The sequence below is a fragment of the Burkholderia sp. Bp9140 genome (assembly GCF_003853425.1).
Lineage (GTDB): Bacteria > Pseudomonadota > Gammaproteobacteria > Burkholderiales > Burkholderiaceae > Burkholderia.
In genome coordinates this window covers 114,659-159,449 of record NZ_QTPQ01000014.1, presented here as the reverse complement: position 1 = coordinate 159,449, position 44,791 = coordinate 114,659, and the positions used below count along the sequence as shown (strand labels likewise).

Sequence of the window (44,791 nt, the reverse complement as noted above, 5' to 3'; positions counted from 1 at the left end):
GCATCGCGAAGAACACGCCCTGGTTCGCCTGCGAACCCGAGTTCGGCTGCACGTTCGCGGCTTCCGCGCCGAACAGCTGCTTCACGCGGTCGATCGCGAGCTGCTCGACGATATCGACGTATTCGCAGCCGCCGTAATAGCGCTTGCCCGGATACCCTTCCGCGTACTTGTTCGTGAGCTGCGAGCCCTGGGCGGCCATCACGGCCGGGCTCGTGTAGTTTTCCGACGCGATCAGCTCGATGTGATCTTCCTGGCGGCGGTTTTCCTGCTCGATCGCTGCAAAGAGTTCGGGATCGACGTTCGCAATGGTGCTTTGGGCTCTGTCAAACATACGGTTTCCGTTAAGTGTGTACAGGTTGACCGTGGCGGCCGAGTACATTGCGCTGCTGGCGGAACCAGCTCGACGTGGCGGAAGAATCCGTATGACGCGAGACAGGACAGCCACCGGCGATGCACGCAACGGCGCACAACGGCTGCCCAGGCGAACGGCAAAAACGGCGCCCCGCGCTTCACGGTGGGATGCTCCACCTTGAACCCGAAGGGTTCTATCGCCAGTCACGCAGGGGTGATGAGCGCGTTAGTGTATTGGATGCGTCATGAATAGGCAACCGCACGGCAGCGGCCCCGAAACAATAAGGGCCAGACTCTACGCACCCGTGCCGACGCGCTTTGGCGCCTTGCCGCGGTGCGGCAATCTCAGTAGGCTTGCGGGATACTATCCGCTACTTTGTTACCGACCAGGAGCAGCAATGATCGTGTTCGTCACAGGCGCGTCCGCCGGCTTCGGCGCCGCCATCGCCCGTGCCTTCGTCAAGGGCGGCCACCGTGTCGTCGCAACCGCGCGCCGCAAGGATCGTCTCGATACGCTCGCGGCCGAACTCGGCGACGCGCTGCTGCCGTTCGAGCTCGACGTGCGCGACCGCGCGGCCGTCGAAGCCGTGCCGGCCGCCCTTCCCGCCGAATTCGCCGCACTCGACGTGCTCGTCAACAACGCCGGTCTCGCGCTGGGCGTCGAGCCGGCCCAGAAGGCCAGCCTCGACGAGTGGCAGACCATGATCGACACGAACTGCTCGGGCCTCGTGACCGTCACGCACGCGTTGCTGCCCGGGATGATTGCGCGAGGCCGCGGCCATATCTTCAATCTCGGTTCGGTAGCCGGCACCTATCCGTACCCGGGCGGGAACGTATACGGCGCAACCAAGGCATTCGTCAGACAATTCAGCCTGAACCTGCGCGCCGACCTGATCGGCACGCCGTTGCGCGTCACCGACATCGAGCCGGGCCTGTGCGGCGGCACGGAATTCTCGAACGTCCGCTTCCGCGGCGACGATGCGAAGGCAGCGAACGTCTACCAGAACGTCCAGCCGCTCACGGCCGAGGACATCGCCGACACGATCTACTGGATCGCGACGCGCCCTGCGCACGTCAACATCAACACGATCGAGATGATGCCGGTCGCCCAGGCCCCGGCCGGCCTCACGATCCATCGCGGCTGACATGGCGGGCGCAGCCGCGGGCCCGCCTCCGGCCGGCCCGCGGTGTGCTGCGACGTACTACATTCCGTTACGAATCGGTTACGAATCCGGCCTCGGCCTTCCGGTAGAATGCGCGCCATGACTCAGCCTACCCGCTCCCCGGACGCGCCCTCCGGCTTTACCTGGCCGGTACGCGTGTACTACGAGGATACCGACGCAGGCGGCATCGTCTTCTATGCCAACTACCTGAAATTCTTCGAGCGCGCCCGCACCGAATGGCTGCGCGCGTGCGGCATCGACCAGCGTCGGCTCGCCGACGACACGGGCGCGATCTTCATCGTCCGCAGCACGTCGCTCGACTACCGCGCACCGGCGCGACTCGACGACGCGCTGACGATCACGAGCCGGCCCGGACGCATCGGCCGCGCATCGGTGGAATTCGCACAGGAAGCCTGGCGTGGCGACACGCTGCTCGTCGCCGGACACATCCGCCTCGGCTGTGTGGACAGCACCGGCATCCGGCCCGCGGCCATCCCGCCGGTCGTGCTCGACGTGCTGCAACGCGGGCCCGTCATCGACGCCGGGCAGACTGTATTGTCAACGAAGCTCGGATGAGCACCGTTTAGACAAAGCCTATGAACTTGCCTTCCTGAATCGATACTAAGCAAGGTTCGGCGCCAGGCCTGGCCGGCGCGCCGCGCCGCATGCACCTCGTGCGCCCTCGCCGGACATCCCCGAAGGGACGTTACTCAAACCTCTATGAACACTTCTCAAGACCTGTCGATCATTTCCCTCGTCCTCAACGCGAGCGTGCTGGCCCAGGCCGTGATGGGGCTGCTGTTGCTGCTGTCGCTGATGTCGTGGACCTTCATCTTCCGCAAGTGGTTCGCGATCCGCCGCGCACGCGCGCAGACCGAACGCTTCGAAAGGGATTTCTGGTCGGGCGGCGACCTGCAGGCGCTGTACCAGAGCGCGGCCAACAACCGCCACACGATCGGCGCGCTCGAGCGGATCTTCGAATCGGGGATGCGTGAATTCCTGAAGGCGAAGGAAAAGCGCATCAGCGACCCGGGCCTCGTGCTCGACGGCGCGCGCCGCGCGATGCGCGCGTCGTTCCAGCGTGAAATGGACGTGCTCGAAGCAAACCTCGCGTTCCTCGCGTCGGTCGGCTCGGTCAGCCCGTACATCGGTCTGTTCGGCACCGTCTGGGGGATCATGAACTCGTTCCGCGGCCTCGCGAACGTGCAGCAGGCCACGCTCGCGAACGTCGCACCGGGCATCGCCGAGGCGCTCGTCGCCACCGCGATCGGCCTGTTCGCCGCGATTCCGGCGGTGGTCGCGTACAACCGCTACGCGCACGACATCGACCGCCTCGCGATCCGCTTCGAGACCTTCATCGAAGAGTTCTCGAACATCCTGCAGCGTCAGGCCCAGTAAGGAGCGCGCCATGGCAGGAAGTCCCATTCGATCCAGCATGCGCGGCGGCCGCTCGCGCCGCGCGATGGCCGACATCAACGTCGTGCCGTACATCGACGTGATGCTGGTGCTGCTCGTGATCTTCATGGTCACGGCACCGCTCGTGGCCCCGTCGATCATCAATCTGCCGACCGTCGGCAATGCAGCGCCACAGGAACAGACGCCGCCCGTCGTCGTCAACATCAAGGCCGACCGCACGATGAGCGTCAAGTACAAGGGCGACGCCGGCGCGACGCAGGAAGACACGATGACCAAGGCCGAGCTCGACAGCTTCATCGTGGCCCGGCAGGCCGATCATCCTGACCAGCCGGTCGTGATCGCGGCCGACAAGACCGTGCAGTACGATGCGGTCATGACCGTGATGTCGGATCTGAAGGCGCGCGGCGTCAAGCGCGTCGGCCTCCTCGTCAAATCGCAATGAACCGGCAGCAATCCACGCGCAGCAACGGCTACCCGTCTCAGCCTCCTCGCGAGCGCGGCACCTGGCGCGCGTTCACGCTCGCCGCGCTGATGCACGTGTTGCTCGCGCTGTTCCTCTATCACGGCGTGCAGTGGCAGAACAGCACGCCGGCCGGCGCCGAAGCCGAGCTGTGGACCGAGGTGCCCGACGTCCCCGCGCCGCGGCCCGTCGTCACGCCCACGCCGCCCGCGAAGCTCGCACCGCCCCCTCCCCCGGTCCGCGACGAGCAGGCGGACATCGCGCTGCAACAGAAGAAGCGGCAGCAGGAAGCGGCCGCGCGCGAAGCGCTGCTCGAACAGCAGCGCCGCGCGCAGCAACTGAAGGCCCAGCAAGAGGAAACCCGGCGCGAGCAGCTCGCGGCCCAGCAGGCCGCCGCGCTCGCCGCGCAGAAGGCCGCCGACCGCGACAAGCAGAAGCAGGCGGACAAGCTCAAGCAACAGCAGCTCATGGAGCAGCAGAAGCTCGAACAGCAGAAACTCCAGCAGCAGAAACTGCAGCAACAGAAGCAGGCGCAGGCGGAAGCCCAGGAGGCAGCGAAGGCCAAGGCCGACGCGGCCGCGAAGGCGAAGGCGGAAGCCCAGGCGAAGGCAAAGGCCGAAGCGGCCGCGCGCGCGAAGGCCGATGCAGCAGCGAAGGCGAAGCTCGACCGGGAGCGGAATACGCGTCTCGCGCAGATGCAGGGCCTCGCGGGCGCCGGCGAAGGCGGCGGCCAGGGGCTCGCGAAAAGCGGCACCGGCACGGGCTCCGGCGGCAATGCGGCGTCGCCCGGCTATGCCGACAAGGTGCGCCGCCGCGTGAAGCCGAACATCGTCTGGGGTGGCGAGCGTGAGGGGCTCACGACGATCGTCAAAATCCGCTGTACGCCTTCGGGCGACCTGCTGAGCGTATCGGTCTCGCGGCCGAGCGGAAATTCAGGGTGGGATCAGGCGGTCGTCAATGCGATCCAGGCGTCGGTCCCGTTACCGCCCGATACTGACGGTCATACCCCGTCCAGTATTACGATTACCTTCAAGGCGGCGGAGTGAGCGGAAATGCGCTTACACTCCGGGCGTCGCTGCCGGACGGGAACGAATCGGGTATTTTTACTGTCTCTGCGCTTGCGCAGCGATCCAAGTCACATGGGAAGCAAGAAGCATGAGTTTGATGACGAAACTAGGTTTCAGGGCACTCGTGGCCTCGTGTCTGATTGCGGCCGGCGGCGCCGCTAACGCGCAGGTCAACGTGCTGATCACCGGCGTCGGTTCGACCCAGTTCCCCATCGCCACCGCGAACTTCGCGAACGAGGCAGGCCTGCCGCAGCAGGTCACGTCGATCGTCCGCGCGGACCTCGCCCGCAGCGGCAAATTCACCAATATCGACGCGGGCAGCACGCCCGTGCCCGAGACCGCTTCGGTCGATCTCGGCGCATGGAAGGCCAAGGGCGCGAACGCGTTCGTCGCCGGCAGCGTGAACCGCGAAGCGAACGGCCAGTACAAGGTGAACTTCATCCTGTACGACACCGTGAAGCAGCAAAGCCTCGGCGGCCTGTCGCTGACGGCAAACGACAACACGCTGCGCACGGCCGGCCACAAGATCGCCGACTACATCTACCAGAAGCTGCTCGGCGTGCGCGGCGTGTTCGCCACGCGCCTGTCGTACGTGATCAAGACGGGCAACCGCTACCAGCTGCAGATCTCGGATTCGGACGGCCAGAACGCGCGCATCGCGCTGTCGAGCACCGAGCCGATCATCTCGCCGGCCTGGTCGCCGAGCGGGACGAAGGTTGCGTACGTGTCGTTCGAGCGCAAGAAGCCGATCGTCTACATCCATGACCTGCCGACCGGCCGCCGCTACATGGTCTCGGACCAGAAGGGCAACAACAGTGCGCCGGCGTGGTCGCCGGACAGCAACACGCTGGCCGTTGCGCTGTCGCTGACGGGCAATACGCAAATCTATACGGTCAATGCGAACGGCGGTGGCCTGCGCCGTCTCACGCAGAGCAGCTCGATCGACACCGAGCCGTTCTACTCGCCGGACGGCCAGTGGATCTATTTCACGAGCGATCGCGGCGGCGCGCCGCAGATCTACCGGATGCCCGCGCAAGGCGAAAGCGCCGGCTCGGCACAACGCGTGACCTTCACCGGCAGCTACAACACCAGCCCGCGCATCAGCCCGGACGGCAAGCTGCTCGCTTACATCTCCCGCACGGGTGGGGGCTTCAAGCTGTACGTTCAGGATCTGCAAACCGGCGCGGCGAACGCCATCACGAATACCAATCGCGACGAATCGCCGAGCTTCGCGGCAAACGGCCAGTACCTTCTCTACGCTACCCAGTCGGGTGGCCGCAACGTGCTGGCCGCAGTGCCCTCCGACGGCAGCGCGCCGCCGCAGATCCTGTCCGTCCAGGGCGGCTCCGTTCGCGAGCCGTCGTGGGGGCCCTTCATGCAATGACCACAAGGAGAGTAACCATGATGTCGAATAAAGCTCGTCTGGCCCTGGCCGTGATGATGATCAGCGCGCTCGCAGCGTGTAAGTCGGGCGTGAAGCTCGACGACAAGGCGAATGCCGGCGGTGCGGTGAGCACGCAGCCGAGCGCCGACAACGTCGCGCAAGTGAACGTCGATCCGCTGAACGATCCGAACAGCCCGCTCGCGAAGCGCAGCATCTACTTCGACTTCGACAGCTATTCGGTGAAGGACGAGTATCAGCCGCTGATGCAGCAGCACGCTCAGTACCTGAAGAGCCACCCGCAGCGCCACGTGCTGATCCAGGGCAACACCGACGAACGCGGCACGAGCGAGTACAACCTCGCGCTGGGCCAGAAGCGTGCGGAAGCCGTCCGCCGCGCGATGGCACTGCTCGGCGTGAACGACTCGCAGATGGAAGCCGTGAGCCTCGGCAAGGAAAAGCCGCAAGCATCGGGTCACGACGAAGCCTCGTGGGCGCAGAACCGTCGCGCCGACCTCGTCTACCAACAGTAAGTAACGGAAGAGTTGCCGTATGACGCACCGTGTATCCTGGCTGCGCATGGCCGCAGCATTCTGCGTCGTCGGCGCGGCGTGGTCGGCCGCGCCGGCGCACGCAGGCATGTTCGACGACAATGAGGCGCGCCGCGCCGTGCTCGACCTGCGCAGCAAGAGTGACAACCTGTCCAGCCAGTTGTCCGCCGCCCAGCGTACGATCCTCGATCAATCCGGCCGTATCGACCAGCTGAACCAGCAGGTCGCGACGCTGCGCGGCGAGAACGAGGACCTGACGAACCGGCTGACGACGCTCGAACGGCAGCAGAAGGAGTACTACCAGGATCTCGACACGCGACTCAAGAAGTTCGAGCCGCAACAGGCGACGATCGATGGTGTCGAAGGCACCGTGCAGCCGGGTGAAATGGATGCGCTCAACGCGGCGCAGCAGCAGTTCCGCAACGGCAACTTCAAGGCGGCCGCGGCATCGTTCCGCAGCTTCATCGCGAAGTATCCGCAGAGCCCGCACCAGCCGACCGCGCAGTACTGGCTCGGCAATGCGCAATACGCGCTGCGCGACTACCGCGGCTCGACCGCGACGTGGCAAGCGATCGTGAGCAAGTATCCGCAGCATCCGCGCGCGGCCGACGCGCTCGTCGCGATCGGTACGAACCAGCTCGAGCAGGGCCAGAAGGCGGCCGCGAAGAAGACGTTCGAGCAGGTCGTGTCGCAGTACGCCGGATCGAACGCTGCGCAGACGGCGCAGGGCAAGATCGAGAGCATCAAATAAATTATCGTGACGGGTTGTTGACAGCCCAGCAACCCGTCGCTATAATCTTTTGCTCTTTGGGTCGCTTGCCAAGTTGTTGAAGCAACGAACCAACAGGTTTCAAGAACGTGGGGTGGTAACTCAGTTGGTTAGAGTATCTGACTTTTAATCAGAGAGTCGAGGGTTCGAGTCCCTCCCACCCTACCAACTATCTTTGATAGTGCAATTAAAGCCTCCCGCGCGGAGGCTTTTTTGCGTCTGTCGCTTGCGGTGTCGAGCGCACAATCTCGATGACGCTCGCGACGCACCCGGTCGCGCCCGGCGCCCGGCCCCCGATCCCGGTCGAATCGCTCATCGCTCTCGCGCCAGACGACGCCAGCCATCCCCCGCCCGCGCGTCAACGCCCACTCACGTCGCGCAGCACCGCACCGTAACCCGCGTACAGATTGCCGTCGGGCAGCAACTGCCGCTGCGCGAGCTGCCGATGCACGACCGGCAGGTTATGGAACGGCATCCGCGTGAACAGGTGATGTTCGATATGAAAATGAATCGCGTGCGGGCCGAACAGGAACGTCTGCCACGAACGACGGACGATCGTGCGCGCGTTGCGGCTCTGGTCGGCGCATGCCGGCAGCCCCGCGTGCTCGAAGATCGCGCGCACCTGTCCGGCGAGCGGCAGCAGCGTGACGGATGGCACGATCCACAACGTGACGTACAGCAGCGGATGTCCGGCCAATGCGAGCGCGCCGAACAGCACACCGTTGCCGGCCAGCATCGACGCGACTTCCCACGCGGCATACGCGCGCGACTTCCCGACCTTCGGCAACGCGTGCGCAAACTCGCCGCGTGCGAGTTTCACGACGCTCGTCACGTAGCCGATCCCGCACGCGTACGCGAGCAGGCGGCCGATCAGCCGTCCGCGCGTGACCGGATAGTCATGCACGCCGAACAGCAGCGCGACCGGATCGTCCGACTGCATCGGTGCGCGGTGGTGCTTCAGATGGCCTGCGCGATACGTGCGCAGCGACAGCCACAGCGGGCCGGCCGCGAACAACTGGCCCAGCGCGTCGTTGACGCGCCGGTTGCGCGCCAGCAACCCGTGCGCGCCTTCGTGCATCATGACCGCGAGCGCAAGCTGGCTGCGCGCGATCACGATCGCGGCCATCGCGTACACCAGCGGATGCTGAAACGCGATCGCAACCGCGCACGCAGCGGCAATCATCAGCCAGTCGCCCGCCAGCGCCGCGCCGACGCGCGACGCGCTCACGCGAAACAGCGCGGGATCGGGCATGAACCGCGCCAGCCCGGCATTCGGCCCCGCATGGTGAACATGGGCATCCGTCACGCGAGCCTCCTGCGCGGCGAACGCCGCTCGACCCACAGCGCACTGAGCATCGCGAGCGCCACGCCGCCCAGTACATCGGCAACCGTATGCTGCTTGAGCGTCAACGTCGACACGCAGATCAGCAGGCCGATCGCCACTGTCACGATCCGCCGCCGGTCCGCCAGCATCCGGCAGGCAAGACACGTCACCGCGACATGCAGGCTCGGAAAGCCGTTGGCCGCGAGATCGAGCTGCCACATGCGCGCGAGACGGTGGCGCACGAACGCGTTGCCGATCTCCGCGACGTCGGGTCGCGCCACGGCTTCCGGAAACAACAGGAAGCACACGACACCGAGCACGAACGCAATCAGCACGGCCTCCTTGAACGCGGCGAACGCGGGCGGCCGCGCATACGCGGCAAGCGCAATCACGAACGGAAAGAAGCCGACATAGACGAACCACGACCACGCAATGAACGGAATCCGCGCATCGATCGCCGTGGCAAACACGTAGCGCGGCGTGACGCCGCGCTCCAGCAGAAAGAAGATCGCGAGGCCGGCTGCCATGCCGAACGTCGCGGCCAGCATCTGCCGGAAATCAGGCCGGCGATCGTCACGAAACGACAGCGCGTTCATCATGGCGCCGGCGCCTCGCATCGCGTATCCGCTGCGTCCGCCTGCGCACGCGGACGCAGCGCGAGGAGGCGCGACGTCCATGCGTCGACGCGCGCACGCGCATGCTCGCGGCCGGCGACCGTTCCCGCCTGCGTGCCGGGATTGCGCATCAGGTCGGCCGCGGCCTGCCCGACTTCCCGCCGGAACGCGGCCGCATCGCCGCGCCACGTGACGACGCGGTGCACGAGTTGCAGCCGGGCCGCGCGCGCGGCGTTGCTCGCCTGCTCGGGTTGATCGGTCTGCACGAGCAGGATCGGGCGGTGATACACGCGCGCGATCGACAGCGCGGCCATGCCGGGTGCCGACACGATCAGCGGTGCATGGGCGGCGCGCGTCGCCCAGCCGGCGTCGACGCCAGTCCAGCCGTCGTGCCCCGCGTAGCCCTCGCCCACGCGGTGGGTGGCGAGCCCCGCGTCGCGCATGCCGGCCGACAACGCATCGGCGAGCGCGATATCGCGGAAGTGCGGATTCAGATAAACGGCGGCGGCAGCCGGTTCCGAAGCGGGCAATTCGGCCACGACCTGCACCGGCGTCGGCAGCCGGCAATGCATGCGCGACCGCCGGACTTCGTCGGCGGCGTCGTACGCAAAATCGTGTTCGATGCAGCACAGCGCCGAATCGATCTGCCAGTCGACGACCCGCGCAAAAGCACGCGCCAGCATGCGCGGCAGCCGCGCATCGAAATTCGTGGTCAACGCGCGGCGCAGGCTGCCGCCATATACATGGACGACGCGGCGCCGCCAGCCCGGCATCGCGCCCATGAACAGCAGCGCCGGATGAAACGAGTCGTTGATCACGAGATCGGCATCGCGGACGATCGCGCGCAGCCGAGCGATGTCGCGCAGCATGCGCGTCGGCCTGAACACGTAGTGCGCGACATTGCGATCGGTCGCGTCGCGCAGCATGTTCTGCCGTGCGTCGAACTGCACCGCGTAGTGACGGGACAGCACCGCCGCGTCGATGCCGAACGCGGCCAGGAACGCCTGCCCTGCATCGGACGTCGTCAGCACGTCGACCTGCGCGCCGGCCGCGCGCAACGCGTGCACGAGCAGTTGTGCGCGCATCAGGTGGCCGCGCGCGTCGGCCGTCGCGAGATAGACGATCCGCGGCATCATGCGCGCGGACGAAGCGACTGGAGCCAGCCGGCCGCAACCATCGCCAGCGCGCCCGTTACGCCGAACCCGGCTTCGATCGCGCGGATCTCGTTCAGCAACGCGGCGAGATGCGCGGTCTCGGACGGTGCAACCAGACGGCGCAGCGTGTCCGAGCAGAGCCGGACATGCCGCGTCTCGTCGGCGAGCACGCGCGAGAGCAACGGATACAGCGGATGCGCGGCGCCGATCGTCGCGCAGTGGCGCGCGAGCACGCGCATCGCCATCTGTTCCGCGCACAGCCCCGTCGCATAGGCCGGCACGAGCACGCCTTGCGCGAAATGCGGCGCATGGCGCTGCGCGAGCCGGCGCCAGCGCGCGATCTTGCGCCGGCTCAGCCAGTCGGGCTCGTGCCGCGCGGTCGACGGCGCGACGCCACGCACGCGCAGCGCTTCGGCAAACGCGGCCGCGTGGCGACGCTCGTCCGCGAGATGCTGGTCGATCCGCGGCGCAAGCCAGTCCGGTGGCTGTCCGGTCCAGTCCTCGTGCAACGCGCACTCGGTCGCTTCCTCGCCGATCAGGTACATGCGCAGCACCCAGCGCTCGCCATGTGTGCTGCGATGCAGCTGCCGGATCGCCGCCCGCTTGATGCGATCGACGAGGTATGCGCGCACCCGCGCCGTGCCGCGCGGCGCAGGCGCATCGAGACAGTCGAAGCGCGCGTCGTGCCCCGCCTGCAGCGACGCCGGCAGTTCACCCGCCGCGGTCATGCCGGCACGCCCCGCACGGATGCGGATTTCGTCGCGGAAGCCGCAGCGGCGGCCGGATCGCGACGCCAACCGAGGATCAGGCCGATGAAGCTTTCCTGCATGAACGCATGCGCGGACGCGGCCGCACCCGCGAATGCCTCCTCGCGGCCGTTCACGCGCAGATAGCCGTTGCCGTCGCGCGCGCCGAATTCGATCCGGTCGTTCTTCCTGAAGCCGCGCGCGCGCATGTCCTTCACGAGCGCGCTGCCGTCGAGGCCGAACAGGAACAGCTCGCGCCGTGCGACCCACACCGGAATGCGGTTGCTCAACGCATCGAACCGAATCGCCCACGTGCCGGACGCGAGTGCACGCTCGACGTCGGCATCGTGCGGCGCGTTCGACGTAAAGCTCGCACGCGCGACCGATCGGGTCAGGCCGCCGATGCCGAGCGCGATCGTGATGTCGTCCGCGGACGGCTGCTTCGGATCGGTCGCACTCACCTTGACGAGATGCCGCGCGAGCCGCGATGCCAGCGACGGATGTGCGAACAGCGCCAGCGTTTCGTCCGGCGTGAGCACGTCGCGCTCGCCCTCGCCCTCCTTCACGCGCGCACGATACGGATCGACCCGGACATCGGTGAACGTGCCACGCACCGGCGCATGGACGTACACGTCGCGGTCCCATTTCGCGCCGTCGCGACGCAGCAGCACGTGCACGCTCAACGGCACGCGCCTGCCCTCGCCGTCGACGCCCGTGCCGTGCAGCAGTACGTCGCCGAGCACGTCCTTCGTGCGGCGCGTCTCATCGCTCGAGAAAACGATCGCGTGCGCATCGGTGTCGATGCGCGCGTGAACGTCGGGCGCATCGAGCGCGATGCGGTTGCAGTCCGCGGCGGCCGCGCGCGCGAACGGGCAGCCGCTTTGCGACGCGAAGTGGTAGATCCCGCGCCCCGCGCGATCGACCGGTGCGGCATGGGCGCCGACGCTGGCGGCAAACAGGGCGAGGCAGGCAACACGGGGGGCGAGAGAAGACATGGTCGTTGTCGGGATGGAGGCAGGGTGTCGGCGTGTCATGGCCGCGCGCGATGCGCGGCGCCGGTTCAATGACGGTGATAGGACAGCGCTTCGAGATCGCGCCGGGCCGAGGCGCGCCCGGCCAGACCGGCACCGCGCGCGAGCGCGCCGAGCGTATCGACGGCGGACGCGGCGATCGTGACCGCGACGGCCGCGAGATAGCGGACAGCACCCAGCGGCGGCAACTGCTGGCGATTGAGCGCGCCCAGGCTGTAGCCGAGCCGCATGGCCATCACGCAGAACGGGCCGAGCGGGCCGCTGCGGCCGAGCCACTGCCATCCGCGCGGCAGATACGCGTTCACGAGATACGGCGTCAGCCCGACGCTGTCCTCGCCGCGCATCCAGCGCAGCTTCAGCGATTCGCGATGCGTGTCCGGCAGCCGATGTTCGGTGTGCGCGTCCGGCGCGAACTCGACGGCCACGCCGGCTGCCTGCATCCGCAGCCCCATCACCTGGCAATGCGCGCGATAGACGCCGTCGAGCGGCTCGTAGCGGAATTGCGCGAACACGTCGCGCCGGAACGCGACGTTGTTCGCGTAGAAATTGCGCGTCGCGCCGTCGTGCAGCGGGCTCGGGAAATACATGAAGTCGATCGACGTCAGCGCGATACCGAGCACGTTCGGCGCATAGCTGGTGCGCCCCGCCACGGCAACTGGCGCCTCGCCGGGTTCGCGCGCGAACGGCGCGAGCAGGTGCGCGAGCCAGTCGTCGGCCGGCCTGCAATCGGCATCGCCGAACACGACGATGTCGCAGCGGGCCGCGTCGACGCGATCGAATCCGTCGTTCTTCGCATCGTAGTAGCCGGTGCGCGCGCCGATCTCGACGAAGTCGATCGGGCGGCCGGCGAGCGCGGCGATCTGCGCGCACGCATCGGCCGGCAGGCCGTCGTGCGTGATGATCCATTGCGCGAGTGCCGCGGGCGGCACGGTCTGCGTCGACAGCGACGACACGACGCGCTTCAGGCTGTCGACGGCCTGCGCAAGCCCCGCGCCGCCCCGCAGGTTGTTCGTCTCCAGCACGAGCGCGGCCCTCGCCGCCACCGAACGGGCGGCCGCCCGGGTGTGCCGTGTGGTTTCCGTGAAGTCTGGCATCCGGAATATCTCCATTGTCATGCGCACCGGCATGGACGAAACGAATGGGCGGGGAGCCCGCGACGCATCGGCGAATGCGGGTCGCCCGCGGTCGTCGTCGCAACACGGGCGGCCTGGAAGGCGCCCGCTTCGCGTGCCGTCACTCCTGGACCGACGGCGCCGAATCGGCGTCGGTAGAGCGCGGCTTCGCGTTCTGCAGGTCACGCGTGTTCTTCTGCACGGCGACCGAACCGAACAGGGCGAGCACGAACGACATCGCGTAGAAGCCTTTCTCGCTCAACTGCAGCGTCGCGTTGAAGAGGCCGACGACCAGCAGCGCGATCGACAGCAGCAGCGCGATCCAGCTGAGGCCGTAGTAGATGCCGGTGACGGGAATGCCTTCCGCGCGGTCGCGGACGCTTTTCTGCAGCGAGATCGCCGCATACAGGCCGAACACCAGCACGGTGAAGTAGTAGCCCTTCTCGTTGAGCTGCATGCCGGCGTTCCAGAGCCCGATCAGGAATGCCGCGAAACCCGCGAGCAGCGCGGCCCACGATGCGGCCACGAACGCGAACGACGGCTGCTGGATGGTGGTCTGGTTCATTGCTTTGCCCTCTCTTTCTTCTTGTTCGAAATCGTTTTCGTTGAACTGCGTTTCGCGCATGGTAGCAGCTTGGGCGCGCGCCAAGACAGCTTGCATGCAGTCTTACGATTCGCGCTGCGCTCGCCGCCAGCGCCCCGGCGTCGTGCCGAGCACCGCGCGAAACGCCTTGCCGAAGGCGGCCTCGGACTGGTAGCCGACCGCCTGCCCGATCTCCGCCTGCCCGCGCTGCGTGTCCTGCAGCAGCGCGCACGCATGCATCATCCGGATCTGCGCGATGAACGCGCCGACACTCATCCCCGCCTTCTCGCGGAAATGCCGCGCATACGTCGCGCGCGACATCGCGGATGCGTCGCCGAGCGACTCGACCGTCCACGGCTTCTCCGGCGCCTGCAGCACGGCGTGGACCGACGGGCCGAGCCGCGCGTCGGCCGCAAGCGCAAGCCAGCCGGACGGCACGCGCGCACCACGACCGTATGCGCGCAACGCATACGCGAGCAGCGCCTGGCCGAGCGCGTTCACGATCGCGCCGGCGCCCGGCTGCCCGTTCGACGCCTCGGCGCGCAGCACGCTCGTCAGCAGTTGCAGCGGCGCGAACCCCGACGCCTCGCGCAACCCGACATGCAGCACGTGCGGCAGCGTGCGCATCAGCAGCTCACCCGCGCCGCGCGCATAGACGAACCGTCCGCACAGCAGGTCCACGCTCGCGCCGCCCGGTTCGGCAAGATCGAGATTCGACTTGACCGGCAGCACCGCGCCGCCGCCGGCGCCCTGTTCGCGCAACGCCGCAACCGGCCGCGACCGGCCAGCCCCGGCGTCGAGCAGGTCGTGCGCGCCACCCGCGGGCAGCAGCACGAAATCGCCGTCGGCGAGCTGCAGCGTGCGCCCGTCCGCGGTACGCAGCCGGCACGTTCCGGCCAGCACCAGGTGAAACGCCGCCTCGCCGGGCGGCAGCGGGTCGTGCGGCATCGCGAACGGCCCGTCGAGCAGGCAGCGCACGTCGAGCTCGACATGGCTGCGGCCCAGCGACAACAGTTGACTCAACGCATCCATGAGACGTTTGCGCTAAAAATTGACACTCTAGCGTATCGAAACCCTCAGCGCGAACGATCAGAATAAGTCCTGCATCGCCCGAGATCGCGGCATCCGCCGCCCTCCTCACCTCTTCTCGAAAGGACGCATCATGCTGAACTGGAACGAATACCGGAAGGAACTCTCGACGCGCATCGGCGATATTGCCAAGCTGTCGCCCGATACGCTGGCCGGCTACCAGGCGCTGGCCGGCGCCGGTGCCAAGACAGGCCATCTCGACGCGAAGACGCGCGAACTGATCGCGCTCGCGGTCGCCGTCACGACGCGCTGCGACGGCTGTATCGCCGTGCACACCGCGGAAGCGGCCAAGCATGGCGCGACCAAGGAAGAAGTGGCCGAAGCGCTCGGCGTCGCGATTGCGCTGAACGCGGGTGCGGCGCTCGTCTATTCGGCCCGCGTGATGGATGCGCTCGGCGACTGAGCGCGACGGCCGCGGCGGCGCCGGCGCGCGCCGCCCGCTACTGGCGCCCGGCCGCATGGCCGGGCCGTTGCACGGTGCGCGTGCGGGCGCGCCATGTCTGACGAATGGGCATCGTACGTGGACGCGACCGCGCCGCGAAGTCGGCTACCATGCGCGAACGATCCATCGCGAAGGAGCGCTCCATGTGCCGCTGGCTCGCCTATACGGGTAATCCGATCCATCTCGAGACCGTACTGTTTCGCGCGAAACATTCGCTGATCGACCAGAGCCTGCATTCGGAGCTGGGCGCCACGACCACCAACGGCGACGGGTTCGGCATCGGCTGGTACGGCCGCCCCGACGAACTGCCGTTCCGCTACCGCTCCGTGCATCCCGCATGGAACGACCGCAACCTGCGCGAAGCCGCGCGTGCGATCCGCTCGCGGATGTTCATCGCGCACATCCGCGCGGCGACCGACGCGCCCGTCCAGGAAACCAACTGCCACCCGTTTCGCCACGGCCGGTGGCTTTTCGCGCACAACGGGCTGATCCGCGATTTCCACAAGCTGCGCCGCGACCTGACGATGAAGGTCGACCCGGCGCTGTTCTCGACGCTCGAGGGCTCGACCGACTCCGAACTCATGTTTCGGCTCGCGCTGACTTACGGCCTCGAGCAGACGCCGCTGCCAGCGCTCGAGCGGATGGTCGGCATGATCGAGGAAACCGCCGCGCGGTATCGCGTCGCCGAGCCGCTCAACATGACGATCTGCGCGACGGACGGCGAGCGGATCATCGCGGTGCGCTACTCGAGCGAACGGCAATCGCGCTCGCTGTTCCACAGCACGTCGTTCAAGCACCTGCACGAACTCTATCCGCACAATCCGCGCATCGCCGAAGCCGGCGACGACGCGTTCATGGTCGTCTCGGAGCCGCTCGTCGACCTGCGCGGGGCATGGGAGGAAGTGCCCGAAAGCATGGCGATCGTCGCGCATGGGGCGGATGTGCAGCAGCGGCCGTTCAATCCACGGCATAAGTAGGCCGCGAAGGCGCTCGCGGTCTCAGCCGCGGCGCGTGAGCCGCATGCGTACGGAATCGAGTTCGGCGGGCAGCCGGCGCGCGCGCGCGCGACGCCGTGTCAGCGCAACGAAGCCGATCCGCTCATACAGAACGCGTGCACGCTCGTTGCGAGTCAGCACGTCGAGCACGATGTCGCGGCTGCCATCGCTCGGCAAAGCGCCTGTGTCGAGCGCATCGCGAAACAACGCAGTGAAGATGCCCGTGCCGCGACGCCGCTCGTCCGTCGCGCAATGCGCGACGAGGATCTGCGAACGCTTGGGCGCCGGAATCTCCGTTTCGAGCACCAGCCCGCGCAGCAACTGGCCGATCGTACGGCGCACGCCGAAAAAGCGCACCAGGGCCCATGCGACGTGAACGTCGTCGAACCTCGTCCGCCGCCCGTCGTGGATGGCCATCACCGCATGCACCGAGCCGTCTGCACCGACCGCGACGCGGTGCCGGCGCCACGAGAACCGGCCGTGACGCGACCGGAACGCCTCTCGCAGGAACGCGGTGCAGCGCGCGTCGCTTTCGCCGAGAAAGAAACCGAATTCGCCGACGCCGGACGCGAACACGAGCGGTGCACATGCCGCCGCATCGTCCGCGCACGCGGCGCGAAACGACGTCAACGAACCGGCTTGCGGTACGCCGAACGAGGGCGAGAGCGCCGCGGCGGGCATCATGCTGCCCGCCCCGCCAGGCGGGCCAGCACGGCGACCGTCCGGCTGATCTGCCCGGGCTCGTGTGTCGAGCAGATGAAGAAACGCAGGCGCGCGGCCTTCTCCTCGACGGCCGGATAGAAGATCGGCTGCACGTTGATCCCTTCGTCGAACATCGCGTTCGCCCACTGCGCGGCCTTCAGCGAACTTCCGGTGATCACCGGCACGACCGCATACCCGGCGCTCGTGCCGGTGTTCAATCCCGCGGCGCGTGCCTCCGTCAGGAACTGCCGCCCGCGCGCCTGCAGTTGCGCGACCCGCTCCGGTTCGGCCTGCAGGCGTTCGAGCGCGGCCAGCGACGCCGCGGCGAGCGTCGGCGCGAGTCCGACGCTATAGAGAAAGCCCGGCGCCAGATGGCGCAGCATGTCCACCAGCGGCTGGCAGCCGGCGATGAAACCGCCGCAACCGGCGAGCGTCTTGCTCATCGTGCCCATCCATATGTCGACCTGGTCGGGCGCGACCGCGCAATGTTCGCGGATGCCCTTGCCCGTCGCACCCAGCACGCCGAGCGAATGTGCTTCGTCGACCAGCAGGAACGCGCCGTGACGCGTCTTCACGTCGACGAAGCGCCGCAGGTCCGGCAAGTCGCCATCCATGCTGTACAGCCCTTCGATCGCGATCAGCACGTGCCGGTATTCGCGCCGCACGCGCGACAGCAGCTCATCGAGCGCCTGCCAGTCGTTGTGCGCAAAGCTCAGCCGCTTCGCGCCGCTCAGCTGCGCACCCTGCACGATGCTGTTGTGCGCGAGCGCATCGTGGACGATCAGGTCGCCGGGGCCGAACAGCGCGCCGATCACGGTCACGTTGGTCGCGTGGCCGCTCACGAACGCAACGCAATCGTCGGTCTCGTAGAACGCGGCCAGCGCCCGCTCGAGGTCACGCTGCACCGGGCGCTCGCCCGCGACCATCCGGCTCGCGGACGCCGACGTGCCATAGCGGTCGATCGCGGCCTTCGCACGCTCGGACACGGCCGGATCCCCGGCGAGACCGAGGTAGTTGTAGTTCGCGAAGTTCACGTATTCGCGACCGCCGATCTGCGTGGTCGCGCCGGCAACGCCATCGTGCACGCGGAAGAACGGCGAGTCGACGCGCAGCTTCTCGCCCATCTCGCGCATGATCCTGACCTGCTGGTATTGCGGCATCGATTCGAATCGGCTGCGCGCCGAGGCGGCCGGTGCCGCCGGCGTACCGGGCACGCCAGGGGCCGTGGCGGCTTCCGTCGCGCGCTCCAGTTGCCGTTTCAGGGCTTTCGCCGCCAGTTGCCGGCGAAGGTGTTCTCCGAGTGCCATTGCTTCCTTCGCTTTGTCTCAAGAATGGCGCAAAGTTGCGCCGCGTATTTTCAAAAGGCGTGGTATCACGCGTCGGAAAACTCGGCCCACTGCCAGGCGTCGGTATCGGCCAGCAGCGCATCGACCAACCGGAAATTCATCTCGTGGCTCGGGCGCAGTGCGCTCACGCGTGCGAGCAGCGGTGCGCCCGCCAGCGCGAGATCGCCGACAAGATCGAGCACGCGATGCCGGACGAACTCGTCCGGTAGCCGCATCCCGCCCAGCACGCGATTGCCGACGATCGACGCCGTACATGACGGCCGCGCGCCGCGCAGGATCGGCACCCCGCGCACATACCCGGCGATGATCGCCGGCACGGCCCATTTCACGCGCCCGTACGAACGCGACGGCGCGATCTCGGTTGCAAACGTGTCCGGTGTCAGCGCGCCATCCCAGTGCATGTCGCCGAAGCCGCGCAAGTCGTTCCGCACGCTCAGTTCGTAACGCGGCGCCGGCTCGATCCGCATTTCGCGTCGCTGATCGCCGGTGCCGTCTGCGACCACGACAGGCCGCAGCACACGAATGAAGCGCTTCGGCGCGTCGAGCGCGAGACGGCCGCATGCGCGGATCGCGTCGACCCAGGGCGCTGCGCTGCCGTCGAGAATCGGCACTTCCTCCGCATCGAGTTCGACGATCGCATGATCGATCTCACACGCCAGCAGAGACGCGAGCAGATGCTCGATCGTGCGGACGCCGACGCCGTCGGCATTGCGCAGCATCGTGCAAAGCGGCTGTGCGCGGCGCAGGGCGGGATCGACCTCGAGCACACCGAGCTCGCGTCCGTTGCGCATCCTTCGAAACACGATCCCGTGCCGGCCGCCCGCCGGCGTCATCGGCTGAACCCGCACCTGCACTTGCCGACCGGTATGCAGACCATGTCCCGCCAACGCGAGCGGCCGCGCAAGCGTGCCCTCGCTCGCCTGCCAGCCCGGGGGCAGCTTGATCCGAGCACGCTCCGCGTCGACCGGCACGCTTTCGCTCCCTGGCTCGTTCAATTTGAACCCCGCTCGAGCCGGGCCCGCGCTTCATCACCCAGTGCATGCCGCGCGACCAGCGCTTGCGCCAGCTCGTCCGCTGCCGTGACCGGGTCGTCGCCGTTCCGCGTATCGAGCAACTCGACGATCCGCTCGGCCAGCGTATGCACCGTCGCGCCTTCCGCGATCGCCATGATCGACAGCTTGACGCCGAAAGCCTCCTCGACGGCCATGCCGAGCTCCATGCCCATCAGCGAATCCATCCCGAGATCGAGGACTGACCGACCGGCATCGACGCGCTCCGGCGACATGTGCAGAATCCGCGCGATCTGGCCGCGCAGTGCCGTCTCGACGAGTGCCACGGCGTCGGCAGGCGGCAACGCACGCAATTGCTCCAGCAACACGCGGTCCTCGCTCGACGTCTCGAGCGCGCCGCCCGCCTGCAACGCCGCGTAACGCCGCGCGTGTGCGGCCGGCATGCCGCGCGAGATGGCGCCCCAGTCGAGACGTACGACGGCTTCGCCGGCGCCCCCTTGCGCAAGCGCGCGTTCGAGCGCGGCCATCGCCTCGTTCGAGGTGATCGACGCACCGCCGATACGCGACTGCAGCGCCTCGCGTGTGCCGGCGTTGCGCGCCAGGAAACCGACGTCCTCGATCGGCCCCCATGCCATGAACATGGCCGGCTGGCCGGCCGCGCGGCGATGCGCGACCAGCGCCTCGAGGAAACCGTTGGCGGCGACATACGCACCCTGCCCCGGGTTGCCGAGACAGGTCGTCGCCGACGAGTACATGACGAAGAAATCGAGCGCGCAACGCTGCGTCGCGCGATGCAGGTTCCATGCGCCCGCCACCTTCGGTTCGAGCACGGCCGCGAAACGCGCGTCGTCGACGTTGCGCAGCAGTCCGTCGTCGATCCGCATCGCCGAATGCAGCACACCCTTGAGCGGCATCCCGCGACGCTCGATCTCGCCGATGAGGCCGTCGAGCGCCCTGCCGTCGGTTACGTCGCATCGCGCGACCGACACGTCGGCGCCGAGCGCGTCGCGCCAGCGATCGGCTTCCGCCTGCATCGCGGCACCCAGTACGCCGCCGCGGCTCGCGAGCGTCAGGTGCCGCGCGCCGCGCTCGATCATCCAGCGTGCGGTCGCGAATCCCAGCCCGCCCGTGCCGCCAACGATCAGGTACGCGGCATGCGGGTCGAGCCGCAGCGTCGGCAAGGAAACGCCACGCGCCGGTACCGGCGTGCCGGACGGATAGGTGACCAGCACCTTGCCGATCTGGCGCGCCTGCTGCATGTAGCGGAACGCTTCCTCCGCACGCGCAGCCGGGAACGCGCGGTATGGCAACGGATGCAGCACGCCGTCCGAGAACAGCCCCATCACTTCCTCGAACAATCGTGTCGTCAGCGACGGCAGCACGCCCATCAGTTGATCTGCATCGATGCCGAAATAGCTGATGTTGTTGCGGAACGGCCGCAGGCCGATCCGGCTGTTCTCGTAGAAATCGCGCTTGCCGAGTTCGAGGAAGCGGCCGAACGGACGCAGCGTATCGATGCTGCGCACCATCGCTTCGCCGGCGAGCGAGTTGAGCACGATGTCGACGCCTGCGCCGTTCGTGCGCGCGAGAATCTCGTCGGCGAACGCAAGGCTGCGCGAATCGAACACGCGATCGACACCGAGCAGGCGAATGAACTCGCGCTTTTCGTCGCTGCCGGCAGTGGCGAAGACTTCCGCGCCAAGATGCCGCGCGATCTGGATCGCCGCGATGCCGACCCCGCCCGCGCCGCCGTGTATCAGCACGCGCTCGCCGCGTCGCAGCCGCGCCAGTTCGCACAGTGCGTAGTACGCGGTGAAGAACGTCGTCGGGACGGTGGCAGCCTCCTCGAACGACATCGCGTCGGGCTTGCGTGCGATCGCGGTTGCGCGCGTGACCACGCGCTTCGCGAACGAGGCCGGCGCGAAACCCAGCACCGCGTCGCCCGGTGCAAAGCCGTCGACGTCCGGGCCGACCCGGGCGACCCGCCCCGACATTTCCATGCCGATCGTCGCGCCCGCGAAGCCCGTTTCGACGGCCTCGTCGGACAGCAGTCCCATCGCGTACATCACGTCGCGGAAATTGAGCCCCGTCGCCATCGGCTCGATCTCGATTTCGCCAGCACCGAGAGCGCGTGCCGGCATCGCGAACCATTCGAGGTTACGCAACGACCCCGGCATGTCGAATGCGAGCCGCGCGCCCGGATGGTCCGATGCGCTTGGCGTGCCGTCACGCTGCGCCGCCTGCGCGGCCGGCAGCATGCGCGGTACGTAGCGACCCTGCGGCGCAAGCAGCACTTCTTCCTCGCCATCGTCGTCCACGAGCGCCATCGCAAGCTGCAGTGCCGGTTGTTCGACGGCCTGATCGACGTCGACCAAACGAATCGGCAGCGCCGGATATTCGTTCGCAATCACACGGCCGAGGCCCCACAACGTTCCATGCTCCGGATGTAACGATGCACCGGTCGCGAACGGCGCACCGCCGCGCGTCACGATGCACAGCCGCCCGCGCTCCGTGGCACCGGCCGCATCGAGGTCGCGCACGAGCGATGCCAGCGCGAGCGCGCCGCCTTGCTGCGCGCGCATCACGGCCGCACCGTCGGCCGTGTCCAGCGATGCAAGCGGCGCAACGAACACGACATGCGCCGGATGCCCGGCCGGCTGGCGCGCCGACCATGCCGCGGCGTCACGCACCGATGCCGATTCGACGCGGCACCCCAGCCGCCCGAGTTCACCCGCCACCGCGATGCCGAACGCGTCATCATCGTCCTGCACGATCAGCCAGCGCGCACCGTCACGCTCCGCCATGCGACGCGCTCGATCATCGTCCCGCGATGCGACTGCCGTTTGCGCGCCGGCAGCCGGCTTGCGCGCGACGACGAACGTCGGCACGCCTTCGAGATCGAGGCCTTGCTCGGTATCGCGCACCACATCGACCAGTCCGGCGCGTTCGCACATCGAAACGATCGCGGCGGGCGCCAGCGCGCCGTACGCGCCGGCGGCACCTTCGCCACCCGCCGTGCCGAACACGATGTCGGAGAAGCGGCTGCGTCGCGCATCGGCGATGACGACGAGCCCGCCCGGCGCGAGCCGTTCGGCGATCGCCGTCAGCGCGGCGAGCGAATCCGGGTGGTCGCCCAGCATCCGGTTGACGATCACGACGTCGAACGGCGTCGTATCGCGACATCGCGCGAACAGCGGCGCGTCGGTCGCGAACGTCAGCGTCTGCACCTGGGCGTGCGCTTCCGTATCGAATCCCGCGAGCTGCTGCTGCGTGCCCGCCAGCACGTATTCGCAGCGGCCGGCCGGCACGTCCACGTCGAGCGGTTGCAGCACGTCGCCATTCGCGGTGCCGATCTCGAGTACACGCAAGCGACGTGTGCCCGGCCACATTGCGACAGCCTGCGTCACGCAAGCGGCGAGCAGCGCGCGTGCATGTGCCCACGTCGGTGACGCATCGAAGAACTGCTCGACCAGACTGCGCCCTGTCGACGACAGCAGCCCGCCCGCGGGCACCGCGTCGCGCAGCACGCGCGGCAGCGCCGCACCGGCGTGCGCCAGCAACGTCAGTTCCGCGACATGGGCGGGCGATGCGGCCAACACGTCGCGCCACAGCGCGTCACGCGCGGGCATCGCCGCGCAGGCTTCGGCATCGCGAACCAGACGATCGCCTTCGAGGCGCGCCAGCCCGTCCTCGACGACGATCTCCGTCAGTCGCGCGATCTGTTGCGGATGCATGTCCGTCGGCAGCGCCGGCTGCGCGAATGCGCCAAGCGCATCCAGCGCTTCGAGCGCGTGCAGACCGGCAAGCACGTCGAGCAACGGCAGCAATTCTGTCAGATGCTGCGTGCGGCGCGCGAGGTCCTCGCGCGCCGCGACATGCGCGTTCGCACGCTCGACGAGCGCGCCCGGCTGTGGCAGCGCGGCTGCCGTGTAGCCGGCCGGCAGCGGCCTCGCTTCGAGCACGTAGACAAAGCGCGCCGGCGCGCCGTGACGGCGCCCCGCGAGATCGACGCGACGGAAGCGGCACGCGGAAAGACGCGCAACGATCTTGCCGTGCGCATCGATGAATTCGAACGATGCGACAACCGAATGCGGGCTGCGACGGTGAATGCGCGCCAGCACGCGACGAACCGATTCGCCGCTCAGGAAATCGACGCGGCCGATCTGGACCGGAACGAACGCCGCATGCGCATCGTCCGGCGCGGCGCCGGCCTGCCCCAGCACCGCGAACAGCGGATGGAAGCCGCTGTCCATCAGCGCGGGATGCAGCAGATAGTCCGACCGCGCACGCGCGCCGGCAAGGACCGACGGTACCTCGAGCTCGGCCAGCGCGTCGTCGCCCGACACGCACAGCGACCGCACCCACCGGAACGCCGGTCCGTAACTCAGACCGATCGCCGTCGTGCCCGCATACAGTGCGTCGCCGGACAGTGCCGGACGAGACTGCAGGTGGGCGATGATCGACGCATCCGGCGTGCTGTCCGCGTCGAGCGTATTGCCGCTTTCGAGCAGGCGCCCCGTCACGTTCAGATTCCATGGGCCTTCCGACATCCGGTCACGCGTCTCGATCGTAAACGACGCGGTGCGCACGTCGATCGCGAACCGGAACAGCTTCGCGTGCTGCGGCTGGAACACGACCGGCATGCGAATCTCGACATTCTCGATGGCCACATCCGATGTGCCGAAGAACGTGCGCGCCGCCGCGAGCGCCATTTCGACGTAACCGGCGCCCGGAAACGCGACGCCGCCGTCGACGACGTGATCGGCGAGCATCGGCACGCGCTGCGGATCGAGCTGGTTCTCCCAGGCGAACGCATGCTCGTGCAGGCGATAGCCGAGCAGCGGATGATCGACGCGCCGGTTCACGAGCCCGTACCCTTCGACGCTCGGCACGAGCCAGTAACGCTCGCGCTGCCACGGATAGGTCGGCAGCGCGGCATGCGGCGCATCGGGAACGAGTCGATCGAGATCGACGCGCGCGCCTTGCGCCACCGCTGACAGGATCGCATGGGCGAGCATTTCCGCACTATCGTGCTGACGCTTGAGCGTCGGCACGACGACACCCGGTGCGTTGCGCGACGCAAGCGTCTGCTTCACGTAGGTGCGCAGGATCGAGTGCGGCGCGATCTCGACGAACATGCGCACACGATCGTCCGACAGGCGGGCAATTGCGTCGCCGAAACGGACCGGCTCGCGGATGTTGCGCCACCAGTAACCCGCATCGAGCGCGGTACCCGGCAGCGTGTCGCCGGTCACCGTCGACACGAATCGTGTCTGCGTATCGCGCGGCGCGAGATCGGCCAGCCCGTCGCGCACGACCGGTTCGATCGCATCCATGCGGCTGCTGTGGAACGCATAATCGAGGTCGAGCATCTGGTAGAAATGGCCGGCGCCCGTCAGCGCCGTACCGATCGCCTCGAGCGCGACTTGCGAGCCCGCGAGCGTCACCGCGTCGGGGCTGTTGGTGCCCGCGATTTCAATGACAGCCGCGAGATCGAGACGCGCGATCCAGTCGCGCGCCACGGCTTCGCCAATGCCGGCCGCCGCCATCCTGCCCGCGCCGCGCGTCAGGCCCTGTGCGCCGCTGCGGATCCGGATCACGCGCACGGCCTCGGCGAGCGTGAGCGCGCCCGACGCCCAGGCCGCGGCGATCTCGCCGACACTGTGGCCGACCGCTGCATCGAAGCGGATACCGCGCGCGGTCAGTACGCGGGTGATGCCAACCTGCATGGCGAACAACAGCGGTTGCGCGTTCTCGGTCGCGGCGAGCCAAGCGGCGTCGACACCTTCGCACATGACTTCGATGAGCGATGCGTTGCCGTCCGCCCGCCAGAGCACATCGACTTCGTCGAGTGCCGCGCGAAACACGGCATCCTCGGCATAGAGCCGCTTGCCCATCCCGGCCCATTGACAGCCGTTGCCCGCGTAGACGAAGGCGACGGGCGCGTCGCCTTCAACGGCCAGCCCTTGCACGGCGCACGCCGGCAAACCGTGCTCGGACGGCTCGGCAAGTGCCGTGAGTGCTGCAAGCCCCTCTGCCCGATCGGCCGGTGCGACGACCGCGCGATGCTCGAGCCACTGGCGGCGCCGTGCGGCGGCCGCCGCGAGCGCGGTCCAATCGGCGCCCGACTGCAGGCGCGCGAGATGACGCGCGGCAACGGCTTCCAGCGCGGCCGGCGAGCGTGCGGTCAGGACCAGCGGCGGCAGCGGTGCATCGATCCGTGCCGCCGATTGCGCGGCGGGCGCCGCTGCCACCGCTTCGGTGATGACGACGTGTGCGTTCGTGCCACCGAAGCCGAACGAATTGATGCCGATCGTCAGCGGTGCATCACCGCGCTCGAGCGGCGTGAACCGATCGACCACGCGCAAGCGGCCGCCTTCGAAATCGATGCCCGGATTCGGCGTGTCGAAATGCAGCGAACGCGGCACCGCGCGGTGCTTCAGGCACAGCACCGCCTTCAACAGGCCCGCCATGCCCGATGCCGTTTCCAGGTGGCCGATATTGGTCTTGACCGACCCGATCAGGAGCGGATCGGACCCGGGCCTGCCGCCCGATACCGCGTCGATCAACGCACGTGCCTCGATCGGATCGCCGACCGCGGTGCCCGTGCCATGCGCCTCGAGATACGCCAGCGTGCGCGGGTCCACGCCTGCGCGTCGATACACGGTGCGCAGCAGGTCTGCCTGCGTCGCCGCCGCCGGCACGTTGATGCCGCCATGCGAATGGCCGTCCGAATTTACGCCCGATCCGGCGATGACCGCGTGGATCGTGTCGCCGTCAGCCAGCGCCTGGTCGAGCGGCTTGAGCAGCACGAACGCGCCGCCTTCGGCGCGCACGTAGCCGTCGCCCGTCGCGTCGAACGCGCGGCAGCGGCCGCGCGGCGACAGCATCGACGCCTTCGAGAAACTGACGAACCCAAACGGGTGCAGCAGCAGGTTCACGCCACCGGCCAGCGCCATCGCGGTCTCGCCCGACTGCAGCGCCCGGACCGCCTGATGCAGCGCAACGAGCGACGACGAACATGCGGTGTCGACCGACATGCTCGGGCCGCGCAAGTCGAACAGGTAGGACACGCGGTTCGAGGCAATGCTGAGCGTGTTGCCGGTTGCCGAATACGGATCGATCGTGTTCATGTCGTCCATATTGCGGTTGCCGTAATCCATGCCCGCCACACCGACGAACACACCGCAGTCGCGTCCGCGCATCGCGGCAGGACGCACGCCGGCGTCTTCGAACGCCTCCCATGCGAGCTCGAGCAGCAACCGTTGCTGCGGATCCATTTGCGCCGCCTCGCGCGGCGAGATGCCGAAGAATTCGGCGTCGAAGCCCGCGACGTCGTCGACGACGCCCGCTGCGAACGTATAGCTCTTTCCCGGCTCCCGTTTCGACGGGTGCTGGTAGAACGCCGTGCCGAAACGGTCCGGCGGAATGGCCGTTACGGCATCGCGTTCGTCGCGGAGCAGTTGCCAGAAGTCATCGGGACTCTCGACTCCACCGGGGAACCGGCACGCCATCCCGATGATCGCTATTTGCTTGTTCATGCTCTTTCTGCTTTGGCCAGCGCATCGCGATCACGCGCGCGCGACTCATTCGAATGGGTAACGGCCGACGTCAGCATTCGGCCCAGTTCTTCTGCCCGGATATCCTGTGCGCTGCCATCGGCGCTCGCATCATTCTTCCAGACGAAATAATCGCTGCGATCGGGTAGGACACCGAGCTGGTCAAACACACACCGCAAGGCCGGTACGTGATCACCGTAGAAGCAGACGATCGTCTCGCGGTCGCTTTGCCTCAGATGGTCGAGCAGTCGCTCGATCATCCGGTTCGCGTTATCCAGGTGGCGCAGGTAGGCAGTCAGGTCGTGCCATGCGTCGTCGTCGCCGAGCGAATGGTAGCGGGCTGCTTCGCCAGCGGCCACCGCCTCCAGATGAAGCGGCCCATGGTTCTCCATCGTCATCGCGAAGATGAACGCGGGGTGCTCGCGAGGTGCGTCCAGCACGTCGATGATCGCGTCGGCGACGGCTGCGTCCGCCACATACTGGCCGACGCGCGGACGACCGTCGAAGCTGCGGATGTCCATGAATGCATCGAAGTGCATCAGCGGAAACACGCGATCGCGCCCGAAGAAATCCGCGTGGTACGGATGCACCGCAAGCGTCCTGTAGCCGCCGCGCCGGAACCACCCGGCAAGCGACGGGCACACCTTGCGCAGAAAGGCATACGGATAGAAGCGCGCGTATCCGAGGCGATCGGCCGCCATACCCGTGAGGACGGCAAACTCCGTACGCATCGTATTCGCGCCCCATGCAGGAACGGTCAGCTTGCCGTGCGCGATTGCTTCGCGGCGCGCACGATCGAACGCGGACAGCAGTGACGGCGCCACCGCGGACGTCGCCCGCCGGATATCGAAGAACGACTCGCTCTGAATCACGATAACGTCAGGCCTGCGCGACGGCGAGCCGGACGCGAACTGGCTCATGGCGACCGCTGCGTCGAACATCTTCAGCGTGGCAGGCCGCAGGCCATTGAGCAAATACGCGACGAACACCGCGAAGAAGCCCAGTCGATGCTGATCCGCCGCCGCTTCGAGCGTCAACGGCAAGCGTGCCGCCACTCGCGCCCCGATCAGCAGACAGACGAGCGCGGCGGCGGCGGCGACTGCGCGCGGCGGCGCATCCGCATGGTCGAGCAGGCAGCCTGCGACGAGCAGCGCGACACCGGCCGCAATCGCGACGACCTTGCCGACGCTCAGGAACGGCAGATAGAGACGCGGATGGGCAAACAACTGGCTGAACAGGCTGAGATCGGTGAAGACGAATGGTTCGCGCAGCGATTCGAACTTCGCGTTGCTGATGACGGCCACCAGCGCGACCAGCGCCGCCGCGATGCCGGCGGAAAACACCGGCCGCGCCGTGACGGCCAGCACGCATGCTCCCACGAACGACACGGCCAGCGCATGCAGAAGCACGGCACGCAAGGGCCTGCGCAACGGCGCACGCGGTACCGCAACGGCATCGAGGCCGAACGACGCGGCCAATGCCATCGCAAAGACGAGTACCAGCGTGCCGGACATGCTAGCGGCCCTCGCGCGGCAGGTACGACAGCTTGCCGAGAATCGCATCGGCGAACAGCGCCGGCAACAGCGTCAACAGCCGCATCCCGAGCGCGAGCGTGCCCGGAAACGCGATTTCCGCCCGGCCCGCGTGCAGTCTGCGGCGAATATGCCGCGCGGCGCGATCGGCCGACCACATGAACGGCTTGTCGCCGGGAAAGACGTCGCTCATCGCGGTCTTCACGAATCCGGGCAATACGATCGACATCCGGATGCCGTCGCGTGCCAGCAGCGGCCGCACGGAATCGCCATAGGCCTTGACCGCCGCCTTGCTCGCGCAGTACGCGGGCGAAATCGCCATTCCGCGCAACGCCGCGAGCGAACTGACCATTGCAACGTGACCCCGACGACGCCCGCGCATGCGAGCGATCACCGGCAGCACCGCGTGCAGCGCACCGTACAGATTCGTATCGACCACGACGGTCGTGCGCTCGAGTTCCTCCCAGTCGTCGGCATGCGCGAGCGTACTCGCAACGCCCGCGTTCGCAATCAGCAAATCGATCGGATGCGCGTCGTCGAACGCATCCAGCCACGCGCGCAGCGCTTCGGCATCGCACACGTCGACACGACCGCGTTCGACCGTCGCGCCACGCGCGCGGCAGGCCGCCGCCACCTCGTCGAGGCGCGTGGCGTCGCGGCCGATCAACCCGACAACGACGCCGGGCCCGGCATAGGCCAGCGCCAGCGCGCGCCCGAGTCCGGCCGTCGCGCCGGTGATCACGACATGACGTGGTTCAGGCGAACGCATGACTGACCTCCACCTGGGTTGCCTCCAGTCGTCGCACGGCGCCTTCCACGGCCATGTCGATGCCGGTATCCGTATAGAAGTCCCCGTTGATCTGCGTGTGATGAATCACATAATCCAGAAAGGCGTGGAACAGGCCTTCGTCGGGCCGCTCGGCATGCGCCCAGAAGCTGTCGAGTCCGCCCTGCCAAGTCAGTCCCGGCATGTCGTAGATCGCCACGCCCAATGCGATCAGCGGGCAATGGTGGTAAAGCGCCGACATCCCGGTGGTACTGTTGACCAGCACCACGCCGCGCGTGTGGTCGAGCAGCGTCGGCAGATGGCCGGCGTCGATGAACGCCACGCGATCGGTGATCCCGAGTGCGCGCGCCAGCTGCCGGATGTGGCCGCGATAATCGAACACGCCCGTATCCAGTGGATGGTTCTTGACAAGCAGGTCGTGCCCGCCGGGTGCGTGCTGCGCGAATGATTGCAATACGGCGTCGATCGATGCGCGCACGCTGCCGAATGGCGAATGATGGACGATCTGCGCGTCCGCATTGACCTGGAGCGGAAACAGATAATAGGGTCGGCCGGCAAGCAGGCGCTGCGTCACGCGCTCGGACTCGCGATCGAATATCGGTTGTTTCAACGCGCGCGTCGCCAGTCCCGCGTATTCGACAAAGCCGTTGCGCGGACGATGGCTGCGATAATTCGGAAAACGGGACCGATACAGTGTATTGGCCGCACGATAGCGCATGTCGTGATATGCACGGACGGCCAGTCGATATCCGGTGGCGTGTCCCAGATCGCGCGGAGGCGTTACGCTGCGCTGATCCAGATACCACGCCGGATCGCGCGGCAGCAATGAACGGCCATTGACGCCATGACGCTCGAGTGTCAGCCAGTGCGGACGCACGTACCCTTCCTCGAATACCTGCACGGCGACACCCTGATCGCGGGCGACAGGATGCACGGGCCGGTGAATGGCCCGGCAGTCGCCGAACAGGATCACATCCGTCACATCGCCGGTTCGCAGCGTTGTCGCATACCACGCGGCAAGCTCGTCCGGATGCGCGGTGTAATCGTTCGCAGCACCATTTCCGGAATAGACCAGGTCTCCTCCACAGAAATTAATCCTGCGAATGCAATGGCCGCGACTCCGCAACGCAGCAGCCAATCGGCTAAAGAACGGCGATGCCGTGCCCTGCAGAATCAGAAAAGAGCGTCGCATTATTAATATGATTTATCATTTTTCAATATTTTTACGCACACACACGAAATGAACGCCGAATGCGCCGGCAGTTAAACCACCACCCCTACCCCGATTTTTTGGCCCCGGATTTATAGGTGAACGATTGTATCGTTTTACGAGATAACGATACAACCTCGGCTGTCCGAAAAACGCTATAGCAGAATTGCGTTACCGGACGCCGTCAGCACCATTTCCCTTTGACCGCCGGCTAAAGCTTCGCGAGCCAGCGCTGCAGCGACATGTAAAGCTTTTTGCGCGCCGAAATCCGGTATTCCGAGTAAGTCGTCAGCGCCCACATCTTGACTTTCCCGGACTGCTGCTTCAGCCGATTGCGCTTCAGCTTGCCCTGCCCCGTCGACTGACGCTGCGCGTGCAGCAATGTGATTGCGTGTCGCGCGTCGATCACGGCGCGGGAAACCGGATGCACATAACGCGGATAGCGCAGCAGCGTCCCGGCAATCAGCTCGTCAAGCGTCAGCCGGCGGCGGCGGCGCGACCACACCGGGTGGGTATCCGGCCGATCGCCGGCGATCGGCATGTGCCCGGCGCCTGGCGATGCGCTCGCGAAGATGTCGTGCGTGAGCCCCCAGCCTGCATAAAACGGCGCACCGTAGCAGACGACCCGCTTGCCGCGCAGCAGCGCCTCGAAGCCGGTCAACGACGTCATCGTATGCACCTCGTCGGCCTGCTCGACGCATGCGATCACGTCGGATTCAGGCGCCACGGCATCAGCAAGCCTGTGCGCTTCATGCAGCGGAACCGCGCCCGCGCGATTGCCGCTGACGACGTCGGGATGCGGCTTGAAGACGATGAACGCATCGGGATGGGCGGCCCGCACGCTCGACAGCAAACCGAGATTCGTGGAGATCCACGGCGAGCCGGTCCGGATCGATGCATCATCCTCGACCTGCCCGGGGACCAGAATCACGTTCGCCGGACGGGGCGACGGCAACACGACGCCGCCGTTGCCGACGTTGTACTTGCCGATGCGCGCGTCGACCAGTGCCGCGCGCACGGTGCGGGCCTCTGCGAGTTCCGCATCGTCGAAGCCGCCTCGCTCGAGGATTGCCTCCAGCCGGGACGGCGAGCGCGGATCGAAATAGATGCCGAGATCGTCGATCACGAGCGAAAGCGGCGCGATCAGGTTCGAGCCGAGACCGACGGAGCGGATGAACCCGTCCTCCATGCGAAGCACGGGCAAACCCAGTTCCTGCGCGACGACAGCGACATCGGGACGGCGGGCGCCCCATAGCACGACGCGACGCGACGCATCTGGCGGCAGACGCCGCAACGCCGCCGGCGAGTCGACGAAACGCACGCGCGCGCCGCCGTGCCGCAGAAACGGTGCGACCACGCTGCGCTTCCACAGGCTCAGCCCGACGCACACGAGCTCGCCTCTCGTCACTTCGTTCAGCCGGCGTTGCTTCGCGAGATGGGCGATCACGTTGAAGATCGTGCCGCGGCTGCCGGTTTCCGGATCGAGGTAGCGGCAATAGCGCAGGTATGCCGCGGCGAACAGCTGGTGCAGCGTCGCGCTGCCGCGACGAGCGGCAACGATCGGTGCGTCCGCATGGCGGTCGTCGGTGAGCCCCCATCCGGCGTACCACGGCAAGCCGAATGTCACGACCGGCTTGCCGCATAGCAGCGCCTCGAAGCCCATCTGCGACGAAACCGCGTAGACCTTGCCGACCCGCTTCAGCAGCGAAGGCGGACTCACGTCCGCCGGTAGCAGACGCACGCGCGAATCGCTGAATGCAGCGTCGACGAGATAGCCGGCCTTCTTGCCGCACGTCACGTCGGGATGCGTCTTGATCCAGACCGGCTTGTCCGGGTTTTCGGCGAGCGCAGCGGCCAGCATCGCGCGAAACGACGATTCGTCGGCGCCGCCGAGACGGACGGCGACGTCGCCGCGGGTCTGGTCGATGACCAGAATCGCGTCGTCGCGCCAGGCAGCGGGAGGAACGAAGTCGGGCGCGTGGTTGTATTTGGACAGGCCGTGGCTGACGATCAGGGACATCGCGCGATCGGCCTCGCTGCGCAATGCATCGGCACGGTCGCCAGCCAGCCCGGCGACGTCCTTCACGAGCATCTCGAGACGGGACGGCCGGCTGGCGTCGTAGTAGATTCCGAGATCGTCGATGGCGATCGACAGCGCGGCATCGCCGAGCACGCCGAGCGAGACGGAGCGGAGGAAGCCGTCTTCGAGCCTCAACGTTCGCGCCCCGGCGGCATCAGCCCAGCGCTCCGCACGCGCCCCGCTTTCCCGCTTACCCCACCCAAGGAAGCCGGTTGCCTGCCCGGCCTGCCGGGACCAGCATAGCTTCACCCTCGCATCCAGCAGGACGGATCGGCGAAGCGTCCATAGCCCGACGCTCCAGACCGGAACTCCCCAGTCCTCGCGCCCGCTCACGGCGTCTCCTCGCGGCTCGGCTTGCGCGCCGTCCTGTCTTGCGAGCGGCGATGGCGCGCCTGCCCGATATCCGCGAGCAACGGCCTGAGGTGTCGCACCAGATTCCTCGCATAGGGCCATCGTGCGTAGTGGTGATCGAGATCCTTGCGGCGCCACGAATCCTTCACGATGCCATTCGCCCCCAGCGCGGACGGGCTAGAGTCGAGATATGACACGCCGATGCTGGAGCAGAACGCCATGACACGGGCATTGAATTGCAGCGTCAATTCCGTCCGTTTTCGCTGAGTGGCGCCGACCTGTTCGCGGATCGCATTGCCCCGATTTTTCCGTGCCGTCTCGTCGTTCAGCGTCGGCAACGGCGCACTCAGTACGAGGACGCGCCCGAGCTTCGACAGGTCACCGATGTATTCACAATAGTTGTTGACCGCACGGTCGAAGATTTCCGACATCGCATCGCCGCGCGTCTCCACGAGACGCCAAAGGGAGTAACCCGTATCAACTTCACCGAGATTAACGATGACGAGATCACGCTCGATTTCGTCGAGCGCCGTGTCGAACCTGGACCACGCGGACGTGATCGAATGGCGATTGATGATCCCGATCGCTGTCGCGCCCGGCACGTATTCGACCGTGAATTGTGCGTTCGGCAACATGAACTGAAACCACGCGTGTTCGAAGACGCGCACGTGCGAGTCGCCGATCACCAGGACGTTGACGACCGGGCGCCGCATCATCCGCGATGCAGCACGTCCCCAGAGACGAAGCGTCCGTGAAAGCGCGGATTTCGCCATCATCCGGCAATCACGGCAGCGATCTCTCGGAGGCGATGAGACCAAGTGTGATGATTCCGCACATACTCCGCGCCGGCACGCGCACGCTCCAAGTCGAGCGACGACGGACCGTGCAGGAGCCGCGCAAAGAGGTCCTCCGCCTCTGCCGCATCGTGAACCTGATAACAGTAGTCGCGAAACAGCGCGTCGACCGCAGGCGACGGATTCGTGACCGCAATCCCTCCGCAACCGATGATCTCGACCAATCGACGGGAGAACATCGTCGGCGAGTCTTCTATCGTATTGACGTTAAGCGACACGAGATAGTCCCGGAAAACCGACGCGGTTTCCGCATGGGACATCGCCGGAAGCACTTGCAGATCGGGAAGGCTCGGGAACCGGTAGTGCGCGGCCTTGCGGTGCGAATTCCTGTCGATCGCTGTCAGACCGAGGCCGGTCCCGCATGCGGCACCGAACAGTATGTCCTGCCAGTATCGGCGCCGTTCATGAACATGGCGGCCGTAACTCCCGACGAAGGAGGCCCGGCGATACTTGAAATTGAATCCCTGAAAACCGTGTGTCCGTGGCTGGATCGCGAACATCATGGTATTGACTGGCACCTCGTTCCCGAGCGCCGCCCGATATTTCGGCACGCAATCGGAATCGACCGTGAACACGTAATCGAAAAGCCTGGCGCTCTCGACGAATCTGTCGAAATGCACGCCGTCTTCCTTGTTCCAGAACACGGTCGGGATGCCGCGATCGCGCACAGCCGCAACCAGCTTCGCGAGCGAGAGGTTGGTTCGCGACGGATAGTCGGGATACGAGGCAATCTTGTACTTCCACTTCGCCTTCGGGCCTTCCCAGGCCGATTCGACGAGCAGGAAGTCCGGCCGGCTCAATGAAAGGCGCCAGCGGTAATCGATCGGCCCGACCGGCACGACACGCGCGTCATACACGAGGCTGGCGCTTGTCAGCGGGTCGGCGACGAGTGCCACGGTCGGCTTCAGATGCATCATCGCCCGATTGCCTGCGGCCGAATCACGCAGCAGGCTTCGATCCAGCAACGCATGTTCAAGTAAAACTCCACCATGAATCAATTACTCCGAAATTCAACCGGCCATTTCCGCCTGGAGAAAGCGTCAATTGATTTTGTCCACCACGATCAGGGACGACCACTTGTCGTCGGCGTCGCCATACTTCATGACGGACGCCGGCACGAAGCGGCTCCCCTTGAAGATGTTCCGCACTGCCCCCGGGCTCAATGCGTCCGCCCCGGAGCGACGTTGCAGGAAATCCACTGCCCGGCTCCCGGAGTCGCCCGCCTGATTTGCCGCGATGTGGAAGACCAGCTTGCTACCCGTGCCAAGCACGGTGCCGAGTTCCTTCAATCCCTTCGTCAGCACCCGCGAAACCGCAGCGGGCTCCTTGCATTCGACGACGAAACCGCTGGCACCCGACGGAACATCCTCGGGCACGATTCCCCTGTCGGCGGTCGCGACGATCTGCGTCAGATCGCCCAGTTTATCGGTGATCGCTCGAAGGGCGTCGTCCATGCGCTCGTGAGCGGACCACGCGATTTCGACTTCCTTGATCCGCTTGCCTTCCACCCTTCTAGATTTTTCGTCGGCATGGGCGGGAGGCGCCTCGACCGTGTCGTCGTGCTCGGGGACATCCAGGTACCGCTTGACCTTTGCATCCAGATCCGGAGCGACGTCGTAGACAATCACCCGCGAGCGCCGAAACCCCAGCCCAGTCTTGAACACGTTGAGGCCGGCACCGACGTTGCCCTGATACAGATAGTTGATGCCGCGAACCCAGGGCATCGTTTCAATGATCTCCCGCACGGCCTCGCTCATCAGCAGATTCATGACGCCGCTGCCCAGGTGGTCGCGATGCCCGAGTATGTGATTGATCTGCAGGATTTCGCCATAGCAGAACATCGTGATGTACGCGCGAATCCTGCCTTCAAAAAATGCTCCGAAGAAGATTTCGCGATGCCGCGGGCAAGCATGCTTCAGCAGGATCGATTGCGGACGCTGATAGAAATACGCGGGAATCTTCTTCCCTTGCCGAATCTCGGTTGACGTCCTGATTTCAAGAATGTCATCGGGATAATCGTCGGGATTGGCTGCCTTGTATTCGTAGCCATGTCGCCCGGCCTTTCGGATCATGTTCCGGGAGCTGTCACCAATAAACTTCAGATAATCGGCATGCGACTTCGGAATGGCGAGAAAGGACGGCTTTCCCGCGTAGGTCCTGGCGAACAATTTTCGATCATCGACGTCGAACAGGTGGTCCTCGATCCCATAGTATCGATTCGACTTGTGCGCCTCGGCCATGTTGGAATGCCAGCGTTTGTTGTGATTGGCGCAGTCGGCATTTGCGATGCATGCATCGCAAATGGAAAGCAGGTTGCCGTGAACCAGCGGTAATCCGTCATCATCTGCCCGCCACGCCTCCAGGCTTTTCACCTTGTACGACGGCGCAATCGAATGCGCCGTCGAAGGCTTGTGGTTGACAGTAAGATTGTTAATGAATATAGGGTACGTCCAGCTCCACGTACGCAGGCCGAATCGCCGACAAGCGAGACCTTCAAGGTTGACGACGAACTCCAAGGCATCGTCGTGCACCGCCGAATCAAGATATCGATAATAGCCAAAATCGGATTTCGCGATTCCCGCACGTGCGAGTGCAACCTCATCCGGCTCTGCGTCAAATTCAAATACTGCGAGCGAAGCCCCGCGCTTTCCGGCTGGGTAATTTCCAACACTGGCCTGAATGACAATGTCGGCGTATTTCGCTCTGGTGTCGAACCATACGATTTCAGATGTAAGTACAAGCGATTCGATCGAATATAGCGCATCCCGCCCAATCAATCGCCTAAACATCTCTTTCATCAACACCTCGCCGTCCAGGGAACAAACGTTTGCGCTGTTCCGGTATGCTTTCAAATATTGCCCATCGGACAGGGGTGAATTGGCCTCAACATCCGGATAAATGCCACCAACTGCAGTCCAGACAGGTTTAAAATATTTTTCCCACGCGGCTCGGTGACGAATATCCTCGAAGACATAAAATCGGGAATTATACGATTCCCTTACAAAATGCAACGTGTCGACAAACCCCGGCCCCGAATCCGGTTTGATCGCGACTTGATCTTTTTCCGTCCCGATACCTCGCGAGGCCGCCAATCTCTCATTGGCCAGACAATTCGTCAAGTCTGGCAGCACATTCGTCGCGATCCCCGCTGCCCCATCAAGCAGCGCAGCCAGACGCAACGCTGTAATGCCATCCGATCCGACACCACAGATACAGATTGCGAAAATGTCGATCGTCAGTTTCTCGGCAATGTCCCGTACCAGAATCGACAATTCCGCGATCGCGGTGTCGTCAGGCCACTGCAAGCTTTCAGGCGCAGCGGCCTGAACGCGATCAATGAGTTGGTGCGAATCCACGAGGCACAACAACGCACCGTCGAGGCGCGGCTCGTCGCACATTCCGTCTTGCGCGCGGACAATCGGCGCCACGTTGCAAAATGTTTGTTCCGAACCGACGAGGACTACGAGCTCGCGCGTTTCACCCGGGCGGAACAGCGCCTGGAAGACCCGGTCACCGGCAACATGTTCGAATGCCGTCGGTTGATTCGTCCACGCCGCCAGTGCTTCGCTCCGATACCGCGGGAGATTCCGACAGACCGGCGCCGAACACGCCGCAGACGCATGCGTTCCAGCCTCGTCGGTTTCGGCTTCCAGCCAATACATGCCGTCGCGCTCCGCCAATTCGAACGTGATGGCACCGGCTTCGACACCGTCTTTCCGGCTAACGATGTCGCCGTTTCTGCGTAGCGCCACACCCGCCCCCGATGCGACAAGTGAGCGTCGCAGCGTTGCCCGTAGATGGCTGCCGTCCTGCTCGATCCCCACGGCATCGAACGCCGCTGCTTGCCGGCTCGAGATCTGCGACGTGACGACCAACGCGGATGAAGTCGGAAGCGCGGTGGCATCGGCCGAGCAGCACTCGTATTGCTCGGCGTCCACACAGGTCATGCGATCGAACTCGTGAAGCAGCCGAATGGTTTCCCGATAGAGTTCCGGTATGTAGTGAAACGGTGAGACGCCCCATCGATGGTTGTCATCACCGATCAGCAGCTCAGGCGAATACTCCAGGAACTGCGTCTGCGCCAGATCGCGAGCGATGTAGTCATACATCCGGCCAAGCAACGTGTTGTTGTCGGCGACACCCCAGTTAAACTGTCGGCCAGCGGCAGTTCGTTCACCCCAGAACACCTTGTTGATCGCTATGTTGCGCCTGAGCCCCATATCGGTCGCATACGAGAGAAAGCGCGTCCACCCCTCGCACCATCGATCCCAGAATTCCTCGCCGCCGGAGCGAACCGTCCTGCCCCGCTTGTATTCCTGTGCAAATCCGGCACGAACGATTTCGTCGGAGAGCGTGCAGCAACGTCCGGTCGTATCGTCGACCCACAGATTGAATCGCTCGTCGATCAGGTCGACCAGAACGATATCGGTCTTCTCGACGAGCGCCTCACGGAAAAAGTGCTTCGTCAGATCGCGCTCGACGACCCTGCGCCCGAACGACGACGGGATTTCGGATATGCAGCGCGGAATGTCATCCGAAAACGGGACGGCGTTGAGCGAGGCGAGCGACGAGCGAGCGTAGTAGTCCGACAGCTCTATCGAGCCGTCAGACACATATTCCAGCGCATCCCTCGATACGCATGTACCCAGAATCAGCAGTTTCATCCTATTTCCAGAACTTCCGGCACATCCATCGCCGCGCTCGTCGCGGCATTCGATGGCCCCCTCCGACGACGGACTTGTCCTCAAACGTTGGCAATTCGCTTCAGGATCGCCCAATGCTTGGACGTCATGGCACTCCACGAACGCGATTGGGCGAGTTTGATTCGCGCCTCGCGATGCACGTCCTCGTCCAGTTCATCCAGCGATTCGTTGATCGCCCGGATCCATTCCGCCTTGCTAGCGGCGACCCGCAGCAGCGGACGCCCGACCGTGACCGCGTTCATCGGCGACGAAATGACCGGCTTGCCGGCGGCGAAATATTCCCAGAGCTTCAGGGGCTCGACCGCGTGCATGGCGTCGTTGACGACGAAGGGAATGATCGCTACGTCATAGCGCGCGATCGCGGCAGCGCCAACCGGCCGACTGACACGTCCGACAAAGAACACGTTGGGGAGCGCCATCAGGCGTTCGACGTATTCCTCGACATCCTTCAATCGATGCTTTTCGACTTGTCCGTTGAAGACGAAGTCCAGCTCCGGCATTTCCGCACACACTTCGGACATCATTTTCCAGTCGAAGAAATCGCTCAGATTGCCGAGATACCCGATCGACTTCCGCCTGACGGAGCGCGCCACATCGACACAGCGATAGCGCGCAAACACGTCGTACGCGACGCCGTTCCCGACCAGGCTCCACGAGCCCGCGTGATGTTTCTTCCGATCGGCCAGAGGCTGCGACGTGAAGAACACGTGATCGGCCTCCCGGAGCACCTCTGGTTCGAGTCGGGCCACCTCGGGATACGTTGCACCGGTACTGAAATCGGCGGTGTATTCGTCGTACACCTCGTACACGAACGTCGACTTTTCGCCAAGATGCTTTCTCTGGTTCGGCTTGTAGATCCAGTGAACGACCTTGCTCCGAGCGCCGTACAGATGGGCAGCCACTCGTTCGGCAATCGCGCCGACAGCATCGTTCGATTTCAGCAACGCATGAACGTTGGCTCCGGCAGGGAATCCGCCGGTCAGCAGCCGGATCCGCGCGACGTTGTCGCTTTCACGAACCAGCTTCAAGGCCAGCGACGACAGCAACTCGCTTTCAAGCGCTGCATTGCCCTTGAGCAGGGTCGCGTAGTGACTGCCGGGTTCGACGATGAGGAATTCGCATGCGTCGCCGGCATTCCTTGCCAGTGCCTCGAGCATTTCGCGGCGATGGAACCCGTGCCACGTGTCGATCGCCCACACGACCACGACGGTCTTCTGCCGAGTCGCCACCGCACCGGCTTGCACCGCGGATTGCTTCGGCAGCAGCACTTCAAGCCACTGGTCCCGCACGACATCGGCGCTGTAGGTCTCCCCGATAAACGCAGCCCCTTGTGCTGCGAGCCTCGCGCCAGTATTCGATTTCCTGAAGAAATCGATGTTGTCCGCCGCGGCCTGCGCCGAGTCGACCAACGGCAAGAGCGGATAGATCGTCTTCGCACCATCCCAGTTCCAGACGACCGGAATCGCTCGCGAACACATCCCCTCGGCGACCGCCATATGGAAGCTTTCGAAATCCGACGGCGAGAGCAGGAAACCGATCTTCCTGAACCATTGATGCACGTCGTCGCCGGCAGGATCGAACACGATCTTGTGCCGCAAGTCGCTGCTGTTGATCTTTTCGAAGATCTTCGTGTAGTACTCGCGTTCAGCGGTACGCGCCATCAGCCAGCGATAGCTCTGCGGGTTCGCCCCCTTTACGTGCAGCGTGTAGCGCTCGTCCTTCTCCAGCAACCGGCGCAACGTGTCGATCGCGAGATCGAGACGCTTGCGGGACGGCACGATGCCGATCATGCCGAGATTGAACTCGTTGCCCCCCATCTTTTCGTGCTGGAAGCGCTTCGAATCCAGGAAGTTGCCGACGACGCGAACCTTCTCCTTCGGCATGGGGAATTTGGCGACGCACTCCTCCAGGATGTGCTGACCGACGAACACGACCGCATCCATCTTCTCGTAGTCAATTTCCCCGGGATACGGCGTATTGCGCTCCTGCAGATGCAGCCGCGTGACCAAGCGCTGGCCGTCACGCTTGTGCCTTGCGCAGAATACGGCGTTCCCGAGCGCCCATTCGGCCACGACGATATCCGCCCACTCCATCATTTCGAGCGTCTGCTTCGGATCGTGATCGTTATGGCCGGACCAGTAATCCTCTTTGAATTCGAACAGGCCCGTGGCCTCGAGATGCGACTGGAGCGGATACCAGAATTTCTGGTCGTGACCACAGACAAGTACTTTGCGTTTGCCAGCCTTCATTTCTTTATAACGATAGATATCAAACGTGGTAGAGGTCGCCATCACATGCGCTCGGGCACTTCGACTCGGGTCGATCAGATCTGGATCGTCGCAATCTTGTTGCGCAGCGCCGCCTCCGGTATTTTCGCCACGTCCGGCAAGTAGTTCGCCGAATCGGCCGAGAACGAACGCAGCGACCCTTGACCGTCCAGCACCGCGCCATCGGGACCCAGCACCTCGAGCGCCGGGCTTTGACCGCGCTTCACTCGCAGCAGCCACGCCTGAGGATCGCGCTCCACATCGAACGCGTACCGGTCCGTGCCATCGCGAGGCTTGGCAACGATATCCGCCTGGCTGTAAACGAAGGCGTGCAGCAGATCCTGCAGGTACCACTTGCCGTAGAAGGCCTGCGGGGAAAACACGCCGACATGCGTCGCGTTGAACGCGGCGCTCGCGCGGGAGACGGCTTCGCCGAGATGATTACCGAGTGAGACGACTTCCACGTTCGGCATGCCAGGCGATTTGACCGAGCCCTTGCGGGTAAACAACACGAGTCGTTTCGCCGTAACCGACATGGCCTGCGACGCAAACATGTCGGCAACATGTCGCGCTTCATTCGCGTTTTCCACGACCGAGAAGACCAGCACACGCACATCTTCAATGACGCGCTTCCCGATACCGACCGTATCGAGAATCTGCTGGGTCCGGTGAGCGAACGTATGCTCGGAGAACACCGCACGGATACCCTTCAGGCTTCTTCGGCGCCACTCGTCTGACGATTCGAGCAACGTACACACCGCCTCGTCGGCTTCCTTCGCATCGTCAACGGTCCAGACGAGATCCTTGCCGAACGTTTCGTCTATGCCAAGTGATCTCGTACTCACGACCGGCGTGCCGCAAGCGAGCAACTCGTAGACCCGGCGCGAGAACATCGTCCGCGAATCGATCACCGAATTCACGTTCAGGAACACACTGTAGCGCCGGTAGGCCCGAGACATTTCGTCATACGGCAGGCTTCCGCGGATGCATTCCTGGAAGCGCTCCGGAAAGGAGAAATCGCTCTTTGCGCCGGCCGCATGGTTGCGATCGAATATGTCGAGCTTGTACTTCATCGCGGCATCGAGCAGCATAATCTGGTCGTCCCGGCGATCCGCGAACCGGTTGGCATAGTAGCTACCGGCAAAGCACAGCTTTCCGTTCCGGTCGCTCGAACCGATCGGATTATGCAGTCCGGGTTCGCATGCGAACGGCAGGACGTTCACTTTCGAGGAAGAGCGTGCCACGTACTGAGGCACCGCCTCCTCCGCCGTCGTAAACACGAAATCGAACTGGGATGCCGACTCGATGAAGTTGTTGAAGTGGACGGGATCTTCCTTGTTCCAGAATACCGTCGGAATACCGCGCTCCTTGAAGCCGCTTACCATGGCCTGCAGTTCGCGCCCCGGCGGATGCGCATAGGAGCCGACCCGGTACTGCCAGGACGACCGGTTTCCGCGCCACGCGGATTCAATGAGCAGCAGTTCCGGTTGATCGCGCGCCAGCAGGCCCTTCCAGTTGTCCGGGCGCGGCTCGACCAGATTGAGGTAAGGCGCGAAGCACTCGCGGCTGAATTCGTCAAAGACAGTCATCGCAGTGACCGCCGAATGCGCCGGCGCTGCCGGCCATCCGAAAATGGACAGATCCTCGGCGAGCGGAATATCGGTCATCGTGGGTTGCGCCGGTGTGCGGGCAACAGCGGACGCCGGCGCAACGATCGGCGGGGCATCGATCCGCGTCGCTTCACCGCCCGTCATGCGGCGCTTCAGCAGCTTCTGCTTGTAGCGCTGATTGGCCTTCCACAACCGCAACGGCAGCGTGAAGACGTGACGGATACTTTTCGTGCCGACGAGCGCGCTGCCAAGATCCCAGGTGAGCGAATTGTTCACCCGGTGGAGTTCGTTCTCGAATATCCGGACCTGCTTCTCAAGCTTCCTGTTTCGCTCGATCTCGTATTGCAGCTTCGAGTAATGTCCGGCGCGCTTCTGCTGCGCGACATCCAGTTCGGCGCGCAGGCTCGCGATCTGCTTGCGCGCTTTGGCAAGCTCGTCGTTGATCCGCTGAAATTCTGGAACACCCAGCCTCGTTTGATCGAGCGCGCTCTTCAGTTGCGAAACCTCGCTCGCCAGTTTTGCATTGCGCTCAATTTCGAGGACGAGCTTCTTGTAGTGACCGCCTCGCTTGGTCTGTGCAATTTCGAGCTCGCGCTGCAGAGCGTCGATCATGCTGGCGAGCGTAGCTGGATCACGTTCGGAAGACGTCTGGATCGTCATTGCCTCTTGTGTCGCTGGGATCTGCTTGTTCATCGCGTACTGGCGTAACGGTTTGGAGGAGTATCGGTTCGAGCGGCCTGCAGGACGGGCCTTCCGGCCGGCCGATGCGCCTGCCTGTCTGGATTGGGTTCAGTCAACGCCAGAGGCCCTTGGTATCGACGAGCCGCTGCCAGGATTGCAGTTCCGGCTTCTCCTTGAAGTTCGCGTGATCGACGAGCAGGACCAGCACGTCGGCGCTGCCGACGGCTTGCTCCAGCGTCGCCAGGCGCACACCGGCTTGCGCCAAGTTTTTCGGCAGATCGTCGATGTACGGTTCGACCGCGACGACGTGCTCCGGAAAAATCCTGGCGAGATTGAGTGCGATGTCGACCGACGGGCTTTCACGCAGATCGTCGATGTTCGGCTTGAATGCGAGCCCAAGGCAAGCAATCCGGATATCGCTTGAGCTCTTGCCTTGGGCAACGGCCGCCTCGACGGCTGCCTTCACCTTGGCGATCACCCATTCCGGCTTGCTGTCGTTCACCTCGCGGGCCGAGCGAATCAGCCGCGCCTGTTCGGGTGTCTTGTTCACGATGAACCACGGATCGACTGCGATGCAGTGGCCGCCCACCCCCGGTCCCGGCTGCAGGATGTTGACGCGCGGATGATGGTTGGCAATCTGGATGAGTTCCCAGACGTCGATGTTCAGCTTGTCGCAGATCAACGACAGTTCATTTGCGAAAGCGATGTTGACGTCGCGGAATGCGTTTTCCGTGAGCTTGGACATCTCTGCGGTACGCGCATCGGTAACCAGCAGTTGACCCTTCACGAAGATGCGATAGACATCCTGCGCACGCATCGCCGATGCCGCGTTGATCCCGCCGATCACGCGATCGTTCTCGACCAGTTCGCGAATCACCTGACCCGGCAGGACACGCTCGGGACAATACGCGACATGGATGTCGCACTCTTGCGTGGCATCGCTTGCGAAGACGAGATCCTTGCGCATTTGCGAAAGCCATTTCGCCATCTGCTCGGTGGTTCCGACCGGTGACGTCGATTCGAGAATCACGACGTTCCCTTTCCGGAGAACCGGCGCGATGGATTCGCTGGCGGCCTTCACGTACGAGAGATCCGGCTCGTATCCGGCACGAAACGGAGTCGGTACCGCAATCATGAATGCATCGGCCGGCTCGGCGATCGTCGATGCCCGCAGCCACCCTTCCCGCACCGCGTCTCGAACAATACTGTCCAGCTCCGGTTCGACGATATGCACTTTGCCCGCATTGATCGTATCGACAGCATTTCTGTCGATGTCCACACCGATCACACGGACCTTGCGCGAAGCCAGAACGGCGGCGGTCGGCAAGCCGATGTACCCGAGGCCGATGACGGAAACGGTATTAATAGATTGCGTCACAATACATCCTTGATTGCGTGTTGATTCTTCGCTCGTCGCCTGCGCAGGCAGGCCGTTCGAGCGCGATATCCCGTTCGATTCGGTGCAGCGGGAGGATCCCGGCGTTTCAGTGGGCGAGCAATTCGGTCGCCGTCTGCCCCTGGCCCGACACATCGCCGGCGAGGAATGAAACGATCCGTTCGCATGCGAGGCCGTCGCCATACGGGTTGTGTGCACGCGCCATTTCCTCGTAGCGCAGCGGATCGTCGAGCAGTTCGCTGCAAGCGGCAATGATCCGATGGCCGTCCGAACCAACCAGACGCACGGTGCCCGCGGCAACCGCCTCCGGTCGCTCGGTCGTGTCACGCATCACGAGCACGGGCTTGCCCAGCGACGGGGCCTCTTCCTGAATTCCGCCCGAATCGGTCAGAATCACCGTGGAACGCGACATCAGGTATACGAACGGCAGATAATCCTGCGGATTCAGGAGGTGC

General features: G+C 65.2%; 33 protein-coding genes, 1 tRNA gene, 1 pseudogene and 1 riboswitch (1 of these 36 only partly in view). Of the genes and pseudogenes, 11 read left to right on the top strand and 24 right to left on the bottom strand.

The features are described from left to right. Positions 1 to 331 (bottom strand): annotated as a pseudogene (gene glyA, locus DIE21_RS14270) (serine hydroxymethyltransferase); the annotation flags it as partial. Positions 332 to 468: 137 nt separating this feature from the next. Then, positions 469 to 569, bottom strand: a riboswitch (ZMP/ZTP riboswitch). 180 nt (positions 570 to 749) lie between these two features. On the opposite strand from glyA, the gene DIE21_RS14260 reads away from it, so the two are divergent. From DIE21_RS14260 to DIE21_RS14220, 9 genes are all read left to right on the top strand, one after another. Next, entirely contained in the window at positions 750 to 1,496 is a 747-nt protein-coding gene (locus DIE21_RS14260) for an SDR family NAD(P)-dependent oxidoreductase (protein WP_124498301.1), read from the top strand. Positions 1,497 to 1,604: 108 nt separating this feature from the next. Further along, positions 1,605 to 2,090 carry a tol-pal system-associated acyl-CoA thioesterase gene (gene ybgC / locus DIE21_RS14255; protein WP_124498300.1) on the top strand — a complete coding sequence of 162 codons (486 nt, stop codon included), beginning with the start codon at positions 1,605 to 1,607 and terminating at the stop codon, positions 2,088 to 2,090. Positions 2,091 to 2,234: 144 nt separating this feature from the next. Next, positions 2,235 to 2,912: a protein TolQ gene (tolQ, locus tag DIE21_RS14250; RefSeq protein ID WP_010091489.1), complete on the top strand. Its 678-nt coding sequence runs from the start codon at positions 2,235 to 2,237 to the stop codon at positions 2,910 to 2,912. A 10-nt stretch (positions 2,913 to 2,922) separates the two neighbouring features. Then, positions 2,923 to 3,372 (top strand): protein TolR, encoded by a 450-nt coding sequence (tolR, locus tag DIE21_RS14245; RefSeq protein ID WP_124498299.1) that lies wholly within the window; start codon positions 2,923 to 2,925, stop codon positions 3,370 to 3,372. Next, entirely contained in the window at positions 3,369 to 4,436 is a 1,068-nt protein-coding gene (tolA, locus tag DIE21_RS14240; protein WP_124498298.1) for a cell envelope integrity protein TolA, read from the top strand. The genes tolR and tolA overlap by 4 nt, the downstream gene beginning before the upstream one ends. A 109-nt stretch (positions 4,437 to 4,545) precedes the next feature. Further along, positions 4,546 to 5,841 carry a Tol-Pal system beta propeller repeat protein TolB gene (gene tolB / locus DIE21_RS14235; protein ID WP_124498297.1) on the top strand — a complete coding sequence of 432 codons (1,296 nt, stop codon included), beginning with the start codon at positions 4,546 to 4,548 and terminating at the stop codon, positions 5,839 to 5,841. A gap of 17 nt (positions 5,842 to 5,858) precedes the next feature. Beyond that, positions 5,859 to 6,371 carry a peptidoglycan-associated lipoprotein Pal gene (gene pal / locus DIE21_RS14230; protein ID WP_043189435.1) on the top strand — a complete coding sequence of 171 codons (513 nt, stop codon included), beginning with the start codon at positions 5,859 to 5,861 and terminating at the stop codon, positions 6,369 to 6,371. A 19-nt stretch (positions 6,372 to 6,390) separates the two neighbouring features. Further along, positions 6,391 to 7,140 (top strand): tol-pal system protein YbgF, encoded by a 750-nt coding sequence (gene ybgF, locus DIE21_RS14225; RefSeq protein WP_124498296.1) that lies wholly within the window; start codon positions 6,391 to 6,393, stop codon positions 7,138 to 7,140. A 109-nt stretch (positions 7,141 to 7,249) separates the two neighbouring features. Then, positions 7,250 to 7,326, top strand: a tRNA-Lys gene (locus DIE21_RS14220). 190 nt (positions 7,327 to 7,516) lie between these two features. Here DIE21_RS14220 and DIE21_RS14215 read toward each other — a convergent pair. The 8 genes from DIE21_RS14215 to DIE21_RS14180 all read right to left on the bottom strand — a co-directional run bounded on the left by DIE21_RS14215 (position 7,517) and on the right by DIE21_RS14180 (position 14,754). Next, positions 7,517 to 8,464: a fatty acid desaturase family protein gene (locus DIE21_RS14215; RefSeq protein ID WP_124498295.1), complete on the bottom strand. Its 948-nt coding sequence runs from the start codon at positions 8,462 to 8,464 to the stop codon at positions 7,517 to 7,519. Then, positions 8,461 to 9,081 carry a phosphatase PAP2 family protein gene (locus tag DIE21_RS14210; RefSeq protein WP_260432480.1) on the bottom strand — a complete coding sequence of 207 codons (621 nt, stop codon included), beginning with the start codon at positions 9,079 to 9,081 and terminating at the stop codon, positions 8,461 to 8,463. Before DIE21_RS14210 ends, DIE21_RS14215 begins: the two co-directional genes overlap by 4 nt. Further along, entirely contained in the window at positions 9,078 to 10,232 is a 1,155-nt protein-coding gene (locus tag DIE21_RS14205; protein WP_124498294.1) for a hypothetical protein, read from the bottom strand. Before DIE21_RS14205 ends, DIE21_RS14210 begins: the two co-directional genes overlap by 4 nt. Next, entirely contained in the window at positions 10,229 to 10,978 is a 750-nt protein-coding gene (locus DIE21_RS14200; RefSeq protein WP_124498293.1) for a hypothetical protein, read from the bottom strand. The genes DIE21_RS14205 and DIE21_RS14200 overlap by 4 nt, the downstream gene beginning before the upstream one ends. After that, positions 10,975 to 11,991, bottom strand: a complete 1,017-nt coding sequence (locus DIE21_RS14195) for a hypothetical protein (protein WP_260432479.1) — start codon at positions 11,989 to 11,991, stop codon at positions 10,975 to 10,977. The genes DIE21_RS14200 and DIE21_RS14195 overlap by 4 nt, the downstream gene beginning before the upstream one ends. Before the next feature lie 65 nt (positions 11,992 to 12,056). Continuing rightward, the gene (locus DIE21_RS14190) at positions 12,057 to 13,121 is read right to left on the bottom strand and encodes a glycosyltransferase family 2 protein (RefSeq protein ID WP_124498291.1); all 1,065 of its coding nucleotides are present in this window, start codon (positions 13,119 to 13,121) and stop codon (positions 12,057 to 12,059) included. A gap of 139 nt (positions 13,122 to 13,260) precedes the next feature. Then, positions 13,261 to 13,704, bottom strand: a complete 444-nt coding sequence (gene yiaA / locus DIE21_RS14185; protein WP_124498290.1) for an inner membrane protein YiaA — start codon at positions 13,702 to 13,704, stop codon at positions 13,261 to 13,263. Positions 13,705 to 13,806: 102 nt separating this feature from the next. Then, entirely contained in the window at positions 13,807 to 14,754 is a 948-nt protein-coding gene (locus tag DIE21_RS14180) for an AraC family transcriptional regulator (RefSeq protein WP_124498289.1), read from the bottom strand. Between the two features lie 130 nt (positions 14,755 to 14,884). Here DIE21_RS14180 and DIE21_RS14175 point away from each other — a divergent pair, with 130 nt between their 5' ends. Next, positions 14,885 to 15,214, top strand: coding sequence for a carboxymuconolactone decarboxylase family protein (locus DIE21_RS14175; RefSeq protein WP_027788276.1), 330 nt, complete (start codon positions 14,885 to 14,887; stop codon positions 15,212 to 15,214). A 182-nt stretch (positions 15,215 to 15,396) separates the two neighbouring features. Continuing rightward, on the top strand, positions 15,397 to 16,230 hold the full coding sequence (locus DIE21_RS14170; RefSeq protein ID WP_124498306.1) for a class II glutamine amidotransferase: 834 nt from the start codon (positions 15,397 to 15,399) through the stop codon (positions 16,228 to 16,230). A gap of 21 nt (positions 16,231 to 16,251) precedes the next feature. On the opposite strand, the gene DIE21_RS14165 is transcribed toward DIE21_RS14170, so the two are convergent. The 15 genes from DIE21_RS14165 to wecB all read right to left on the bottom strand — a co-directional run. Beyond that, on the bottom strand, positions 16,252 to 16,929 hold the full coding sequence (locus DIE21_RS14165; RefSeq protein ID WP_260432481.1) for an N-acetyltransferase: 678 nt from the start codon (positions 16,927 to 16,929) through the stop codon (positions 16,252 to 16,254). After that, positions 16,929 to 18,257, bottom strand: coding sequence for an aminotransferase class I/II-fold pyridoxal phosphate-dependent enzyme (locus tag DIE21_RS14160; protein ID WP_124498287.1), 1,329 nt, complete (start codon positions 18,255 to 18,257; stop codon positions 16,929 to 16,931). The genes DIE21_RS14165 and DIE21_RS14160 overlap by 1 nt, the downstream gene beginning before the upstream one ends. 65 nt (positions 18,258 to 18,322) lie before the next feature. After that, positions 18,323 to 19,240 (bottom strand): UDP-3-O-acyl N-acetylglycosamine deacetylase, encoded by a 918-nt coding sequence (locus tag DIE21_RS14155; RefSeq protein ID WP_124498305.1) that lies wholly within the window; start codon positions 19,238 to 19,240, stop codon positions 18,323 to 18,325. A 47-nt stretch (positions 19,241 to 19,287) separates the two neighbouring features. Further along, positions 19,288 to 26,847, bottom strand: a complete 7,560-nt coding sequence (locus tag DIE21_RS14150) for a type I polyketide synthase (RefSeq protein ID WP_124498286.1) — start codon at positions 26,845 to 26,847, stop codon at positions 19,288 to 19,290. Beyond that, positions 26,844 to 28,379, bottom strand: a complete 1,536-nt coding sequence (locus tag DIE21_RS14145) for an LTA synthase family protein (RefSeq protein ID WP_124498285.1) — start codon at positions 28,377 to 28,379, stop codon at positions 26,844 to 26,846. Before DIE21_RS14145 ends, DIE21_RS14150 begins: the two co-directional genes overlap by 4 nt. 1 nt (position 28,380) lies before the next feature. Beyond that, the gene (locus DIE21_RS14140) at positions 28,381 to 29,166 is read right to left on the bottom strand and encodes an SDR family oxidoreductase (protein WP_124498284.1); all 786 of its coding nucleotides are present in this window, start codon (positions 29,164 to 29,166) and stop codon (positions 28,381 to 28,383) included. Continuing rightward, positions 29,153 to 30,376 (bottom strand): capsule biosynthesis protein, encoded by a 1,224-nt coding sequence (locus DIE21_RS14135; protein ID WP_124498283.1) that lies wholly within the window; start codon positions 30,374 to 30,376, stop codon positions 29,153 to 29,155. Before DIE21_RS14135 ends, DIE21_RS14140 begins: the two co-directional genes overlap by 14 nt. Before the next feature lie 229 nt (positions 30,377 to 30,605). Next, a complete protein-coding gene (locus DIE21_RS14130) occupies positions 30,606 to 32,807 on the bottom strand; it encodes a capsular polysaccharide biosynthesis protein (RefSeq protein ID WP_124498282.1) in 2,202 nt (733 codons plus the stop codon). Next, complete coding sequence (locus DIE21_RS14125; protein ID WP_260432478.1) at positions 32,804 to 33,601, bottom strand: SGNH/GDSL hydrolase family protein; 798 nt, start codon at positions 33,599 to 33,601, stop codon at positions 32,804 to 32,806. Before DIE21_RS14125 ends, DIE21_RS14130 begins: the two co-directional genes overlap by 4 nt. Then, a complete protein-coding gene (locus tag DIE21_RS14120) occupies positions 33,598 to 34,596 on the bottom strand; it encodes a glycosyltransferase (RefSeq protein WP_124498281.1) in 999 nt (332 codons plus the stop codon). The genes DIE21_RS14125 and DIE21_RS14120 overlap by 4 nt, the downstream gene beginning before the upstream one ends. A 123-nt stretch (positions 34,597 to 34,719) precedes the next feature. After that, entirely contained in the window at positions 34,720 to 38,343 is a 3,624-nt protein-coding gene (locus DIE21_RS14115; RefSeq protein WP_124498280.1) for a DUF6270 domain-containing protein, read from the bottom strand. 80 nt (positions 38,344 to 38,423) lie between these two features. Further along, complete coding sequence (locus DIE21_RS14110; RefSeq protein WP_124498279.1) at positions 38,424 to 40,673, bottom strand: glycosyltransferase; 2,250 nt, start codon at positions 40,671 to 40,673, stop codon at positions 38,424 to 38,426. A 32-nt stretch (positions 40,674 to 40,705) separates the two neighbouring features. Further along, positions 40,706 to 42,952, bottom strand: a complete 2,247-nt coding sequence (locus DIE21_RS14105) for a glycosyltransferase (protein ID WP_124498278.1) — start codon at positions 42,950 to 42,952, stop codon at positions 40,706 to 40,708. 100 nt (positions 42,953 to 43,052) lie between these two features. Further along, positions 43,053 to 44,318: a UDP-N-acetyl-D-mannosamine dehydrogenase gene (gene wecC, locus DIE21_RS14100; protein WP_124498277.1), complete on the bottom strand. Its 1,266-nt coding sequence runs from the start codon at positions 44,316 to 44,318 to the stop codon at positions 43,053 to 43,055. Between the two features lie 106 nt (positions 44,319 to 44,424). Further along, a protein-coding gene (wecB, locus tag DIE21_RS14095; RefSeq protein ID WP_124498276.1) for a non-hydrolyzing UDP-N-acetylglucosamine 2-epimerase crosses the window boundary here: on the bottom strand, positions 44,425 to 44,791 show its final stretch. 794 nt of this gene lie beyond the right edge of the window; 367 of the gene's 1,161 nt are visible here — the last part of the coding sequence; its start codon lies beyond the right edge, outside the window; the stop codon is at positions 44,425 to 44,427.

Bases quoted from the DNA above. Each gene is read 5' to 3' on its own strand.
- DIE21_RS14260 (WP_124498301.1), top strand. From the start codon at position 750: ATGATCGTGTTCGTCACAGGCGCGTCCGCCGGCTTCGGCGCCGCCATC.
- ybgC (WP_124498300.1), top strand. From the start codon at position 1,605: ATGCGCGCCATGACTCAGCCTACCCGCTCCCCGGACGCGCCCTCCGGC.
- tolQ (WP_010091489.1), top strand. From the start codon at position 2,235: ATGAACACTTCTCAAGACCTGTCGATCATTTCCCTCGTCCTCAACGCG.
- tolR (WP_124498299.1), top strand. From the start codon at position 2,923: ATGGCAGGAAGTCCCATTCGATCCAGCATGCGCGGCGGCCGCTCGCGC.
- tolA (WP_124498298.1), top strand. From the start codon at position 3,369: ATGAACCGGCAGCAATCCACGCGCAGCAACGGCTACCCGTCTCAGCCT.
- tolB (WP_124498297.1), top strand. From the start codon at position 4,546: ATGAGTTTGATGACGAAACTAGGTTTCAGGGCACTCGTGGCCTCGTGT.
- pal (WP_043189435.1), top strand. From the start codon at position 5,859: ATGATGTCGAATAAAGCTCGTCTGGCCCTGGCCGTGATGATGATCAGC.
- ybgF (WP_124498296.1), top strand. From the start codon at position 6,391: ATGACGCACCGTGTATCCTGGCTGCGCATGGCCGCAGCATTCTGCGTC.
- DIE21_RS14210 (WP_260432480.1), bottom strand. From the start codon at position 9,081: ATGATGAACGCGCTGTCGTTTCGTGACGATCGCCGGCCTGATTTCCGG.
- DIE21_RS14205 (WP_124498294.1), bottom strand. From the start codon at position 10,232: ATGATGCCGCGGATCGTCTATCTCGCGACGGCCGACGCGCGCGGCCAC.
- DIE21_RS14200 (WP_124498293.1), bottom strand. From the start codon at position 10,978: ATGACCGCGGCGGGTGAACTGCCGGCGTCGCTGCAGGCGGGGCACGAC.
- DIE21_RS14195 (WP_260432479.1), bottom strand. From the start codon at position 11,991: ATGTCTTCTCTCGCCCCCCGTGTTGCCTGCCTCGCCCTGTTTGCCGCC.
- DIE21_RS14190 (WP_124498291.1), bottom strand. From the start codon at position 13,121: ATGCCAGACTTCACGGAAACCACACGGCACACCCGGGCGGCCGCCCGT.
- yiaA (WP_124498290.1), bottom strand. From the start codon at position 13,704: ATGAACCAGACCACCATCCAGCAGCCGTCGTTCGCGTTCGTGGCCGCA.
- DIE21_RS14180 (WP_124498289.1), bottom strand. From the start codon at position 14,754: ATGGATGCGTTGAGTCAACTGTTGTCGCTGGGCCGCAGCCATGTCGAG.
- DIE21_RS14175 (WP_027788276.1), top strand. From the start codon at position 14,885: ATGCTGAACTGGAACGAATACCGGAAGGAACTCTCGACGCGCATCGGC.
- DIE21_RS14170 (WP_124498306.1), top strand. From the start codon at position 15,397: ATGTGCCGCTGGCTCGCCTATACGGGTAATCCGATCCATCTCGAGACC.
- DIE21_RS14165 (WP_260432481.1), bottom strand. From the start codon at position 16,929: ATGCCCGCCGCGGCGCTCTCGCCCTCGTTCGGCGTACCGCAAGCCGGT.
- DIE21_RS14160 (WP_124498287.1), bottom strand. From the start codon at position 18,257: ATGGCACTCGGAGAACACCTTCGCCGGCAACTGGCGGCGAAAGCCCTG.
- DIE21_RS14150 (WP_124498286.1), bottom strand. From the start codon at position 26,847: ATGAACAAGCAAATAGCGATCATCGGGATGGCGTGCCGGTTCCCCGGT.
- DIE21_RS14145 (WP_124498285.1), bottom strand. From the start codon at position 28,379: ATGTCCGGCACGCTGGTACTCGTCTTTGCGATGGCATTGGCCGCGTCG.
- DIE21_RS14140 (WP_124498284.1), bottom strand. From the start codon at position 29,166: ATGCGTTCGCCTGAACCACGTCATGTCGTGATCACCGGCGCGACGGCC.
- DIE21_RS14135 (WP_124498283.1), bottom strand. From the start codon at position 30,376: ATGCGACGCTCTTTTCTGATTCTGCAGGGCACGGCATCGCCGTTCTTT.
- DIE21_RS14125 (WP_260432478.1), bottom strand. From the start codon at position 33,601: ATGATGGCGAAATCCGCGCTTTCACGGACGCTTCGTCTCTGGGGACGT.
- DIE21_RS14120 (WP_124498281.1), bottom strand. From the start codon at position 34,596: ATGATGCATCTGAAGCCGACCGTGGCACTCGTCGCCGACCCGCTGACA.
- DIE21_RS14115 (WP_124498280.1), bottom strand. From the start codon at position 38,343: ATGAAACTGCTGATTCTGGGTACATGCGTATCGAGGGATGCGCTGGAA.
- DIE21_RS14110 (WP_124498279.1), bottom strand. From the start codon at position 40,673: ATGGCGACCTCTACCACGTTTGATATCTATCGTTATAAAGAAATGAAG.
- DIE21_RS14105 (WP_124498278.1), bottom strand. From the start codon at position 42,952: ATGAACAAGCAGATCCCAGCGACACAAGAGGCAATGACGATCCAGACG.